Annotated in this window: 49 protein-coding genes and 7 pseudogenes (2 of these 56 cut by a window edge); 43 read left to right on the top strand and 13 right to left on the bottom strand. The window is 62.2% G+C overall.

Annotation, left to right across the window (positions count from 1 at the left end; all coding sequences use genetic code 11):
- From J8I82_RS13825 to J8I82_RS13800, 6 genes are all read left to right on the top strand, one after another.
- Positions 1-430 carry the 3' portion of a response regulator transcription factor gene (locus J8I82_RS13825; RefSeq protein ID WP_245179728.1) on the top strand. The gene continues 233 nt to the left of window position 1, outside the view, so only the last 430 of its 663 coding nucleotides appear in the window; its start codon lies off the left edge, out of view; it ends in the stop codon at positions 428-430.
- Positions 431-609: 179 nt separating this feature from the next.
- Positions 610-987 carry a response regulator transcription factor gene (locus J8I82_RS13820; RefSeq protein WP_209758262.1) on the top strand — a complete coding sequence of 126 codons (378 nt, stop codon included), beginning with the start codon at positions 610-612 and terminating at the stop codon, positions 985-987.
- Positions 984-6488, top strand: coding sequence for a trifunctional serine/threonine-protein kinase/ATP-binding protein/sensor histidine kinase (locus tag J8I82_RS13815; RefSeq protein ID WP_245179725.1), 5505 nt, complete (start codon positions 984-986; stop codon positions 6486-6488). Before J8I82_RS13820 ends, J8I82_RS13815 begins: the two co-directional genes overlap by 4 nt.
- A 222-nt stretch (positions 6489-6710) precedes the next feature.
- Complete coding sequence (locus J8I82_RS13810; RefSeq protein WP_209758260.1) at positions 6711-7175, top strand: lecithin retinol acyltransferase family protein; 465 nt, start codon at positions 6711-6713, stop codon at positions 7173-7175.
- Between the two features lie 368 nt (positions 7176-7543).
- Positions 7544-8860 carry an epoxide hydrolase family protein gene (locus J8I82_RS13805; RefSeq protein WP_209758258.1) on the top strand — a complete coding sequence of 439 codons (1317 nt, stop codon included), beginning with the start codon at positions 7544-7546 and terminating at the stop codon, positions 8858-8860.
- A 222-nt stretch (positions 8861-9082) separates the two neighbouring features.
- Positions 9083-10237: an epoxide hydrolase family protein gene (locus J8I82_RS13800; protein WP_209758256.1), complete on the top strand. Its 1155-nt coding sequence runs from the start codon at positions 9083-9085 to the stop codon at positions 10235-10237.
- 396 nt (positions 10238-10633) lie between these two features.
- Here J8I82_RS13800 and J8I82_RS13795 read toward each other — a convergent pair whose 3' ends face one another.
- Positions 10634-11533 (bottom strand): LysR family transcriptional regulator, encoded by a 900-nt coding sequence (locus tag J8I82_RS13795; RefSeq protein WP_209758254.1) that lies wholly within the window; start codon positions 11531-11533, stop codon positions 10634-10636.
- A 108-nt stretch (positions 11534-11641) separates the two neighbouring features.
- On the opposite strand from J8I82_RS13795, the gene J8I82_RS13790 reads away from it, so the two are divergent.
- The 4 genes from J8I82_RS13790 to J8I82_RS13775 all read left to right on the top strand — a co-directional run bounded on the left by J8I82_RS13790 (position 11642) and on the right by J8I82_RS13775 (position 14310).
- Positions 11642-12415 (top strand): SDR family oxidoreductase, encoded by a 774-nt coding sequence (locus tag J8I82_RS13790; protein ID WP_209758252.1) that lies wholly within the window; start codon positions 11642-11644, stop codon positions 12413-12415.
- A gap of 84 nt (positions 12416-12499) precedes the next feature.
- Complete coding sequence (locus J8I82_RS13785; RefSeq protein WP_209758251.1) at positions 12500-12769, top strand: hypothetical protein; 270 nt, start codon at positions 12500-12502, stop codon at positions 12767-12769.
- A 13-nt stretch (positions 12770-12782) separates the two neighbouring features.
- On the top strand, positions 12783-13718 hold the full coding sequence (locus tag J8I82_RS13780; RefSeq protein WP_209758249.1) for a low temperature requirement protein A: 936 nt from the start codon (positions 12783-12785) through the stop codon (positions 13716-13718).
- Entirely contained in the window at positions 13705-14310 is a 606-nt protein-coding gene (locus J8I82_RS13775; RefSeq protein ID WP_209758247.1) for a DUF924 family protein, read from the top strand. Before J8I82_RS13780 ends, J8I82_RS13775 begins: the two co-directional genes overlap by 14 nt.
- A gap of 38 nt (positions 14311-14348) precedes the next feature.
- On the opposite strand, the gene J8I82_RS13770 is transcribed toward J8I82_RS13775, so the two are convergent.
- The 4 genes from J8I82_RS13770 to J8I82_RS13755 all read right to left on the bottom strand — a co-directional run bounded on the left by J8I82_RS13770 (position 14349) and on the right by J8I82_RS13755 (position 19623).
- Positions 14349-15695 carry an MFS transporter gene (locus J8I82_RS13770; protein ID WP_209758245.1) on the bottom strand — a complete coding sequence of 449 codons (1347 nt, stop codon included), beginning with the start codon at positions 15693-15695 and terminating at the stop codon, positions 14349-14351.
- An 86-nt stretch (positions 15696-15781) separates the two neighbouring features.
- A complete protein-coding gene (locus tag J8I82_RS13765) occupies positions 15782-16777 on the bottom strand; it encodes a Bug family tripartite tricarboxylate transporter substrate binding protein (RefSeq protein ID WP_245179723.1) in 996 nt (331 codons plus the stop codon).
- 169 nt (positions 16778-16946) lie between these two features.
- The gene (locus J8I82_RS13760; RefSeq protein ID WP_284183068.1) at positions 16947-17810 is read right to left on the bottom strand and encodes an MBL fold metallo-hydrolase; all 864 of its coding nucleotides are present in this window, start codon (positions 17808-17810) and stop codon (positions 16947-16949) included.
- 133 nt (positions 17811-17943) lie between these two features.
- A complete protein-coding gene (locus J8I82_RS13755; RefSeq protein WP_209758241.1) occupies positions 17944-19623 on the bottom strand; it encodes a GMC family oxidoreductase in 1680 nt (559 codons plus the stop codon).
- A gap of 231 nt (positions 19624-19854) precedes the next feature.
- On the opposite strand from J8I82_RS13755, the gene J8I82_RS13750 reads away from it, so the two are divergent.
- The 3 genes from J8I82_RS13750 to J8I82_RS13740 all read left to right on the top strand — a co-directional run bounded on the left by J8I82_RS13750 (position 19855) and on the right by J8I82_RS13740 (position 23208).
- Positions 19855-20769: a LysR family transcriptional regulator gene (locus J8I82_RS13750; RefSeq protein WP_209758239.1), complete on the top strand. Its 915-nt coding sequence runs from the start codon at positions 19855-19857 to the stop codon at positions 20767-20769.
- Positions 20770-20846: 77 nt separating this feature from the next.
- Positions 20847-21722, top strand: coding sequence for a class II aldolase/adducin family protein (locus J8I82_RS13745; RefSeq protein ID WP_245179721.1), 876 nt, complete (start codon positions 20847-20849; stop codon positions 21720-21722).
- Between the two features lie 34 nt (positions 21723-21756).
- Positions 21757-23208 carry an aldehyde dehydrogenase family protein gene (locus J8I82_RS13740; RefSeq protein WP_209758237.1) on the top strand — a complete coding sequence of 484 codons (1452 nt, stop codon included), beginning with the start codon at positions 21757-21759 and terminating at the stop codon, positions 23206-23208.
- Positions 23209-23667: 459 nt separating this feature from the next.
- Here the strand turns inward: J8I82_RS13740 and J8I82_RS13735 are convergent, their stop codons facing one another.
- Positions 23668-24567, bottom strand: a complete 900-nt coding sequence (locus J8I82_RS13735; protein ID WP_209758235.1) for a LysR family transcriptional regulator — start codon at positions 24565-24567, stop codon at positions 23668-23670.
- Positions 24568-24714: 147 nt separating this feature from the next.
- On the opposite strand from J8I82_RS13735, the gene J8I82_RS13730 reads away from it, so the two are divergent.
- The 16 genes from J8I82_RS13730 to J8I82_RS13650 all read left to right on the top strand — a co-directional run bounded on the left by J8I82_RS13730 (position 24715) and on the right by J8I82_RS13650 (position 39873).
- Entirely contained in the window at positions 24715-25710 is a 996-nt protein-coding gene (locus J8I82_RS13730) for a tripartite tricarboxylate transporter substrate binding protein (protein ID WP_209758233.1), read from the top strand.
- An 11-nt stretch (positions 25711-25721) separates the two neighbouring features.
- On the top strand, positions 25722-26495 hold the full coding sequence (locus tag J8I82_RS13725) for a class II aldolase/adducin family protein (protein ID WP_209758230.1): 774 nt from the start codon (positions 25722-25724) through the stop codon (positions 26493-26495).
- Positions 26496-26529: 34 nt separating this feature from the next.
- Positions 26530-27564 carry a TauD/TfdA family dioxygenase gene (locus J8I82_RS13720; protein WP_209758228.1) on the top strand — a complete coding sequence of 345 codons (1035 nt, stop codon included), beginning with the start codon at positions 26530-26532 and terminating at the stop codon, positions 27562-27564.
- An 18-nt stretch (positions 27565-27582) separates the two neighbouring features.
- Positions 27583-28194 (top strand): tripartite tricarboxylate transporter substrate-binding protein, encoded by a 612-nt coding sequence (locus J8I82_RS13715; protein ID WP_209758226.1) that lies wholly within the window; start codon positions 27583-27585, stop codon positions 28192-28194.
- Positions 28195-28456: 262 nt separating this feature from the next.
- Positions 28457-28813, top strand: coding sequence for an alpha/beta fold hydrolase (locus J8I82_RS13705; RefSeq protein ID WP_245179720.1), 357 nt, complete (start codon positions 28457-28459; stop codon positions 28811-28813).
- Positions 28810-28968: a tripartite tricarboxylate transporter substrate-binding protein gene (locus tag J8I82_RS13700; protein WP_209758222.1), complete on the top strand. Its 159-nt coding sequence runs from the start codon at positions 28810-28812 to the stop codon at positions 28966-28968. Before J8I82_RS13705 ends, J8I82_RS13700 begins: the two co-directional genes overlap by 4 nt.
- A 23-nt stretch (positions 28969-28991) precedes the next feature.
- On the top strand, positions 28992-29807 hold the full coding sequence (locus tag J8I82_RS13695) for an amidohydrolase family protein (protein WP_209758220.1): 816 nt from the start codon (positions 28992-28994) through the stop codon (positions 29805-29807).
- Between the two features lie 16 nt (positions 29808-29823).
- A complete protein-coding gene (locus J8I82_RS13690) occupies positions 29824-30786 on the top strand; it encodes an SMP-30/gluconolactonase/LRE family protein (RefSeq protein WP_209758350.1) in 963 nt (320 codons plus the stop codon).
- Between the two features lie 33 nt (positions 30787-30819).
- Positions 30820-31779 (top strand): Bug family tripartite tricarboxylate transporter substrate binding protein, encoded by a 960-nt coding sequence (locus tag J8I82_RS13685; RefSeq protein ID WP_245179719.1) that lies wholly within the window; start codon positions 30820-30822, stop codon positions 31777-31779.
- A gap of 282 nt (positions 31780-32061) precedes the next feature.
- Complete coding sequence (locus J8I82_RS13680) at positions 32062-33057, top strand: tripartite tricarboxylate transporter substrate binding protein (RefSeq protein WP_209758218.1); 996 nt, start codon at positions 32062-32064, stop codon at positions 33055-33057.
- 50 nt (positions 33058-33107) lie between these two features.
- Entirely contained in the window at positions 33108-33902 is a 795-nt protein-coding gene (locus J8I82_RS13675) for an enoyl-CoA hydratase/isomerase family protein (RefSeq protein ID WP_209758216.1), read from the top strand.
- A gap of 4 nt (positions 33903-33906) precedes the next feature.
- Complete coding sequence (locus tag J8I82_RS13670; RefSeq protein ID WP_209758214.1) at positions 33907-36009, top strand: acetate--CoA ligase family protein; 2103 nt, start codon at positions 33907-33909, stop codon at positions 36007-36009.
- A 39-nt stretch (positions 36010-36048) separates the two neighbouring features.
- Positions 36049-36864, top strand: coding sequence for an alpha/beta fold hydrolase (locus tag J8I82_RS13665; RefSeq protein ID WP_284183065.1), 816 nt, complete (start codon positions 36049-36051; stop codon positions 36862-36864).
- Positions 36865-36893: 29 nt separating this feature from the next.
- A complete protein-coding gene (locus tag J8I82_RS13660; RefSeq protein ID WP_209758210.1) occupies positions 36894-38228 on the top strand; it encodes an MmgE/PrpD family protein in 1335 nt (444 codons plus the stop codon).
- A 307-nt stretch (positions 38229-38535) separates the two neighbouring features.
- Positions 38536-38988 carry a Bug family tripartite tricarboxylate transporter substrate binding protein gene (locus J8I82_RS13655; RefSeq protein ID WP_245179718.1) on the top strand — a complete coding sequence of 151 codons (453 nt, stop codon included), beginning with the start codon at positions 38536-38538 and terminating at the stop codon, positions 38986-38988.
- A gap of 60 nt (positions 38989-39048) precedes the next feature.
- On the top strand, positions 39049-39873 hold the full coding sequence (locus tag J8I82_RS13650) for an IclR family transcriptional regulator (protein ID WP_209758206.1): 825 nt from the start codon (positions 39049-39051) through the stop codon (positions 39871-39873).
- Positions 39874-39949: 76 nt separating this feature from the next.
- On the opposite strand, the pseudogene J8I82_RS13645 reads toward J8I82_RS13650, so the two are convergent.
- Positions 39950-40108, bottom strand: a pseudogene (locus tag J8I82_RS13645) (PrpF domain-containing protein); the annotation flags it as partial.
- A 191-nt stretch (positions 40109-40299) separates the two neighbouring features.
- On the opposite strand from J8I82_RS13645, the gene J8I82_RS38320 reads away from it, so the two are divergent.
- The gene (locus J8I82_RS38320) at positions 40300-40509 is read left to right on the top strand and encodes a PrpF domain-containing protein (RefSeq protein WP_245179717.1); all 210 of its coding nucleotides are present in this window, start codon (positions 40300-40302) and stop codon (positions 40507-40509) included.
- Positions 40506-42218 carry a bifunctional 2-methylcitrate dehydratase/aconitate hydratase gene (locus tag J8I82_RS13635; RefSeq protein WP_245179716.1) on the top strand — a complete coding sequence of 571 codons (1713 nt, stop codon included), beginning with the start codon at positions 40506-40508 and terminating at the stop codon, positions 42216-42218. The genes J8I82_RS38320 and J8I82_RS13635 overlap by 4 nt, the downstream gene beginning before the upstream one ends.
- Positions 42219-42479: 261 nt before the next feature.
- Here J8I82_RS13635 and J8I82_RS13630 read toward each other — a convergent pair whose 3' ends face one another.
- The 3 genes from J8I82_RS13630 to J8I82_RS13620 form a co-directional block, all read right to left on the bottom strand.
- Positions 42480-43619 (bottom strand): porin, encoded by a 1140-nt coding sequence (locus J8I82_RS13630; RefSeq protein WP_209758203.1) that lies wholly within the window; start codon positions 43617-43619, stop codon positions 42480-42482.
- Positions 43620-43974: 355 nt separating this feature from the next.
- On the bottom strand, positions 43975-44760 hold the full coding sequence (locus J8I82_RS13625; RefSeq protein ID WP_209758202.1) for an ABC transporter permease: 786 nt from the start codon (positions 44758-44760) through the stop codon (positions 43975-43977).
- Positions 44757-45089: an ABC transporter permease gene (locus J8I82_RS13620; RefSeq protein WP_209758201.1), complete on the bottom strand. Its 333-nt coding sequence runs from the start codon at positions 45087-45089 to the stop codon at positions 44757-44759. The genes J8I82_RS13625 and J8I82_RS13620 overlap by 4 nt, the downstream gene beginning before the upstream one ends.
- A gap of 139 nt (positions 45090-45228) precedes the next feature.
- Here J8I82_RS13620 and J8I82_RS13615 point away from each other — a divergent pair, with 139 nt between their 5' ends.
- On the top strand, positions 45229-45852 hold the full coding sequence (locus J8I82_RS13615) for a TetR/AcrR family transcriptional regulator (RefSeq protein ID WP_284183064.1): 624 nt from the start codon (positions 45229-45231) through the stop codon (positions 45850-45852).
- Positions 45853-46082: 230 nt separating this feature from the next.
- Positions 46083-46268 (top strand): annotated as a pseudogene (locus J8I82_RS38315) (ISKra4-like element ISBte1 family transposase); the annotation flags it as partial.
- 46 nt (positions 46269-46314) lie between these two features.
- Here J8I82_RS38315 and J8I82_RS39605 read toward each other — a convergent pair.
- The gene (locus J8I82_RS39605) at positions 46315-46536 is read right to left on the bottom strand and encodes a GreA/GreB family elongation factor (protein ID WP_431831549.1); all 222 of its coding nucleotides are present in this window, start codon (positions 46534-46536) and stop codon (positions 46315-46317) included.
- Here J8I82_RS39605 and J8I82_RS38310 point away from each other — a divergent pair.
- Positions 46523-46663 (top strand): hypothetical protein, encoded by a 141-nt coding sequence (locus J8I82_RS38310; RefSeq protein WP_245179714.1) that lies wholly within the window; start codon positions 46523-46525, stop codon positions 46661-46663. The two genes, J8I82_RS39605 and J8I82_RS38310, sit on opposite strands and share 14 nt — an antisense overlap.
- A 1739-nt stretch (positions 46664-48402) precedes the next feature.
- On the opposite strand, the pseudogene J8I82_RS13605 reads toward J8I82_RS38310, so the two are convergent.
- Positions 48403-48723, bottom strand: a pseudogene (locus J8I82_RS13605) (class II aldolase/adducin family protein); the annotation flags it as partial.
- On the opposite strand from J8I82_RS13605, the pseudogene J8I82_RS13600 reads away from it, so the two are divergent.
- The 8 genes and pseudogenes from J8I82_RS13600 to J8I82_RS13565 form a co-directional block, all read left to right on the top strand.
- Positions 48648-49040 (top strand): annotated as a pseudogene (locus J8I82_RS13600) (DUF1016 N-terminal domain-containing protein); the annotation flags it as partial. The pseudogenes J8I82_RS13605 and J8I82_RS13600 sit on opposite strands and share 76 nt — an antisense overlap.
- A gap of 48 nt (positions 49041-49088) precedes the next feature.
- A pseudogene (locus J8I82_RS13595) lies at positions 49089-49490 on the top strand (thiamine pyrophosphate-dependent enzyme); the annotation flags it as partial.
- Entirely contained in the window at positions 49387-50085 is a 699-nt protein-coding gene (locus J8I82_RS13590; protein WP_336620899.1) for an aldehyde dehydrogenase family protein, read from the top strand. The pseudogene J8I82_RS13595 and the gene J8I82_RS13590, both read left to right, overlap by 104 nt.
- 140 nt (positions 50086-50225) lie before the next feature.
- Positions 50226-51231, top strand: a pseudogene (locus J8I82_RS13585) (CaiB/BaiF CoA transferase family protein); the annotation flags it as partial.
- A 195-nt stretch (positions 51232-51426) separates the two neighbouring features.
- Positions 51427-51888, top strand: a pseudogene (locus J8I82_RS13580) (MaoC family dehydratase).
- 268 nt (positions 51889-52156) lie between these two features.
- Positions 52157-53128: a Bug family tripartite tricarboxylate transporter substrate binding protein gene (locus J8I82_RS13575; RefSeq protein WP_209758195.1), complete on the top strand. Its 972-nt coding sequence runs from the start codon at positions 52157-52159 to the stop codon at positions 53126-53128.
- Between the two features lie 532 nt (positions 53129-53660).
- The gene (locus J8I82_RS13570; protein ID WP_209758346.1) at positions 53661-54728 is read left to right on the top strand and encodes a methyltransferase; all 1068 of its coding nucleotides are present in this window, start codon (positions 53661-53663) and stop codon (positions 54726-54728) included.
- An 86-nt stretch (positions 54729-54814) separates the two neighbouring features.
- Positions 54815-55669: an Nmad3 family putative nucleotide modification protein gene (locus tag J8I82_RS13565; protein WP_209758193.1), complete on the top strand. Its 855-nt coding sequence runs from the start codon at positions 54815-54817 to the stop codon at positions 55667-55669.
- A gap of 442 nt (positions 55670-56111) precedes the next feature.
- On the opposite strand, the gene J8I82_RS13560 is transcribed toward J8I82_RS13565, so the two are convergent.
- The gene (locus J8I82_RS13560) at positions 56112-57068 is read right to left on the bottom strand and encodes a LysR family transcriptional regulator (protein WP_209758191.1); all 957 of its coding nucleotides are present in this window, start codon (positions 57066-57068) and stop codon (positions 56112-56114) included.
- Between the two features lie 103 nt (positions 57069-57171).
- On the opposite strand from J8I82_RS13560, the gene J8I82_RS13555 reads away from it, so the two are divergent.
- Positions 57172-57671: the start of a Bug family tripartite tricarboxylate transporter substrate binding protein gene (locus tag J8I82_RS13555; RefSeq protein ID WP_209758189.1), read on the top strand. It continues 502 nt past the right edge of the window; the window shows 500 of its 1002 coding nt (coding positions 1-500); it begins with the start codon at positions 57172-57174; its stop codon lies beyond the right edge, outside the window.

Raw genomic sequence — 57671 nt, 5'->3', positions numbered from 1 at the left:
TGATCTTGCCGCGGCGGGCGCGGAGCTTCCGATCGTTTTCATCACCGGGCACGGCGACATCCCGATGACCGTGCAGGCGATGAAGGCGGGCGCCATTGACTTTCTGACGAAGCCGTTCCGGGATCAGGATTTGCTGGATGCCGTGAATGTGGGGCTCGCTCGAGATCGGGCGCGCCGCGAGAACGAAGAGTCCTTGAGCGCGCTCAGGGCACGGTTCGAAGAACTGACGCCGCGCGAACGCGCGATCCTCGTCCAAGTCGTACAGGGTCGGCTGAACAAGCAGATTGCCGGCGACATGGGCATCACCGAAACCACGGTGAAGGTTCATCGGAGCAACATGATGCGCAAGATCGAGGCGGCATCGCTCCCGGAACTCTGCCGAATGGCGGAGAAACTCAACCTGCTTCCAAAGAAAGCTGAGCACTCATAGCCGCCAGAACCTGGAGCCGACATGGCTCCAGGGGCGCATCCGCTCGCCTAAACCAAGGCTTAGAGATCCAGCCTCGCTGCGGCGGTACTCTTGGCAACAAAGCGATACTCGGTCGTGCCATGGGGTGCGTTATCGAGACCGCAAATGACGCACCGGAAACTGTCGTGCCCGAGCCATCCTTGATCTCCATCGTCGATGACGACCAGTCCTTTCGCGACTCCATGCGAAGACTGCTCAAGTCGCACGGCTACACCGTCGCGGTGTTTCCGTCCGCGGCCGAGTTCCTCACGTCCGCGCAACTTCCCGCTACTGCCTGCCTGGTCGCGGACGTCCACATGCCCGCCATGACGGGTGCCGAGCTTTACCAGCACCTTATCGCGACGGGGCGCAACATTCCTACGATCCTGATCACAGCCTATCCGGAAGATAATGTCCGGAAACGCATGTTGAGCTTGGGAGTCAGCAGCTACCTTCACAAGCCATTGGACGAGGCGATCCTGATCGCTTGCCTTCGTCGCGTCTTCGCGCGCGACAATATTTCTCAAGTGGCGCCATGAACGCGCCCGACGGCGACATGGCCGATGACTCTCCGGATATCCTGTGGGAGAACGCAGAGCGTGTGTTCTGCAGACTTAGGGGCGACGACGCTGAAGGTGACCGACACGCTTTCATGCCCCTGATCTCCGGCGCCAAGCATTCGACGCAAGAGCGGACCAGTCGTCTCGTCCACGAATACGAACTCAGGGACTACCTCGACGCCCGGTGGGCGTTGCGCCCGACAGAACTCGTGCGCGAGCCCGGACGGACAATGCTGATCGTCGATTTCTCAACAGGTGAGCCGCTGGACCGCTTGATCGGCCAGCCCATGGAAATCGGACGATTTCTGCGACTTGCGGTGGCGATGGTAGCCGCACTCGGCCAGCTTCACGGACGTGGGCTGATCCACAAGGACATTAAGCCTGCCAACTTGATTGTGGAATCGGCGACTGAGCGAGTCTGGCTCACCGGCTTCGGCATTGCATCTCGCCTCCCGCGCGAACGGCAGTCTCCTGAACCTCCGGAGTTCATCGCAGGAACGCTCGCCTATATGGCACCCGAGCAAACTGGGCGGGTGAACCGCTCCATCGACTCCCGGAGCGACCTGTACTCGCTCGGAGTCACTTTCTATCAAATGCTGACCGGCCGTCTTCCATTCACGGCATCTGACCCGATGGAGTGGGTGCACTGTCACATTGCGCGACAGCCGACAAGCCCCAGCGAGCAATTGTCCAGTATTCCGATCGCCGTCTCCTCCATCGCCATGAAGATGCTCGCCAAGACCGCCGAGGACCGATACCAGTCGGCGGCGGGTGTCGAGCGCGACCTCCGGCACTGCCTCTCAGAATGGAACGCGACCGGGGGCATCCACGATTTCACGCCCGGCCATCATGACGTTCCGGATCGCCTCATGATCCCCGAGAAGCTCTACGGTCGCGGATCTGAGGTCGACACGCTTCTCGCCGCGTTTGATCGCATCGTTGCCGGGGGCAGGTCCGAGTTAGTGCTCGTTTCCGGATACTCGGGCATCGGCAAATCCGCCGTCGTCAACGAACTCCAGAAGCCGCTTGTTTTCCCGCGCGGGCTGTTCGCGGCAGGAAAGTTCGACCAGTACAAGCGCGACATTCCGTATGCCACGCTGGCCCAGGCCTTCCAGGGACTGATCCGCCCGCTCCTGAGCAAGAACGAGGAAGACTTGTGCAAATGGCGCGACGCGCTTTGCGAGGCACTGGATCCGAACGGACTGCTCATGATCGAGCTCGTCCCCGAGTTGAAGCACATCATCGGGGAACAGCCCTCTGTGCCTGAACTTCCTCCGCAGGACGCGCAAGGGCGCTTCCAGCTGGTAGTCCGGCGCTTCATCGGGGTTTTCGCGCGACCCGAGCATCCGCTCGCCCTGTTTCTCGACGATCTGCAATGGCTGGACGCGGCCACGCTCGAACTACTCGAGGACCTGTTGACGCGCTCCGATCTGAAGCACCTTCTGCTGATCGGCGCTTATCGGGACAACGAGATCTGCGCGACCCATCCCCTGGTGCGCAAGCTGGGCGCCATGCGCCAAGCCGGGGCCGTGCTGCAGGAAATCGTCCTCGCCCCACTGGCTCGCGACGACCTGGCGCAATTGCTGGCAGACTGCCTTCGCTGCGATCCGGAGCGCGTCGGCCCGTTGGCGCAATTGATTCACGAGAAGACGACCGGCAATCCATTCTTCGCGATCCAGTTCATCTCCACGCTGGCAGACGAGGGCTTGCTCGCCTTTGACTACGGTGAAGGGCGATGGTCGTGGGATCTGGACCGCATCCATGCCAAGGGCTACACCGACAACGTCGTGGAGCTGATGGTCGATAAGATGAACCGCCTGCCAATGGCTACGCAGAAGACACTGCAGCAGTTTGCTTGCCTGGGAAACAGCGCCGGGTTCGACGTCCTGCGGTTGGTCTGTCAGGTATCGGTCGAAGCATTGCACGGCCACCTGTGGGAGGCGGTTCGCGCTGGCTTGGTCTTTCGCTCGAGCGCCAGCTACCGCTTTCTCCACGATCGCGTGCAGGAGGCGGCCTATTCATTGATCCCTCAGGAACTGCGCCCCGCGACACATCTTCGTCTTGGCATGCTCCTGGCCGAGCACACGCCCGCGGAGAAGCGGGAGGCGGCCATATTCGAAATCGTCAATCAACTAAACCACGGCTCCGATCTCATCACCTCGGTCGAGGAGCGGGAGAACGTTGCTGGCCTTAATCTGATCGCTGGACGGCACGCAAAGATCTCGACTGCCTACGTCTCGGCGCTCAAATACCTCAGGGCGGCCAGGGTCCTCCTTGCAGAAGAGACCTGGGAGCACAACTACACACTCATGTTCTCCATCGAGTGCCTGATGGCCGAGTGCGAACTGCTGACGGGAGATATGTCGACGGCCGAGAATCGACTATCGCGGTTAGCCGAACACGCCACGAATCGCCATGACTACTGCGTCGCGACACTGTTGCGGATCAGGCTTTACACCGCGCTGGACCAGAACGACAGCGGGCTCGACGTCTTTCTGGAGTGGCTCCGTCGCGACGGGATCGTATGGCGGAAACACCCGTCCCGCGAAGACGCGATACGCGAGTACGAACGTATCTGGATTCTCCTCGGCGGCCGGAAGATTGAAGAACTGGTTGCGCTGCCACTGATAACGGATCCCGATGTCCTCGACACCCTGGATGTTTTCACGGAAGCCGTCACGACATCGAACCTCTTCGACGCGAACCTGTCATCGCTTGTGGTCTGCCGCATGGTGACTCTGAGCCTCGAACACGGCAACTGCGATGCTTCGTGCTTCGCCTATGTCTGGATGGCGCTTGTCGCCGGACCGCGCTTTGACAACTTCCGCGACGGATTCCGGTTCGCCCAGCTGGGGTATGACCTGGTCGAGAAGCGCGGCCTGGTGCGCTATCAAGCGCGAACCTACCTGTGTGTGGGTGCTCTCGTCCTGCCCTGGACGAGACATCCTGCCAGCGGGCGCGAGTTGATACGGCGGGCATTCGATGCTGCCTGGCGACTCGGCGACCTCACCTTTGCCGGTTATAGCTGGAGCACGTCGGTCACAATTTGCCTGGCGGTAGGAGATCCTCTCGCAGATGTGCAAAAGAAGGCCGAAGACGGTCTTGCGTTTTCCAGGATGGCACGCGTGAGACTTGTCACTGCCGCCTGCAGCGCCCACCTTGGGCTAGTCCGGTCTCTCCGTGGGCTGACCGCGACTTTCGGGCGGTTGGATCACGAGGGCTATAGCGAATTGGAGACCGAACGCCATCTGGCCAGCAACCCCACTTTGGCGCTCGGCGAGTTCTACTATTGGTGCCGTAAATTGCAGGCACGCTTCCTTGCGGGAGACCACGCGTCGGCGGTTGATGCCGCGCAGAACGCGCAGCGGCTGCTCTGGTCATCGACCTTGAATTTTGAAAGTGCAGAATTGTGGCTATACGGCGCGCTTGCCCATGCCGCGGCCTGGGATCTTGCATCTTCCGGCCAGAAAGGGAAGCATTTTGATGCTCTGATAGCCCATTACAAGCACCTCGAGACGTGGGCCGAACATAACCCTGCCACCTTTGAGAACCGCGCAGCCATCGTTGGCGCCGAGATCGCACGGATCGAAGGCCGCACGCTGGACGCCCAGGAGCTCTATGAGAAGGCCGCACGGTCGGCCCGCACGCACGGCTTTGTCCACAACGAGGCTGTCGCCAACGAACTGGCGGGGCGCTTCTACGCGGCGCGCGGGTTTGGAAGGATTGCAGACACCTACCTGCGGGATGCCCGAAGCTGCTACCTGCGTTGGGGTGCTGACGGAAAGGTTCAACAGCTCGAACAGTTGTATCCGCATCTCTGGATGGACAAGCCGACTTCCGACCTCACCGGCACGATGCTTGCGGCCGTCGAGCACCTGGACCTTGCAACTGTTACCAAGGTCTCTGAAGCGGTGTCAGGCGAGATCGTCCTGGAGAAGCTGATCGACACGCTAGCGCGTACGGCCGTCGAGCATGCCGGCGCCGAACGGGGTGTGCTCATTCTCCCGAGAGGGAATGAGTATCGGGTAGAAACAGAAGTCACGACCAACAGAGACAAGGTGGAGGTCCATCTCCGGCAAGCGAGCGTCACCGCAGCAGATCTGCCGGAGTCCGTCTTCCGCTACGTCCTGCGGACCAGGGAAAGCGTTCTGCTGCATGACGCCTCGGGCGAAAACCCATTCTCCGCTGATGACTACATTCGCGCGCATCACGCGAGGTCGGTGCTCTGTCTGCCGATACTCAAGCAGACGAGACTGCTTGGCGTGCTGTACCTGGAAAACAACCTGACGAGCGGCGCCTTCACCCCAGCTAGAATGGCAGTTCTCAAGCTGCTGGCATCGGAGGCCGCCATCTCGATGGAGAACGCGCGTCTCTACCGCGACCTTGCCGAACGTGAGGGCAGGATCCGGCGTCTCGTGGATGCCAACATCATCGGGATCTTTTTCTGGGATCTAAGCGGCAGAATTCTCGAGGCGAACAGCGCCTTTCGTCTCATGTTGGGATACGAAAGTGATGATCTCTCGTCGGGGCGTGTTCGCCTACCAGATCTGACACCGCCGGAGTGGCGCGATCGTGACGATCAAACATTTGTTCACGAACTAAAGGCGACTGGTCGAGTGCAGCCTCATGAGAAGGAATTCCTCCGGAACGACGGTAGCCGCGTACCTGTTCTGATCGGCGCGGCAACTTTTGAAGAGGATGCCTACCATGGTGTCGCATTCGTGCTTGACCTGACTGATCGCAAGCGCGCTGCGGAGGCGATGCGCGAGGTGCAGGCGGAGTTGGCGCACGCGAACCGCCTGGCCACCATGGGACAGCTCGCGGCGTCCATCGCGCACGAAGTCAATCAGCCGATTGGTGCGGCACGCAACAACGCTAACGCAGCATTGCGGTTTCTTGAACGCGATCCGCCAGATCTGGCCGAAGTTAGTGAGGCGCTCAAGTGTGTGGTAAGCGATACCTACCGGGCTGGCGACATCATTGGCCGGATCCGCGATCAGGTCAGGAAAGTACCTCCCCGTGAGGAGAGCGTCGACCTGAACGATGCCATTGGCAACGTGATCGCACTCGTGCGAGGCGAGCTGTCAAAGCATTGCGTGACGGTCCACAAGCAACTCGCGGAAGGACTGCCACCTGTTCGCGGCGATCGGGTTCAACTGCAGCAGGTGATGCTGAATCTGATCCTCAACGCGATGGAGGCCATGGTCGGCGCCAACGCAGAAGAGCGGACATTGGTAATCAGCACCGAATCGAGTCCGTCGCTGGGCTTGCTCGTCACGGTCGCGGATACGGGCCCCGGCATCGCACCGGAGGATCGCGAGCGGGTCTTTGCATCCTTCTATACAACAAAGGCTAGCGGCGTGGGAATCGGCCTTGCGATCTGCCGCTCGATCATCGACGCCCACGGCGGAAAGCTGTGGGCGGACGCCCATCGGCCTCGCGGCGCGGCTTTCAGTTTCACACTCCCATGCCTTCAATGAACCAAGGTTCGGAGCGCCAAACCATGTTCAAAGGCTCTCGGCCCGCTGGTTGACGGCTGCCTGCATTTCGCGCGCGGAAATCATGCGCGTCGATACCAGGAGGTCAAACGGGTCGACCACAGCGCAATACAAGCCAACCGCCGAGCGTCGCATGCTCTCTCCCGGGTTGTGAACATATGCGTTCACATCCGAACGAAACCACTGGTTGCCCGGGAGTTCGTCATGCAACAGACGCCATCGGAGAACGCAGTCGAGGGTTTTCCGCTCGGCGCGCACATTGTGACGCCTCGCCGCTGGTACACGCATCACGGCATCTACGTCGGAGCAGGGCAGGTCGTTCATTACCAGGGCCTGTCTTCGTCGCTGCACCGCGGTTCGGTCGCGAAAGTCAGCCTCGCCGAGTTCAGCCATGGACATCCGGTGCGCTTGCACGGAAAGGCAGGCGCGGCGTATTCCGGCATCGAAGTCGTAGAACGTGCCTGCTCTCGCTTGGGCGAAGACACCTACGACGTACTTCGCAACAATTGCGAGCATTTCTGCTCATGGTGTCAAACCGGAGCCGCCAGCAGCCCCCAAGTGGAGCGCCTGTTGTTGCGTTCGCGCGCCGTGGCGTTTGCCGCTCAAGCCTTGGCTAGCCTTGTCACCGGTTGGATTGCCGCCGGCGATGGGCTGTATCTCTTCAGCTGACTCACCTTGACCGGGAACGGACATGAATCGATGTCCGTTCCCAGGCTGATCGAGTACCTAGCCGAGACTTTCGGGCCCAGCGCATGAGATGCGCATGCGGCTATCGGCTTCAGGGCACGGCTATCGGATTGCTAGGCATGCTCTGAACAAAGGTTCAGTTCACCCAACCATGTGCACGGACTGTTGGCCCACTGGTTGAAGGCGACCTGCACTTTGCGATGCGGCAGCCGTGCACGTCGATACCAAGAAGTCAAACCGATCGACGACGGCGCAATACAAGCCAACCACAGTTCCCGGCATTCTCACTCCCGGGTTGTGAACATTTGCAGTCACACCCGAACGCAACCCCGGTTGCCAAGGAGTTCGCCATGCAACAGACGCCCGATTTCGGCCGCCGTCTCTTTTGCCGAGCTGCAGCGGCAACCGCTGCAAGCACCCTAGGTCTTCTCAATTTTTCAGAAAGGTCTCACGCCATGACTCAAGTTGCACAACAGATGGGTACCGACGGAATTGCCATCCGTTCGTTTCACGTGAATTTTCCGGAGTCGGATCTCACCGAATTGCGCCGGCGCATCAACGCGACAAGGTGGCCCGAGCGGGAAACGGTCGCGGACGACTCGCAAGGCGTTCAGCTCGCCACGATTCAAGCACTCGCACGCTACTGGGGGAAGGACTATGACTGGCGCAAGGTCGAGGCGAGGCTGAACGCTGTGCCGCAGTTCTTGACCGAGATCGACGGACTGGACATTCACTTCATCCACGTCCGTTCCAAGCACGAGAACGCATTGCCGCTCATCGTCACGCACGGATGGCCCGGATCGATCATCGAGCAGATGAAGATCATCGACCCTCTGACCAATCCCACCGCGCATGGCGGCAGTGCCTCGGATGCCTTCCATCTGGTGATTCCATCGCTGCCCGGCTACGGCTTCTCGGGCAAGCCGACTGCGACGGGCTGGGATCCCCAACACATCGCGCGCGCGTGGGTCGTGCTCATGAAGCGCCTCGGCTACACGAAATTCGTGGCCCAAGGCGGCGATTGGGGCGCGATCATCACCGAGCAGATGGGCGTGCAGGCTGCCCCGGAATTGCTTGGCATTCATACCAACATGCCAAACGCCATTCCAGTCGACATTGACAAGGCGGCGAGTTCAGGCGCGCCGGCGCCATCCGAGCTCTCGCCCGACGAGAGGATCGCTTACGAGCGCCTGCAATTCGTCTACCAGAAGGGCATCGGCTACGGGTACCAGATGGGGTTGCGCCCTCAGACCTTGTACGCCCTGGCGGATTCGCCGGTCGGTCTGGCGGCGTACTTTCTCGACCACGACCAGCGCAGCTACAGGCTGATCGCTCGCGTCTTTGCCGGGCAAGCGGCCGGCCTTACACGGGACGACATCCTCGACAACATCACGCTTACCTGGTTGACGGGCACTGCGCTTTCTTCCGCCCGCCTCTACTGGGAGAGCAAGCTCGGCTTCTTCGGTGTCAAGGGCGTCACCATCCCCGTTGCCGTGAGCGTCTTCCCTGACGAACTCTACCCGACCCCCCGGAGTTGGGCTGAGCGGGCGTACCCCAAGCTCATCCACTACAACGAGGTCGACCAGGGCGGCCACTTTGCCGCCTGGGAACAGCCGAAGATCTTCTCGGAAGAGGTTCGCGCAGGCTTCAGGCAGCTGCGCACATAACGAGTCCGAGGGGGCTCCGTGGAAGGCGTATTTTTCTGCGGAGCCTCCGGAACTCGCATTGACGGGCAGTGAAGTACGGGTTGCGGGTGGGGGAGCCCAACGGCACAGGATGCACGATCAACTTGCCGCTCATTGCGAGCGCTCTTGCTCATCGGCGTAGCAACTGATCACCTTTCGCCAGGTGGTTGTGCATGCGCATTCAGAACATAGGAGATGGAGGACATGGAACCGTTTCGCGTCGATGTTCCCGATGTAGTGCTCAACGATTTGAAGACGCGCCTCAAGCTTACGCGCTGGGCCGACGACTTCGCAAACGAAGGCTGGCAGTATGGCACCAACACCGACTACCTCAAGGAACTGGTCTCCTACTGGATCGATGGCTATGACTGGCGAAAGCAGGAACGCGCGATCAATGCCTATCCGCAGTTTCGCACCGAGATTGACGGTGTGCCCATTCACTTCATCTACGTGCGCGGCAAGGGCCCCAATCCCAAGCCGCTGATCCTCTCGCACGGGTGGCCCTGGACATTCTGGGAATATCACAAAGTGATCGGCCCCCTCAGCGATCCCCGCGCACACGGCGGCAATCCCGCCGACGCATTCGACCTTGTGGTTCCGTCTTTACCTGGCTACGGATTCTCCACGCCGCTGCGCAAGCCCGGCGTCAATTTCTGGCGGACTTCCGGACTTTGGGTGCAACTCATGGAACAGCTGGGCTATCCGCGTTTTGCTGCGCACGGCGCCGATTGGGGCGCGCTTATCACGGCCGATCTGGGGCACCGGTATCCCGAGCGCGTGATGGGCGTCCACTTCCCGATGATGCTGCCGCTGGACCTATTCAGCGGTGGCATGCCGCCGCCCGAAGATTACGATGCCGACGAAGCGCCAATGGCAGCACGGCTACAGAACTTCTTTGCCACCGAGTCGGCCTATTCGGCGCTGCAAAGCACCAAGCCGCAGACCATCGCGGCAGCGCTCAACGATTCACCAGTGGGGCTGGCGTCATGGATACTTGAAAAACAACGCAGTTGGAGCGATTGCCACGGCGACGTCGAAACCCGCTTCGACAAGGACGATCTGCTGACCACGATCATGATCTACTGGGTCACGCAGAGCTATGGGACGTCTGCGCGCTACTACTACGAGGCTGCACATAATCCTTGGACGCCGGTGCACAACCGCATACCCGTGGTCGAGGCGCCCGTCGGCATTTCGGTGCTGCCAGAGGAAATATGCAGCGCCCCACGCCGATGGGTCCAGCGCTACTACAACCTCAAGCAGGTGACGTATCACGCCAGCGGCGGACACTTCGCAGCTTGGGAAGAGCCGGAGGCGATCATCACGGACCTCCGCGATTTCTTCCGCGCGCTGACCTGACGCCAGGCTTCGGTCTGATCAGGCTGGCAAGTACGGGTAGGCGTGTGGGGCTGCGCCGCTCCGCCAAATGGCCCTTTTTGGCATAACACCCGTAACCCGCGAAATTGCCTGGCGTCCTGTCATAATGCGGGTAGGGTCAGCTGTTACGGCGTGGCCTCGTAGTGGCCGCGCCGTAGGGCGCGATCCTCTTTGGCATGCTTATCAGGCCCAGTGTGGTGTTATGAAAGACGCCGTCCGGCCACGCTAGGGCAACATGCTGCCTGTGGGCAAGAATTGTCTGCGAGTGGCTCATGCCCTGGTTGGGGGATTTCTAAGTCATTGTTAAGTTGACCTTTCTGCAGCATACCGGCCGAGAATGCTCGAGCAGTGCGATGACCTCAACCCGTACTGAGAACTTCAGTCAACAGCTACCTTTAAAACCTCCGTCAGCCAATCGCTGAACGCCTGGAGTCGTCGTGACAGGTGTCGGCGATGCGGATAGACCAGCTGGACCGAGATCGATGGTGCTGGCCACGCTTGCAGCACCTCGACCAACTCGCCCGCCGCCAGGTGCTCCTTGACGTCGAAGGCCGGGATCTGGATTAACCCCAACCCCGCCAGGCAGGTGGCGATGTAGGTCTCCGCGTTGTTCACCACTACCACGCCATCCATCTGCAGGGTCCGCGATGACCCCTGCTCCATCCACTCCCAGGGTACGACGCGGCCGCTTGTGGGCGAAGCGTAGTTCACGGCTCGATGCCCGGGCAGATCGGCAGGCGACTGGGGCACGCCGTGCTTCGACAGATAGGCCGGGCTGGCGCAGTTGACGAGCTGCAGCTGGCCCAATGGCCGGGCCACCAGGCTGCTGGCGGACAGTTTCCCCACGCGCAGGGCGCAGTCGATGCCTTCGTGCACCAGGTCGATCATACGATCGCTGGAGCCCAGTTCCACCACCATGCCCGGATGGCGTTCGAAGAACGTCGGCAACGCCGGGGCCACCAGTCGGCGCGCTATGCGACTGGGCACGTCCACCCGCAGGCGCCCGGAAAGCGCCACGCCCTGCGGCCGGAACAGCTGCTCCAGTTCCTCGGCATCAGCCACCAGCGTGGCGGCGCGTTGCAGTAAAGCTTCGCCGTCCTGCGTCAGACTCACGCGCCGCGTCGTGCGATTGAGCAAGCGCGTGCCCAGGCGGGATTCCAGCTGCTGGATGGCCAGCGACACGGTAGGTCGCGGCAGTCCCATCTGGTCCGACGCAACGGTGAAGCCGCCGCTGTGTGCCACGCGCTGGAAGATGCGCAGCTGATCGATCAGGTCCATAGCTCTATTGGTAGAGAATCATGACTAGTCAATCTAATAAATTGGCGTTTATCAGTCAATTCATGACCAATAGAATCCTTCCATCATCCACCCTGACTGGAGTCCCCCATGTCCAAGCACACCATTGAAGGCAAAGTTGTCCTGATCGCCGGCGGCGCCAAGAACCTCGGCGGCCTGATCGCCCGTGACCTAGTTGCCCACGGCGCCAAGGCTGTGGCCATTCACTACAACAGCGCCGCCAGCAAGGCCGATGCAGAGGCCACGGTGGCTGCCCTCGAGAAGGCGGGTGCCCAGGCCGTCGCGCTGCAGGCCGACCTGACCACGGCCGGCGCCGTCGAGAAGTTGTTCGCAGATGCGGTAGCCGCCGTCGGCCGCCCCGACATCGCCATCAACACGGTGGGAAAGGTGCTGAAGAAGCCGATGGTCGAGATCAGCGAGTCCGAATATGACGAGATGAGCGCGGTCAACGCCAAGTCGGCCTTCTTTTTCCTGAAGGAAGCCGGCAGGCATGTCAACGACGGCGGCAAGATCTGCACGCTCGTCACTTCGCTGCTGGGCGCCTTTACGCCGTTCTACGCCTCCTATGCCGGTACCAAGGCGCCGGTCGAGCATTTCACCCGAGCGGCCTCCAAGGAGTTCGGCGAGCGCGGCATCTCAGTAACTGCCGTGGGCCCGGGCCCGATGGACACGCCGTTCTTCTACGGTCAGGAGAGTGCCGACGCGCAGGCCTATCACAAGACGGCCGCTGCGTTGTCTCCCTTTAGCAAGACCGGGCTCACCGACATCGAGGATGTGGTGCCCTTTATTCGCCATCTGGTGAGCGACGGCTGGTGGATCACCGGGCAGACTATCCTGATCAACGGCGGGTACACGACGAAGTAAGCCGGGGCGCCGTGCTGCCTCGTGCCTGGCGGCAGAGGCGGCCGGCGCTTGAGAACGAGCGAAAAAAGCTCGAAAGGAGTGCATATGCACGTAGCGTTGGTGATCGTCGGTGGGCTGACCCTGCTGGGCGTCTTTTTGCTCTTTGGCTGGCTCTGGGGCGCGAGCGCAGCGGGCATGGCCCTGGCGGCCAAGGTCTTCGCGCCGGTTTGGCTGGCAGTCGCTGCAGCCAATATGTGGGTCGGCGTGCAATACGCGGGCTACAGCGCGCGCGAAGAGTTCCCGATCCTGGTGCTGGTCTTCGCTGTGCCGGCCATTGCGGCTGGCATTGCGGTGTGGTGGCTGTCGCTCGGCTGATCGGGAGACGACCATGACCGTCAGGCACGAAGCCGATCGCCACCCTACGCTGCGGCGCCGCGACGGGCACCATGCCCGCGTGACCTTCGAGGAGCTTTTCTTCGATCTGGTCTACGTCTTTGCGGTCACGCAGCTCAGCCACGAACTGCTGCACCACCTGAGCCTCTTGGGTCTGGTGGAGACGCTGGTGCTCTGGTTCGCCGTCTGGCTGGGCTGGCAATATACCTGCTGGGTGACCAACTGGTTCGATCCGGAAACGCCGCGCATCCGGGGCCTGCTGTTTGCCACGATGCTGCTGGCGCTGCTGATGGCTTGCAGCATTCCGGACGCCTTCGGTGATCGCGGGCTCCTCTTCGCAGCCTGCTATGCCGCCATGCAGGTGGGACGCACCGCGTTCATCGTTGCAGAGCTGGGTCGGAGACATCCGCTGGCGCCGAACTACCGGCGCATGCTGGGGTGGTTGTGCATCGCCGCCATGTTCTGGGTCGCCAGTGGTTTGCTGGAACACGAGGCGCGCATCGCCTGCTGGGGCGTGGCCGTCGCCTGCGAGTACCTCTCGCCAATGATCGGCTTTGCGCTGCCCGGCATGGGTCGCTCGTCGACGAGCGACTGGACCATCGAGGGTGGCCATCTGGCCGAGCGCTGCCAGCTCTTCGTGATCGTCGCGCTCGGCGAGACGCTGCTGGCAAGCGGCGCCACACTGGCCGATGCGAAAGCCTGGGGCGGGGACATTCTTCTTGCGCTGGGTGCGACGTTCATCGGCACGCTGGGCATCCCGCTCTCGCATGTCGCCGGTGCGCTCGCCCTGCTGGCATTGATCCCAGTTGGATATGGGGCGAACTCGCTGGCCATGGGTTGGCTGACCACCGGGGTACTGCTGGCGGTAAGCTTGTGGGAAGCGCGCGCGCAGCGTCGGCCCGTTCTCGATCCACGCCATGGCGCTCACTGAGGCGAAGGGACGCTACCAGGGACAGGCCGAGGTGCTCGCGCGCACGGCGGTGCCTGCTATCCAGGAAGCCGAGGCCGTGGTGGACTTCTGGCGACGCTCCCGTGCGCACTGGTTCAGCAAGCGTCCGGACTTCGATCGTCACTTCCGCGAGCGCTTCCTCAAGCTGCATCTGGCGGCCGCGCGCCGCGAGTGCGACCACTGGACCCACCTCCCCGTGGGGGCGCTGGCGCTGCTGATCCTGCTGGACCAGTTCCCCCGCAATGCCTTCCGCGGAACCGCCCACATGTATGCAACCGATGCCCTGGCGCGACACTTTGCGCGCGTGGCCCTGGAACGGGATCAGATGGATAGGGTGGAGGTTCCCCTGCGCCTGTTCTTCTGCCTGCCCTTCGCACACTCAGAAGACCTGGCCGACCAGGACGTCTCGGTGTTGCTCAATGCGCGTCTGGGTCGCACAGCCCGATCGCATGCGGTGCGGCACCGCGATATCGTGCGGCGCTTTGGACGCTTCCCCCATCGCAACCCGCTGCTTCTCAGGCAGACGACACCAGCGGAGCAAGAATTCCTGGATGGCGGAGGGTTCGCCGGATAAGCGGCGACGTCAGCCGCGCGGACATGGCGGTTACGGGCCTAGACGCTGCGCGTTGCCTTGCCGGAGACGGCACGGCGGCTGTCGCCAAGGGGAAACGCGGCGAACATTGCCACGCATGTCGGGATTGCGGCCGCCGCCAGCAAGGTGGCGGCATCCCACCTGAGGCCGATCAGCTCCCCACCCACGATCGGTCCCACCACCGAGCCGAGGCGCCCGATCCCAAGCCCCCAGCCTACGCCGGTGGCCCTGATATGCGTCGGGTAGAGGGTTGCGGCCAGCGCGTTCAGTGCGGCCTGGGCACCCATGACGGCATATCCGGAAACTGCGATCGCTATCATCGCAAGGGGAAGGTAGGAGAGGGACATCCCCGTGGCGACGATGCCGGCAGTTGCGAGCAGGTAGACTGCCGACAGCACTCTGCCGTACCCAAATCGGTCAATCGCCCAGCCCAGGGAAAGGGTTCCGGCGATGCCACCTCCCCAAAGCGATGCGCCGGCGAGGATCGCCTGCGGGGCGGAGTGGCCGGCTTCCCTGAGCAGTATCGGCAGCCAGCTGGCCAGGAAGAACACGGCAAGCAGGTTGAGGAAGTAGATTGCCCACAGCAGCAAGGTGCTGCGCCGGTACTTGCGATGGAAGAGTTCGGCCAGCCGGCCGCCACGGACTTGCGGCGCTACGCCGGCCAGTTCCGCATCGGACTGGAGCGATAAGTCGGGATAAAGCTGTCGCACACCGTGCAACGTTTCCTGACGCCGCTCGGGCCGTAGCGCCATGAACTGAAGTGACTCGGGCATCCAGCGGGCCATGGCGACGCAAAGGACCAGCGACGCCACTCCCCCTGCGACGAAGACGGCGCGCCAACCGAAGCCGGGAAGTATGAGCGCGGCAATGAGCCCGCATAGCATAGCGCCGACCAGGTATCCGCAGGTGATCGTCATCATCAGCGTTGCGCGCAGCCGGGCAGGACTGTATTCACCGCCGAGCGAGACCGCGTTCGGCACGATGGCCCCCATCGCCAGTCCTGTCAGGAAGCGGATGATGATCAACTGTGCCGGCGAACCGGCATAGGGTGTGGCAAGCATGCCCACGGAAACGCCGAGCATCGAAGCGAGCAGTACGCTGCGCCGGCCATACCTGTCCGAGGCCAGTCCCGACAGTAAGGACCCGATCAGCATGCCGATGACTCCGGCAGAGAAGACCGGCGTCAAGGCGGTCTTCTGCAGGCCCCATTCTGCCAGCAGGGCGGGCGCGACGTAGCCCATGACCTGCACGTCATAGCCGTCCAGGATCATGCTTAAGGTGCACATCAGGATGATACGCACCTGATACCGGCCAAGCGGCCGCGTGTTGATCAGCTGTGTGAGGTCTATTGCTCCGTTGATTGCCATATGGTCTCCACCTTGTTCGTTTTTGGTTTTCTATGTCGTGTCTGGTCGCCAGGACGCCTGGTGGCCTGTTCTGTTCCCGGGGTGCCTCAGTCAAGTGAAATGCTGTACTTCGCTGAAAGCTGTTTCCAGAAGGGAATCTCTCTGGCGATGTTCGCCGCAAAGCGCTCCGGGCCACCGTCGACAGTGTCATAGCCTTGCTCCGCAAGGGCATTGCGCAGCTCCGGCTTCTGCAGGGCGGCGTGCGAGAGGGAAACCAGGCGCTTCAGGACGTCTTCAGGCAAACCGGCCGGTGCGACCAGCCCGAACCACACCCGAACGTCGATATCGCCTACGCCTTCCTCGCGCGTCGAAGGCACGCCGGGCATCAATGCGTTCCTGTCCTTTGCAGTCACTGCCAGCAGGCGGACGCGGCCGTCATTGATGTAGGGCTTCGTATTCGCCATGGTGCTGACGAATACCGGAACCTGCCCCCCTAGTGCGTCGATCATTGCCGGGGCACAACCCTTGTAGGGCACATGCACGAGGTTGACTTGCCATGCCGCGGCGAGCATGGCACCGGCAAAATGCTCGGGCGTCCCGTTGCCGCAGGACGAGTAGGACAGGGAGTCTTTCGCGGAGATCATCCTGGCCTTGAGCGCGGCCAGCGACGATACGTTAAGCGAGCTGGATACGCCGATCACCAGCGGCGATGAAGCGATCATTGTGATCGGCGCGATATCGCGTTTTGGATCAAAGGCCAGGCGCCGATACAGGGCGCTGTTCATGGTGAGATTGCTGGTGGTGATGCCGATGGTGTATCCATCGGGGCGCGCCTTTGCGATCGCATCCATGCCGATGTTTCCGGAAGCGCCCGCACGGTTCTCGACGACGAACGATTGTCCGGTGGCCAGCGAGAGCTGCTTGGCGAGAAGCCTGGCGATGGTGTCCGTACCACCGCCCGACGGAAACGGAACGATGAGGCGGACCGGCCTTTCGGGGAAGCCCGCGGCGGCGAACGCCGGCTGGCTCGTTGTGAAGCACAGGGCGGAGGCGAGCGCGATGACGCACGCCGGCGCGCCCGCGAGGCGTGATGATGTTGGCATAGACGGAAATATCGGAATGCTCGCCCGCGGCATCCAGAAGATGCGTGGCCCCAGCCGAGGCGGCGGGCGAGCGAAAATCAAGAAGAAGGACGGCGCGGAAGGGCCGTGTTCCGTAGACGTTGAACGGAAGAGCTAAACCTCCGCTACCAGGAAAAGGCAGCCGCCTCGCCTAGCGCAGGAACTGGATGCCGAAGCTTCCCGACTGTTCGACGATATGACCGACGTGCGGAGATTCGAAGTGGCCGGGAAACAGCAATGCCCCGGTTTCCGCACAGAAGGACAACAGCTCCTTGCGCGACTTCGCCGCGAGGGCCCTGTCGTCGCAGACACGGCTGCTCCATTGCCAGAAGGGGATCTGGATCGGCGTGTGCAGCATATCGCCGCAGAATACGCCGTTCTCTCCGCGCGACGACAGTTCAATGCGCACGTGGCCTGGGGAGTGCCCGGGTGCATGCCGGATCAGGAAGGTATCGTCGAGTGAATAGGTGTCATCGAACAGCACGGATTGCCCGGCTTCCACGATCGGGAGGACGCTGTCGTTGTACATCGGCGCGAACCACCCGGGCACGCCGCTGACGCCCGTCGTGATTGCACGGAGTACGTGGTCGTACTCGACTTGCGAGATGACGTAGCGCGCGTTAGGGAAGGTGGGCACCCAGGTGCCATTCACCAGCCGCGTGTTCCAGCCCACATGGTCGGCATGTAGGTGGCTGCACATGACATAGTCGATCTCTTCGGGGTGAATGCCGAGCGCGGCCATGCGCTGCAGGTAATTCGTCGACAGCTGATGCATCTCGGACAGGCCCGGGCGATGCTTGTGGTTGCCGATGCAGCTGTCGATGAGAACGGTATGCCTGGGCGTCCGGACGATCCAGCTATGTACCGGCATGGGGATCCGCCCGCTCTCGGGATCATAGTAAGTCGGGGCCAGCCAGTGCTCGTGCTCGCGAACCAGCTCGCGATTGAAATCGGGCAGCCACGTCTGCGCGGTTTCACCGAGCAGCGTCGTTTCGTATAAGCGGATGACTTCCACGTGACCGATCCCGACCGTGAACCGTTCGGCGCTTCGATTGACAATGCGGCCGGAATAAGAAGTCTCGTTGCAGGAGCAATGCATCGCTGTCTCCATCATTGGATTGAAATCTATCGGCACTGCGTGGCGACGCTCAGTCCACCATCGCTGCCAGCGTATGCCGCTGCGCCGGGGCCTCGGCTGCCAGACGCCTTCCCATCATGTGATCGGCCGCACGTTCGGCCATCATGATGATCGGGGCATTGGTGGGCCCACGCACCACGCGAGGCATGGCGGAGCCATCCACGACCCGCAGGGCTTCCACGCCTCGCACGCGCAGATGGGTGTCAAGGACTGCCATGGGATCGCCCTGCGCGCCCATCCTGCAGGTGCCGACGGGATGGTGCAGGGTGATCGCGTTCCGGCGGATGAACGCGTCCACGTCGGCGTCGGTCCTGGTCTTCGGGCCAGGGGAGAGCTCCTCTGCGATGAAGTCCCGCATGCCAGCCTGCGCGCCGATTTCGCGCATGCGGTAGAACATTTCACGTACCGCCTTGCGGTCAGTCTCGGTAGCGAGGAAGTTCTGTTCGATGACCGCGGCTTGAGACGGATCGGCATTGCCCAGTCGAACCTGGCCCCTGCTTTGCGGCGTGAGGTAGATGCCCTTGATGGAAAAGGCATCGGTGTAGGGCTTCTTGAACGGTGCGAAGTAGGGGCCGGCGTTCATCGGGCCAGCGGCGAGAATAAGCTGTACGTCGGGGTGTTGCAGGTGGGGCTGGCTGCGTATCAGCCCCACCGCGGCCGCGGGAATCTTGCTGGAGAAGCCGCCGTTGCCAAAGAATGTCCGGATCAGATCCATGCCGATCCGGTCGGCGCGCATCATCCGGTGCAGGGGGCCAGGCTCCCGGCGGCGCCAGCGTATATCGAAGACGATATGGTCCTGAAGATTTTGGCCAACCCCAGGAAGATCGACGACCGTGCCAAGCCCGTGCCTGGCGAGCTCCTTGGCAGGCCCGATCCCGGAAAGCATCAAGAGCTGCGGTGAATTGATAACCCCGCCTGACAGGATCACCTCGCGGCGCGCATGCGCAAGAACCGTTTCTCCATTGTGCCGATACGCGACGCCGGTCGCCCTTGGGGTGCCAGATTCGTTCTGCAGGATGACCTTCTCGACCAGCGCATTGGTGACAAGCGTAACATTGCCTCGCGCGAGCGCAGGCCTGAGGTACGCTACCGCTGCACTGCAGCGCAGGCCATTACGGATCGTTGCCTGCATCGGCCCGAATCCTTCAACCGAGTCGCCGTTATAGTCATCGTTGGTCGGATAGCCGCAGGCGCGCGTTGCATGCAGGAAGCCGCCGATGAGCGGGTCGCGGTAGTCCATGCGAATCACGGTCAGCGGTCCGCTGCCGCCACGAAGCGCACTCTCGCCGCCTTCCCAGGACTCAGACCGTTTGAAATACGGCAATACGTCCTCGTATGACCAGCCGCTCAGGCCAAGCTCTCCAGCCCAGGCGTCATAGTCCTGGCGCGCGCCGCGGGCGTAGGCCATGCCGTTGATCGACGAAGAGCCCCCCACGACCTTGCCGCGGGCACACTCGATCCTGCGGCCATCCATGCCCAACTCGGGCTGCGTGAAGTAACCCCAGTCGAACAGCCGGTTCTTCAAGATCAGCCCCCATGTCAGCGGCACCTTGACGATGGGCGAGCGATCGTGCCCGCCGGCCTCCAGCACCAAAATGCGCAGGTTCGGATCGGCGCCGAGGCGGTATGCCAGCGCGCACCCTGCCGAGCCAGCTCCGACGATCACATAGTCGAACTCTTTACTTGCCATTGTCTCCTCCAACAATTGACGCCGGAATTGACCGGTCCGCCGGGCGGGCCTTGCGCCGTGCGGCAGGGTGGTCGGCGAGACCGCATGGCATCGATCGTCGCTTCCGGTGGCCAGCCTTCTGCTCGGCCGCCATGTTGTCTGATGGAGCCATTGTGCGTAAGCTGAACCATATCTTCCAATACGTCTTGCGAAGGCGTTCTATAGTCATTCGGCTATGAAAACGAGGGGACTATGCGTGGCTTCGACTCTTACCTCACATTCCAGAAGCTGGAGGTCTTTTGCACAGTGGTTGAACTTGGCAGCGTGACGCGTGCGGCGGACAGGCTATGCATTGCACAACCGGTCGTCACGGCACATTTGCGCAGCATGGAGGCGCGGCTGGGATATGCCCTGGTGGCACGATCCGGGCGGAATATTGCGCTGACCGATGCCGGGGAAAGGGTGTATCGCTGGGCGGCGGAAGTCATATCCAGGACGCGGGAGATCGAGCGCGAGCTTGCCGGCCTGGAAAAAGGAAGCGCCGGCAGTGCGGTGGTCGCGACATCCATGTCCGTGGGTTCGTATTCCCTGCCGCCGATCATCTCGGCATTTCACCGCGAGCATGCCGAGGGTCTGGTCACGGTCCAGATTTCCAATCCCCAGGCCGCGGTGGACGCCACCCGGATCGGAGGCTGTGATTTCGCGATGATCCTTCTCGCTTCGACCCACGACCTGGACGGCCTCAAGGCAATTCCGCTCTGGGAAGAAGACCTGTTGCTGGTCTGCGCACCGTCGAGCCAATGGGTGAGTGCGGCACCGCAGGACGTTGACCTGCTTGCCGTGCCGTTCATCAGTACCCCGAAGAATCTGGCTCGCCGGGAGCTGGAAGACATGCAGTTGCGCAAGTACGGGCTGGAGACACGCAAGGTCGTGATGGAGCTGGGCCATCCTGAAGCCATGAAGCACATGGTCCGCCAGGATATCGGCCTGAGCTTCATGCTTGCCTGTTCGGTTCGCGATGATGTCCGGCGAGGCGACCTGGTTGTTGTCGAGCGGCCGGACATGGAAATGAAGATTCCTGTGTACCTGGTGCACAGGGACGACAAACGCTTCTCCGCCTATCAGGCCGCTCTTGTGGAGTTTGTGCTGAAGGCTTCGCGGCGCTAAAAACGTGGACCGTTCATAGTCAATGGACTATGAATGGGTCCTTTGAGAGCTAATAGACCTATCACTCGGGCAGGCCTATGCTTCCGGGAACCCATCCCTCAAGGCGGTTCATCGCGCAGGCTGAAGGATGGCACCCATGTCTCTCAATGGAACCCAGCCAGAATATGTGCACCCATCATTTTGACGTCGCAGTTGCGGCGTACGCCGATGACGCGGCGATTGCCGGCGCCGCTGCCAGCCCCGCGCTCATCGATGACCTCGTTACCGCCAACCATATCCTCTTCGACCAGGGCATCGTCGACGCCTTTGGCCATGTCAGCGTCCGGCACGACCATGACCCCGAACGCTTCTTGCTGGCGAGGAATATGGCACCGGCCACGGTGACTGCTGATGACATCGTCGAGTTCATGCTGGACGGCACTCCCGTCAATGCCGCGGGTAGGGCGGTCTACCTGGAGCGGTTCATCCATGGCGAAATCTACAGGTCCCGGCCTGATGTCAAGGCTATCGTCCATAGCCATTCGCCCACAGTCCTGCCGTTCAGCGTCTCCAAAGGCACCAGGTTCAGGCCCGTCTGCCATATGAGCGGATTCCTTGGGGGCGGAACGCCTGTCTTCGAGATCCGGGAGGCTGCCGGGGATGGCACCGACCTGCTGATCCGCGACCGGAATCTTGGTGCCGCGCTGGCGCAAACGCTGGGCGAATCGTCGTTCGTCCTGATGCGGGGCCACGGCTCGACCGTGGTGGGCCCCTCGCTCAGGCATGCTGTATATCGCGCGGTCTACGCAGAAGTGAATGCCCGGCTGCAGGTTGAAGCCGTGCGCCTTGGCGAGGTGACATACCTGAGCGACAAGGAAGCCGAAGCCGCGCAACGGAACATCGAAACCCAGATCGACCGTCCATGGATGATGTGGAAGCGGCGCGTGCAATCGGGGCAGGCAAGCGCCGCCTGAGGGCTATCGGTACCAAGCATGCGGAGACAGGAAAATGAATGAACCATGGACCACGGGGCGGCAGCTCATAGATGGCGAACTGGTAGACAGCGAGAGTGGCAACTGGATCGATTCCGTCAATCCTGCCAACGAAGAAGTGATTGGCCGCGCCGCGGCCGGGACGCGCACGGACGTGGCCCGGGCCGTCGACGCGGCAAAGCGGGCATGGCCAGCCTGGGCCGAGCGTACCGGAGAAGAGCGCGGCGAGATTCTGCGCGTCTTCGGTGACCGCATCCTGGAGCGGGCCGAAGAACTGTCGCGCGTCGAGGTGCTGGATTCCGGCAATACCTATGGCCCGACCCTGGCGAGCATGCGGGAAACGGTCAGGAGCCTGCGCTACTACGCGGGTCTGGCCTATAGCCTTCATGGCGAGACCATACCCGCTACCAGCCGTCATCTGCACCTGACAGTGTATGAGCCATATGGCGTTGTCGGACGCATTGCCGCATACAACCATCCGGCGATGTTCTCTGCGGCGCGAACCGCGTCCGCACTGGTGGCGGGCAACACTGTCGTGGTCAAGCCGCCGGAAACCTCACCGTTGTCCGTGCTGTTGCTCGGCGAAATCGCGCGTGACGTATTCCCCAGAGGGGTCTTCAATATCGTGAACGGCACGGGCGCGGAAGTGGGCGATGCGCTGGTTCGTCATCCGGACGTGAAGCGCCTCGCCCTCATCGGCTCGGTTCCCACGGGCATGGCCATTCAGAGAAGCGCCGCCGAAACGGGCGTCAAGCATGTCTCGCTTGAACTCGGCGGCAAGAACCCGATGATCGTCTTCCCCGACACGGACCTTGACATGGCGGCCGCCAGCGCAGTGCAAGGTATGAACTTCGCGTGGCAGGGCCAGTCATGCGGCTCGAACTCCCGCCTGCTGATCCACGAGGACGTCTACGAGGCAGTGCTTGAGCGCGTCGTCGCGCTTGTCGCGGCGATACGCGTTGGTGATCCCATGTCGCCGGATACAGGTATGGGCCCCATCAATTCGCTGCGCAGCTATCAGCACGTCACCAGCTTCCTTGATCCCACGCAGACCCGTGGCGCGCGACTGATGACTGGAGGAAAGCGCCCCGCTGGTGATGCGTTCCGCAAGGGGTACTGGATTGAACCCACCGTGTTCGCGGATGTCACGGCATCGATGCGGTTATGGCGGGAAGAGGTGTTTGGCCCCATTCTCGCGGTCGCGAAGTGGCGCGACGTCGAAGAGATGGTGTCGATGGCCAATGACACCGAATATGGCCTTTCCGCGGCCATCTGGACCAATGACATCAAGCAGGCATTGAACACCGCGAAGCGAATCAGGGCGGGCAGCATTTTCCTCAACGGCAGCAATACCCATTTCCTGGGCGTGCCCTGGGGCGGATTCAAGAACAGCGGCATCGACAGGGAGGAGGGTATCGAGGAACTCTACAGCTACGTAGAGAAGAAGGTCATCAACATTCTCCTTTGACCCCGTGGCCGCTGGGGACGATAGCTCCCTCTGTTAAGGAGTGCTACCGCTACCACGCAAGATCCGCCCTGCGCCGGCCGCTTTGTGAGCAGGGCGGATCCCCGTCCCGGGGCTCCGGCGGAAGCTGCCAGTTCGCACCAACGTGATGGCGTGCCGAAGCTTTATCACAACCGACCAGGGAGCCTCGCAAGCGGCCGATTACCCCAACGGAAGGGGCTGCCTAGACGGGCGAACGAACAGAAGGCCGCGTACAACGCAGTGTCGCGACGACAAGCCGTTAAGGCGTCACCATATCCCTTTCGGCAAAGCCGCACTGTGCCGCGCCAGCGAAACACGCAGACGACCTTTCCAGCTTCGTTGCCTGCTGCTTCAGGCTCTCTGGCGCCGCCGCGCTTTGCTTGACCGCGCGGCGTGCACCAGAAAGGCGGGGATCGCCCGGGCGATGCGAAACCACCGATTTCAAACGCCCGTCTCCCCGCACCACTCCACCATGGCATCCCGAAAATCTTTCGCCAGTGGAGACAAATAGCCCGTGCTGCGCCAGCACACGGCCAGCTCATGCTGCCACGTCATGCCGGGTCCGTCGAGCGTGGCGAGGCCGTGGCCGTCGGCCTGCTTGAGAAAGCGCGGTGGCAGCAGCCCCAGCAGATCGGAGTGTCGCAGGAGCTCGGCGAAGGCGGTGGGCGACGTCGTGCTTTCCACGGCCACCAGGGGCGGGGGAAGTCCGAGGGACTGGAATCGCGCGTCAAATGTTTGCCTCAGGTAGAGCGAGCTTGCCGGCAGCGCCCAGCGCTCGTGGCTCAGGTCCGCCAGACGCCGCAACTTGTCGCGGCGCGGATGATCGGCCCGGGTCACGATATGCAGCGTGACCGGGCCGAGTGAGGTCCAGGAGATGCCGGGCGGCACGTCGACGGGCGTGGCGCCGCACACCAGGTCGACTTCGCCGCTTTGCAATGCACCCAGGAGCCGCGGGCTCAGGTGGGTTTCTATCGAAAAAGCGGCCAGCGGACGGCTGGCGAAGAACCGGGCCAGCAACGGTGACAGCAGGCTGGGGATCAGGTAGGGCAGCGTCGCCAGACGCACCTTGCCGGCGCGCGCCAGCCGTTGGTCGTTCAGCTCGCGTTCCATGTCCTCCAGGGCCAGCGTGACCTTCCGCGCGTGCGCGGCGAGTGTGGTGCCTGAGGGCGTCAAGGCAACTCCGCGCGCGGTGCGCTCGAACAGGATCATTCCTGACTCCTCCTCAAGCCGCGCCAAGACTTTGGACAACGCCGATTGCGAGACACCGCTGGCCGCGGCGGCCTGGTGGAGGCTGCGGTGGTCCGTCACGGTGAGGAAAAGCTTGAGGTCTTCGGTACGCATGCCACGCAGGGTCTAAAAGACACCATTGTATGGTGATTCCAATATGGAATCGCAATTTCATAATTTGGAATCGGTCTGGCGCCGGCCCGCCCATAGACTTGCTCCACCTGGCAAGAGACCCGGCCCCGAAAACCAAGGAGACTCCCAATGCCCCGCCAACCGCGCCAGCGCCGTCGCGCACTGCTAGCCGTCCTGCCCGCCGCTCTCGTCGCCGCAGCGCTCCACCTGTCGCCGGCCGCCCGCGCCGACACGTATCCATCCAGGCCGATCACGATGATCGTGCCGTTTCCCGCCGGTGGCCCCACCGATGCGCAGATTCGCGCCCTGTCGCTCGCCGCCGCGCGGGTGCTGGGACAACCCATCGTGGTGGAGAACCGCCCCGGCGTGAGCGGCACGCTCGGCCCCAGCGCCATGGCGCGCACCGCGGCCCGCGACGGCTACACGCTGGCGATGATCACACCCGCGCTGTTCCGCCTGCCTCACCTGCAGCCGGTGTCGTACGACGCGGTCAATGACTTCACCTACATCGTTGGCCTCACCAGCTATGTGCAGGGTGTATCGGTGGCGGCGGATTCACGCTGGAAGACGATGAGCGAACTCGTCGAGTACGCCAGGGCCAATCCGGGCAAGGTCAGCGTGGCTTCGGTAGGGACCGGTTCGCTGGGCCAGATCACCGTGGCACGACTGTCGCGCGCGGCCGGCATCAAGTTGAATTTCGTGCCATTCAAGGGCGGTGCGGAAGCCACCGTGGCGCTGCTCGGCGGCCACGTCGACGCCATGATCGAGGCAGGCTGGGGCGCCATGGCCGCGTCCGGCAAGCTGCGCCTGCTGGCCGTGGCCGAGCCGCAACGGCTCAAGGGCTGGCGCAACGTGCCAACCCTGCGCGAACTGGGCTACGACATCACCGTGCAATCCGAAATCGGCATCGCCGGCCCGCGTGGGCTGGATCCCAGAGTCGTTGCCGTGCTGCAGGACGCCTTCCGTACCGCGAGCGCCGATGCGGCTTACCAGCGCGCGCTGGACCTGGAATCCATGCCCAACCGCTTCATGGGCACAGCGGAATATCAGAAATACGCGGCGGAGCAGTTTGCGAGCGACAAGCGCAACATCGCCGAGCTGAACCTGAATCTGAACCAGAACTGACGGGAGCCTGCATGACCGCAATCCGGGGCGCTGGCACCCTCTCGCGCCATCCATCGATCTCCGACCTCGAATGGGAAACGCGCGTGGAACTGGCGGCGTTGTACCGCGCCGTCCATCTCTACGGCATGACCGACCTGATCTACAACCACATCACCGCGCGCGTGCCGGGCGAGCCGGACCATATCCTGATCAATCCCTACGGGCTGCTGTACAAGGAAGTCACGGCCTCCAGCCTCTACAAGATCCATTTGAACGGTGAGATTCTGTACCGCCCGGAAGACGACTTCGGTCTGAATCCCGCCGCCTACGTGATCCATACCGCCGTCCATGCCGCACGGCACGATGCCGCCTGCGTGTTGCACACCCACACCCGTGCCTCGTCCGCCGTGTCCGCCATGCGTTGCGGGCTGCTGCCGATCTCGCAGCATTCCCACATGTTCTACGGCCAGGTCGCCTATCACGATTTTTCCGGACCCGTGGTCGAGCTTGCCCAGCAAGAGGGGCTGGTCAAGGATCTCGGCACCCACAACGCCATGATCCTGCGCAACCACGGGTTGCTGGTGTGCGGCGCGACCATTGCCGAAGCCTTCTTCAACATCTACTGGCTCGAAAGTGCCTGTCGCATTCAGGTCGATGCCCTGGCCGCGGGCGACGTGATCCTCCCCAGTGATGCCTCGCTGCAAGCCAGCCAACAGGCGTTCGGACGGATCGCCATCCGGGGCCGGCGCGAATGGGCGGCCGTGATTCGCGAACTGGATCGGATCGACCCGTCGTACCGAACCTGAACTTCCCATTCCCAAACAATACAAGGAGACAAAGATGACCCAAGCCGCCCAGCCGGCCGTATCGCCCATCACCATCGACGTGCCCGCGCTAGGTGCCGACGTGCAGTGCCACGAACTGGCACCTGGCCGTCCCCCGCTGTTCATTGAACCCCGCGGCGCGGCCCTGCGCGATCGCGCACGCTTCCGCGAGTGGCTCGGCGCGGTGCGGCCCGTTCTCGATGACCTTGTCGTCGCCCATGGCGGCATTGTTCTGCGCGGCTTCCCGATCGCCGACACGGGCGATTTCGCCGATTTCATCGAAGGCTTTCCACCATTCGAAGGCGGCTACGCGGGCGGCCGCGCGCCGCGCGCGACGGTCAGCGGCAGGGTCATGGAAGCCACGCGCCTGTCGTCGGGGGTGCGGCTCGCTCTGCATTCGGAAATGGCCTATCGTCGGGACTACCCCGGTCGCGTGGCCTTCTTTTCGCGCAGGACGGCCCCTGTGGGCGGCGAGACGCTGATCGGCGACGTCAGGAATCTGATTGACGAGATGGATCCCGCGCTGGTGCGGCGGATCGAGGCGCTGGGCACCCGCACCGCGATCAATTTCGGCCCCAAGGCGACGGACCAGAGCGCATCGTATGGCCATATGGACCAGCGCGGCTGGAATCACTCGTTTGAAACCGACGACCCCGAGAAGGTCGAGACGCTCTGCACCGAGCGCGGACTGCAACCCATCTGGAACGCTGACGGCAGCCTGACAGTGCTGAATGTGCTCGATCCCTTTGTCCGCCATCCGCGCACGGGCAAGAAGCTCTATCGGTCGATCCTCCATATGAAGCCGCAGGCCGAGCAAGGTCTCGACATCGAGATCAGCAAGACGAAGAAGTACCCCACCGGCGCAACGCTGGGCGACGGCAATCGCCTGACTGCCGAGGAAATGGCGCATATCGACGCGCTATGCGACAAGGTGACCTACGCTTGGCCATGGCGCGACGGCGACGTGATGGTGCTTGACAACCTGCAGGTCTGGCATGGGCGCAATCCATATGAAGGAGAGCGCGACGTCCAGGTCGCGCTGCTTGCCTGAAAGGGCCAGGGGGTGCTGGTGAACGGCCATGCGTCACGGCCGCCCTGCGCGGCAAGCCCTCGCGCGAGGCTGCCGCGATCAGAGCGGCCGGATCGCAGAGCATCGTGCCTTTGCCAGGAAGGAAGCGTTGCGCCGCGCGTTTCGCTGATCCTGGTCTCGCATGCTGATTTCGCACCGCGCAATGTTGCCGAGATCCTGACGCTGGCACGCGCGAAGCCCGGTGCGCTGACCTTTGCCTCGTCCGGTGCCGGTAGCGTGATCCATCTTGCTGGCGAGCGATTTGGTGCCGATGCCAAGGTATCGCTGCGGCACATCCCTTACAAGGGCGGCGGCGCGGCGCTCAATGATGTGGTTTCCAAGCAGGCCGATTTGTACTTCGCCGCGAGCGCAAGAAGCGCACTGCCACTGATCAAAGCAGGCAAACTGAAGGCCTACGCGGTGACATCCACGGAGCGGTTGCCCGCGCTGCCTTCCGTACCCACGGTCGCGGACAGTGGTCTGCCGGGCTATGACGTGACGCTCTGGTATGGCATTGTCGGACCGAAGGGGATGCCGCCAGAAGGTCGTCAAACGACTCAACGAAGAAGTGAACCGCATCCTGGCGAAGCCAGAGACCGCGACCAAGTTTGAAACCGATGGTGCTGCCCCGGCAGGTGGAACGCCGCAGCAGTTCGCCGCCCTGATCAGCCGGGAAGTGAAGACCTGGAGCGGGATCGTAACCAAGCTCGGTATCAAGCCTGACTAATCGCAAGAAGGGATGGCCGCGTCCGACGCCAGCCCTATAACTGTCAGTCAGATTCCATATTGGAATTTGTGCGATGGCCTCGGTACAGTGGACTGGCCACGGAACAGCAGTTCGCTGTCCTTTCGTGAACACCGAGGAGACGAGGTCATGGCAAGCAGTACGGAAGAGCAAGCCCACGCAACATCCCATGCGGACATTACGTCGAGCGTAGTACGGAGATACGACGTGCCGCGCTCAGCATCGATTTCGATCGAGGTCTATGAGTTGGGTACCGGTCCGACTATTGTGTTGTTGCCTTCGCTCGGGCGCGGCGCTACCGACATGCTGGAACTGGCTGAACCGCTTTCGTCCGCCGGATACCGAGTTCTCTGCCCGGAGCCGCGAGGCAATGGCCGCAGCACGGGCCCGCTGGCTGACAAGACGCTGCATGATTGGGCTGAAGATATCGCGGCGGTCATCGAGCACGCAGGCCAGGCCCCAGTCGTGATCGTCGGGCACGCATGAACGCTTCGCTGAAGTCGCCCGAGGTGATCAAGGCCCTGCACGCACAAGGGGCTGAGCCGACCGGTGGCACACCAACTCAATATCGTGACCTGATCCACGGCGAGTATGTTCGCTGGACCAAGGTGGTCAAAGCCACGGGCGCGACCGCGAACTGATGGGCAACGGGTACGAGAGCACCATGTTGTCCACAAAGCCTGTGTGGGACTGCCACACGCATATTTACGGACCCTACGACCGGCACCCCTTGCCCCGTGGCGCCGTGTATGCACCCGAGCCGGCGCCATTCGGCGCCTTGCGCGCGATGCACCGGTCGCTTGGCATCACCCATGGCGTGATCGTGCAGGCGGCCTGCTATGGCAGCGACCATGGCGCGTTGTTGGATGCGCTCGAGTCCGCTCAGGGGACTTATCGCGGCATAGCCTTGATTGAGCCCGACACCGACGAGGCCCTGCTGGCGGGCATGGCTGCCAAAGGCGTGAGGGGTGTACGTATTGGCCTGATGAGTCATCTTGGCAATGCCTTCGATGCGGGCAGGATACGCGCGGTCATCGAGCGCATTCTGCCGTACGGTTGGCACGCACTGGTACATGGCACAGCCGGCGATGTCGTCCAGGCGGTGGAAGCCGTTGGCCATCTTGGCGCCACACTTGTCATCGATCATATGGCGCGGGTGGCCGTGAACGACCCTGGGGTGACGCTCCAGCTTGATCGTGTTTGTGCGCTGCTGCGCAATGAGTCGGTCTGGATCAAGGTATCCGGCGTAGATCGCCTTACCGCTGGAAATCTGGACGCCGAACAAGCTCGGCCCGTACTTGAACGCCTGCTTGCGGTGGCGCCAGATCGCGCGATCTGGGGCACGGACTGGCCGCATCCGAACCTGTCCTGTCCGGTGCCGGACGACCGCGCGCTGATGGGATGGCTGCAGTCGGCCGCGGGTGATGACTCGGTGCTGCATGCCGTACTGTCCGAAAACCCGTCTCGTCTTTACCTATAACCTTCCCGGCCAAACGATGAGAATCACGGAATCCACTCTTGCACCGGTCGACCCGGTGCGATATCCGGATGCGCGCGTCCAGGCACTGAGTCCGCGCTTCGACAAATACCACCTGCCTCTGGCTGCGATCGACCGCATCGCCACCGGCAGCCGCTGGAGCGAAGGGCCTGTCTGGTTCGGTGACGGCCGCTATCTGCTGTGGAGCGATATCCCGAACAACCGGATACTGCGGTGGGACGAAGAAAGCGGGCAGACCACGGTGTTCCGCAGTCCCTCCAATCATGCCAACGGCAATACCCGTGACCGGCAAGGGCGGCTGATTTCCTGCGAGCACGGTGGCCGGCGCGTCACGCGCACGGAGTACGACGGCAGCATCACGGTGTTGGCGGACAGCGTTGGCGGCAAGCCGTTGAACTCTCCCAACGACGTGGTCGTGAAGTCAGATGGCTCGATCTGGTTCACCGACCCCCCATTCGGCATCGCCGGCTATTACCAAGGCGAGAAGGCGCAGCCAGAACTGCCCGAGCGGATCTATCGCATCGATCCCGATACGAGTCGACTGGATGTGGTTGCCGACGGCGTCAGCGGTCCCAATGGCCTGGCCTTCTCCCCCGACGAAGAAGTGCTCTACGTGATCGAGTCACGCACCCGCCCGCGGCGGATTCGCGCCTTCCAGGTTAGTAACGGTGGCAAGGCGCTGGGCGAAAGTCGCGTGCTGGTAGATGCCGGCCCAGGGACCCCGGATGGCTTTCGTGTCGATGTCGACGGCAACCTGTGGTGCGGCTGGGGCATGGGTACGCCCGAGCTGGATGGCGTGAGAGTCTTCGCGCCGGATGGCGAGCCGATCGGGCATATCAGCTTACCCGAGCGATGCGCAAACCTGTGCTTCGGGGGGCGACACCGCAACCGGTTGTTCATGGCGTCGTGTACATCAATCTATGCGCTGTATGTCAATACGCAGGGCGCACCGGCCGGCTAAGGGCGGATATCCGCACAAGTGAGGAGTTGCAGTATGAGAAGGACTTTCCTGAAGGGATCGCTAGCAGCGCTGCTGGCGATGTCGTTCGGCCAGGCGGCCATCGCCAGCGACGTGGCGCGGATGGTGGTGGCATTCCCCGCCGGCGGGCCGGCCGATGCGCTGGCGCGTGCCATCTCCAGGCAGTTGGAGACGGAACTGAAACGCACCGTGATCATCGACAATCGGCCGGGTGCCAACGGCGCCATCGCAATCAGTGCCGTGACAAAAGGCCCGGCAGATGGCTCGGTGTTCTTCCTGACCAGCGCTGGAGCGATCGTTATCAACCCTTCACTGTATAAAAACCTGTCCTACCGTCCGGAGCGGGACCTGGTGCCGGTATCCATGGTGGTCACGACGCCCCAGGTGTTGGTGGTGCCTCTGCAGTCCAAGGTGAACTCCGCCAAGGAACTCGTGGCCCAGAGCCGCGCGGGCCGTTCGGTGTCGCTGGCATCGTCGGGGATCGGCAGTATGCCGCACATGGCGATCGAATTATTCAAGGCCTCGATCTCGGCGGAGTTCTTGCATGTGGCGTACAAGGGCGCAGCGCCGGCCATCACCGATACGATCGGGGGGCAGGTCGATGCATTCTTTGGCGATGCGTCGGGGCTTGTGCCGTTTATCGAGGGGAAAAAACTGAGGCCTGTGGCGGTGACCACGGCCAAGCGGCTACCTTACCTGCCGGACGTCCCGACGCTGGACGAAAGCGGCATCAGGGGCGTGTATGCCGAAAACTGGTACGGTCTGATGGTCCCCGCTGGCACACCTCCCAAGATCGTGCAGGAGCTGAATGGCGCTGTTCGAAGAACACTGGAAAACAAGGAGGTCAAGGCCAGTCTCGCGAAGATGGGATTGACGCCGGCGCCGTCCACCGCGGCAGAGTTCTCAGATCGGATCCGCGCGGACGGGGGAAAGTGGTCCAAGTTGATTGCGGAGCGGAACGTCAAGCCCGAGTAAGGTATTGGCCGGATCTTCCTGCGGCGTCTGGATAGAGTCCTCAATCTTCGGACTGGCATTCCGGGACCGGTCTGGAAAGGGCGTGGGCCCGGCAGAGTTTGTGCGCTCTGCCGGGCTTTTTTTCGTTCAGGTGCTTTGTCGATACATGCAAATTCCATACAGTGGAATTGCGGGGGTGAATGTCAACGTGACAAGGCCTAAGCTGTCTCCAACAAACAAGACGCACGCGGCGTAGTTTGGTGAATAAGCCGGCAGCGTTTCAATCCTTCCAGGAGACACTCCATGCATTCGATCCGTACCGGATTCGTCCGCCAGCTTGCCAAGGCTGCCATCCCCTTCATGATGGTCACCGCCGTGCCGCTCCCTGTACTGGCAGCTTTCCCCGACAAGCCGATTCGCCTGGTCGTGCCATTTGCCCCCGGTGGCGGCACCGACCTGGTGGCGCGGGCAATGGGCATCACCATGGGCGAGGATCTGGGCCAGCCCGTCATCGTCGACAACAAGCCCGGCGGCAGCACCATCATCGGGACCGATGCTGTGGCCAAGAGCGCGCCCGATGGCTACACGCTGGTCATGGCGACCATGGCCCACGCCGTTAACCCGAGCCTGCACAAGAAGCTGCCGTTCGATACCGACAAGGCCTTTTCGCCGGTCATGCTGGTAGGGCGCTCACCCAATGTTCTGGTAGTGAAGCCGGACAGCCCGATCAAGACCGTGCAGGACCTGATCGTCGCTGCCAAGGCCAAGCCGGGCAAGCTGAACTATGCATCGCAGGGCGCGGGTACCTCCGCGCACCTGGCAGGCGAACTGTTCAAGAAGCTGGCGAAGGTCGAGATCAACCACATTCCGTACCGTGGCGCTGGCCCGGCCATTACCGATCTGCTCGGCGGACAGGTCGACGTGATGTTCGCCACGGCGGCTGCGGTCGCGCCGCACCTGGAGAGCGGCAAGCTGCGCGCGGTGGCGGTCACGACCGCGCGGCGTTCACAGGCGCCCGCGCTGAGCAAGGTGCCGACGATCGCCGAAAGCGGCGTGCCCAACTACGTGGCCGATAGCTGGTATGGCCTGTTTGTGCCGGCAGGTACGCCGCCGGGGGTGATCACGCGCCTGAACGCGGCAGCGAAGAAAGCCGTGCATACCGAAGCATTTCGCAAGCGCGCCGAGCAAGAGGGCCTCGCCGTGAGTGGCAGCACGCCGGACGAATTTGGCCGCTACGTCAGGGCCGAGAGCCAGCGCTGGAGCAAGATCATCAAGGAAGCAAACATCACCGCCGACTGAGCGCAGCGCCAACGACAGAACACAACAGATACACAGGACCGGATCAATTCATGGACAACTATTCCCTGATCGAACTGAAGATCGAAGCGGGCATCGCGCTGCTCGCCTTCAACCGCCCCGACAAGCGCAATGCCATGAGTGATGACATGCGTACGGAATTCATCGATGCGCTGGAGCGCGTCGCGGCCGACAAGGCAATCCGCGCACTGGTGCTCACCGGCAACGGCAAGGGCTTCTGCGCCGGCGGCGACGTGGCCGGGATGCAGCGCCGCATGGAAGCGCCGCAGGGTGAGGTTGGCTTTAACGGGTGGAGCCGCCAGCAGCGGGTGCACCACACCGTCAAGTTGCTGCATACCATGCCGAAGCCCACGATTGCGGCGGTCAATGGCGCCGCGGCGGGCCTGGGTGCCGATACGGCGCTATGCTGCGATTTCGTCGTGGCCTCCGAATCGGCGTCGTTCTCGTGGTCGTATATCAACCGCGGGCTGATCCCGGATGGCGGCGGCATGTATTTCCTGCCGCGCCGCGTAGGCTTGTCGACTGCCAAGGAGCTGGTCTTCACCGGCCGAAAAGTCGAGGCGGAGGAAGCCAAGGCGTTGGGCATTGCCGACCGCCTGAGCAAGCCCGAAACGCTGATCGGCGATGCGCTGGCGTGGGCGGCAGAGCTGAGCCAGGGCTCGGCCACCGCCATCGCGCTGGGCAAGAGCATCATGAATCAGTCCTTCGAACTTCCCGCCGACCAGGTATTTGCGCAAGGCAGCCAGGCGCAGGGCATCTGCTACACCAGCACCGAGCATCGCGAGTCCGTGCTGGCTTTCCTTAATAAAGCCGCCAGCAAGGTCTGACACCATGAACGCCATCCAACGACTTGTCACGCCGCGCAGTGTCGCCGTGATCGGGGCTTCCGCCGACCCCGCCAAAACCGCCGGCCGTCCGGTGTCCTACTTGCGCAAGCACGGTTTCAGCGGGGCAATCTACCCCGTCAACCCCAAGGTCGAATCGATCGACGGCCTGCGTTGCTATCCCGACATCGCCTCGTTGCCGGAAGTACCGGATGTCGGCATCGTGCTGCTGGGCGCCGAGCGCGCCCACCTGGCGGTGCGCGACCTGGCTGCCCGTGGTGCAGGCGCTGCCATCGTGCTGGCCAGCGGCTATACCGAGACCGGCGCGGAGGGCGCCCGGCGCCAGGCCGAGCTGATTGAAGCAGCCGGCAGCATGCGCCTGCTGGGCCCGAACACCATCGGGCTGGTCAACCTGACCGACAATATTCCGTTGTCGGCCAGCGGCGCGCTGGCGATGGACCAGTTCCCCGCCGGCAGCATTGGCGTGGTATCGCAGAGCGGCGGTATCCTCGGCGCCCTCCTGTCACGCGCCGCGGCGCGGGGTATCGGCCTGAGCAAGCTGATTTCCACCAGCAATGAAGTCGATCTGGATCTGGCCGATTTTGTCGACTATCTGGCCGACGACGAGGCCACCCGCGTGATCGCGCTCTATGTCGAGAGCGTGCGCAACCCTGACACATTCCGCCGCGCCGCGCTGAAGGCGGCGCGCGCCGGCAAGCCGGTGGTGGCATTCAAGATTGGCCGCTCCGAGAGCGGGGCACGCGCCGCGGTCTCCCACACCGGCGCACTGGCCGGCGCCGACCGTATGTACGACGCACTGTTCGAGCAAGTCGGCGTGATCCGCGCGCAAACCTTCTCCGACTTGCTCGACATGCCTGCGGCACTGGCAACGGGCCGCAAGCTGCGCGGCAAGCGCATCGCCATCCTGACCTCGACCGGCGGCGCGGGTACGCTGGTTTCTGACAGCCTGGGCGTGGCCGGCTTCGAGACGCTTGCACCGGACGAAGAGACCGCGGCGAAGCTGCGGGCATTGCAGAAGGGTGACCATGCAGCGCTCGACCGTAACCCGATCGATGTGACCCTGGCCGGGCTGCAGCCCGACCTGCTGCGTGCCGCAATCCGCATCCTGCTGGAAAGTCCGAGCTATGACGCGGTATCGGTGATCGTGGGTTCGTCAAGCCTGGCAATGCCGGACCTGATGGCCGATGCGATCCATGACTGTCTGCCCGACAGCGACAAACCGGTGATCGCCTATGTCAGCCCACATGCGCCGGAAGTCGCATCGCTGCTCAGTCGCCGCGGCGTGCCGGCATTCTCGGCGCCAGAGGCATGCACGGTAGCATTCGATGCGATGCTCCGCGCGAGCGAAATCGGGGCGGACGAAGAAGTGGGGACTGCCTCGCTGCCGCCGCAGGATCTGCACCCCTTCGGTACCGGCCCGCTTGACGAAGCCGCGGCAAAGACGCTGTTCGCCGGCTTTGATGTGCCGGTTGCGAAAGAGATTGTGGTCACCAACGGCGATCAGGCACGGGCGGCCGCGGAGGGCTTCGGCGGCAATGTCGTGCTAAAGGTGCTATCGGCCGAAATCACGCACAAGAGCGATGTCGGCGGCGTGGCTGTCAATGTTTCAGCCGCCGAGGTGGCAGGACGACTCGCAAAGATGGCTTCGGACGTACAGTCCGCCACGGGAATCGTGCCTCAGCGTTACCTGGTGCAGGAGATGGTCAAGGGCGGAGTCGAGGTGATTCTCGGCATGCACCGGGATGCGCTTGGTACCGCCATCCTCCTTGGCATGGGTGGAGTCACCGCGGAACTCTTCAGTGATACCACGCTGCGGCTGTTGCCAACCGGCCATGGTCTGACGCGCCAGGCCGCACTGGAAATGATCCAGCGGCTGAAGACGGCTCCCCTGCTGCAGGGCTACCGCGGCCGGCCCAAGGCGGACGTAGATGCGCTGGCCGACGCCATTGTCGCATTCTCGCGGATGGTCGCCACGCTCGGCGACAGGCTGATTGAGGCCGAGATCAATCCTGTGTTCGTACTACCAGAAGGGCAGGGCGTCGTGGCCGCCGACGGCGTGGCGGTACTGGCCGACGGCGGCATTCGCTAATGAGGCAACGGCATGCGCGGTGAAGGGGAGAGAGCCCTGGTGACTTCCGTCGACGGCTGCGAGGTCGTCTGGCGAAGCTTTGGGGCCGGACCGACTACCGTCATGCTCCACGGCGGTCACGGAACCTGGCAGCATTGGGCGCGCAATATCGAACCGCTTTCCCGGACACGCCGGCTGCTGGTGCCCGACATGCCGGGTTTTGGTGAGGCCGGGCCGGCACCATGCTCGGATTTGCCTGGCTTCGTCGATGTCCTGGCCCGCTCGCTGGCTCAGTTGCCGCTAGATTGCGTTGACCTGGTGGGCTTCTCGTTTGGGGCGCTGGTGGCGGCACACCTGGCAACCCATGCGCGCCTGGCTCAGGCGAGCGTCGATCGTCTGGCGCTGATCGGGCCGGCTGGCCATGGCGGGCCACGGCGCATGACACAGGCTCTCGTTGACTGGCGCCGCAGTGAAAGCCCGGCGGCGCTGGCCAATGCGATGCGCCACAACTTGGCGGCATTCATGATTGCAGATCCAGCCGGGATCGATAGCGAAGCCGTGGCTATCCATACCGAAGCTTGCCGTGCGACGCGCTTCCGCAGCAAGCCGATTTCGCGTGCCGGCGGGTTGCAGGACGCCCTTGCCCGCTTTGCCGGACCAATACTGATGATCTGGGGCGAGAAGGACGTGACCATGTCACCTGAATCGCTCGCGGAAATCACCCGTGACGCTCGCTCAGGGGCGCCAGCAGGAGCGCACCCAGTCAGCGTGCAACTGGTCCCGCACGCCGGGCATTGGGTGCAATACGAGGCTCACCAGCAAGTCAACACGATGCTGAATGCGTGGCTGCGGCAGCGCGCTCAGACAATGACATAAGCCGGCCAGGGCCGGCTGAGAGGAGAACCATGTACGCAACAGAGGCTTTTGGGCCATTCTTCAGCACCGTCAAAGCTGGACCGCTACCCGTCGAGGTACTTCACCATGCGAAGCGCGCGCTGATCGACTGGCATGCAGCACTGTTCCCGGGCCTTGACACGGAGGCGATACAGCGACTTCGAGGTGCGCTGGAAGAGGAGTTCGGCCGGGGCAACGCTACGCTACCTGGCGGGCAACATGTCACGGCGCGCGTTGCGGCGTTGCTCAATGGCGCCGCCGCTCACGCCGCCGAAATCGACGACAGCTTTCGCGACGCGATGTATCACCCCGGTGCTCCCACCATTGCCGCCGCGGTCGCTGCCGCGCAGGACGCAGGCGCCACCGGTGAGCTGCTGCTGAAGGGCATCGTGGTTGGCTATGAAGTGTCGACCCGCATTGGCGTGGTACTGGGCCGCGCGCATTATCGCTACTGGCATAGCACCGCCACCGTTGGCACCTTCGGCGCGGCGGCAGCGGCCGCGTTTATCTATGGCGCGACCGAGGAGCAGCTAGCGCACGCGCTGGCAACCGCGGCAACCTTCGCCGCCGGACTGCAGCAGGCATTCCGCATGGACTCGATGTCCAAGCCTCTGCACGTGGGCCGCGCGGCAGAGGGAGGCGTGCTGGCTGCCCGTGCTGCAGTTGCCGGTATCACGGGTTCGCTGGATGTGCTTGACGGCGAGACGGGAATTGGCCGTGCCATGTCTGACGGCCCGGAATGGGGCGCGTTGGCCGCAACACTGGGCACGGATTTCCATATCTGCCGACTAACCTTCAAGAATCACATCGGCTGCGGCCACACGTTTGCGGCTATTGATGGTGCGCTCGCCCTGAAAGCGAAGCTGGGCATTGACACCTCGCAGATCCGGCGCATTCACGTTGCTACCTACCGTCCTGCATTGGAAATCGCCTGTTACCTCGATCCCAGGACGGAGAACGAGGCCAAGTTCAGCCTCAAGTACATCGTCGCTACCGCACTGGTGCATGGCAGCGTACGCCTGTCGGCCTACACACCGGAGCGGCTGCGGGACGATGAGACGCGCCGGCTAATGGATTGCATGACTATCGTGGTCGATCCCGAGATCGATGGTTGGTTTCCTGGCAAGCGCGCAGCCAGGGTGGAGATCGAAACCTTGGACGGCGCCAAGGCCGACTACCTTCAGCCAAACCGGAAGGGCGATCCCGAGGATCCGTTGTCGGACGAGGATCTCGACGGCAAGCTGATGGAACTGGCGACCCCGATTGTGGGCGTTGAAGCCGCACATCGGCTGGCAGGGCGGATTTGGCATGTTGAATCCGAAAGTATCCGCCAGCTTTTTGCGTGAAGGGCTCCGGCCTTCTTCTCGACTACATCAGTATCATGCAAAGAATCAACCCATTAGGCTGGTTGCTACACTTCGTACTAATCACCGCATTGTCTGTTTTGTCCATAGGAGCGCGTGCGGAATCGTATCCAGCGCGACCGGTTCGCCTGATTGTTCCGTTCCCGGCCGGCGGTGGCACTGATGTGATAGCACGCTCGCTGGGCGATGAACTTTCACGCAGCCTCGGCAAGCCTTTTATCGTTGAGAACAAGCCGGCTCGGCGGGCAACGGCACGTCAGTCCACTTGGCAGCCGAGTATTTCCAATCCATGGCAGGCATCCGGCTTGTGCACGTGCCATACCGTGGCTCCGCGCCCCAATTCGCCGATCTGTTGGCCGGCCATATTGATGTTGCGTTCGCGACGATGGCTAGCGCTGCAACATTGATCCGCGACGGTCGGGTGCGAGCACTCGCAGTAACTTCGCCCACGCGATCCCCAACTTTTCCCGATGTTCCTACGGTGGCCGAGGCAGGTGTCAAAGGCTACAGTGCCGAGGTTTGGTATGGTGTCTTCTCGCCAAAGGGAACGCCGCCCGATGTCGTCACTGCGCTGCATAGAGCTATCGTGCAAGCGTCAGCCTCCGGTGCATTTCGTGACCGGCTGGCGCGCGAAGGCGTGGTGGGAGGCATCGGTTCACCTCAGGACCTGCGCGCGATCGCCGAGCAAGAGGTCGGCCGGTGGAAGCAGGTGGTGAAGGACAAGGGGATCCGCATCGAGTAGCATTCCCTGGAGTCACGCCAGCTACCGTCCGGACGGTCTGACGAGCCTTGGAAAGCTTTCATGTCAAACAGCACTCTCAGCATTGAACGGATAAAACCAGGTCAGGGCAAGGCAACGCCAAATCGCTCGCTCGAACGTGGCATTGCCGTGCTGCGCGCCTTCCGTGCCGGTTCCTCAATGCTAGGCAACAGTGAGATTGCGGAGCGCACCGGTTTGTCCCGGTCGACCGTCAGCCGGCTGACACAGTCGTTGATTGAGACAGGTATGCTCGAATACATCCCGCAGTTTCGAGCATATCGACTTGCTGTGCCGGTGCTCAGCATGGCACACGCCATGCGAGACAGCTCGCAGGTCCTCAAAGTCGCGGCGCCAATGATGATTGAGGTCGCAATGCGACACAAGATTAACGTCGGCCTGGCGGCGCCCGACGGGGATGAGATGGTCTATCTCGAGTCGTTTCGCTACAACCGGCGACAGTCGTTACGAACGGTGGTGAGCGGACAGCGTATCCCGATGGCATTGACTTCGCTGGGGCGTGCCTACCTTGCGATGCTTGCACCTGAGGCGTTCAGCGCGATGCTGTTGGCTCTCGCTGAAAAACACCAGGGCCGCGGCTGGCGGAGCTTGCGGCGGGAAATCGAGGCCGCGGTCCTTTCGGTGCGAGAGAAGGGCTACTGTGTTGCTTCATGGCAGCCTCAGGTCATTGCGATGGCGACGCCATTGCACATCGGCGGCTATGAAGTCCATGCCTTGAACGTGAGTGTGTCGACCCAAGAGGATGCCGAGGCTGTCGAAGCTGCTTTGGCAGAGCCACTGATGGAACTTGCGGCGGCGATACAGGCGCGGATACGACGGCTCGAAAGTGAGATATCCGGGGGCTCTTGAGCAATCCGCCTACGGAATCGATGGCGTTTTTGGTCACGTGCCGTATGCGTGTGCGTGGCCACGGTTGCCGCAGTTGACGCTCGATCGAAACCTGGCCGAACAGGTAATCGACGTCGTTCTCCGGGCACGTGCTCTTGGACACGATCACGGTCTTGCTGGTGCTGGAGGTGGCGCCGCCCATGCCATCGATCTGCTTGCCGTTCGGGGCGGGGCTGCCGATCACGCACATCAGCAGCATGTGCCCGTTACCAACGACGAAGTGCAGGGAACCGGTGACTTCGAGCTCGAGGGCGTGACCTTCCCGGGCGCCGAAGTGCCACCATGATCAACGCCGGCATCCCGACCATCTTCGTCAACGCGGAGGGCATCGGCTAAGCCGCACCGAGCTGCAGGACGTCATCAACGGCGCCCCCCAAGGTGCTGGCGATGTTCGAGACCATCTGCGCCTACGGGGCGCTGCGCATGGGCCTGATCAAGGACGTGGACGAGGCCGCCAAGCGCCAGCACACGCCCAGGGTCGCCTTCGTGGCCAAGCCGGTGGACTACACTGTCTCCAGCGACAAGAAAGTGGCCGCTGCAGATGTCGACCTGCTGGCGCGCGCGCTCTCCATGGGCAAGCTGCACCACGCTCCATGATGGGCACGGCAGCGGTGGCCATCGGCACCGCCGCGGCCATCCCCGGCACGCTGGTCAACCTGTCCGCCGGCGGCGGCGAGCGCAACACGGTGCGTTTCGGGCATCCGTCCGGCACGCTGCGCGTCGGCGCCGAAGCGCAGCAGGCCGACGGCGAAGGTGGTCAGGAAGGCCATCACGAGCCCGCAGCACATTGGAAGGCTGGCTGCGCGTGCCGGGCGACGCGTTCTGATACTTACCCTCCAGCGAGGCTGCCCATGTCCACTGACACGCCGTCCGCGCGACGCCCCGATCCTGACCAGGTACTGGTCGACATCGTCGACTATGTCACCGGCTACGAGATCAAGAGCGGCCTCGCCTACGACACCGCCCGCAACTGCCTGATCGACACCCTCGGTTGCGGGCTCGAAGCCCTGTCCTACCCGGCATGCACCAAGCTGCTCGGCCCCATCGTGCCGGGCACGATCGTGCCGAACGGCGCGCGCGTGCCCGGCACCCAGTTCCAGCTAGACCCGGTCCAGGCTGCTTTCAACATCGGCACGATGATCCGCTGGCTGGACTTCAACGACACCTGGCTGGCGGCCGAATGGGGGCATCCGTCCGACAACCTGGGCGGCATCCTGGCCACCGCCGACTGGATCTCGCGCAACAACATCGCCGCCAGCCGCAAGCCGCTGACGATGAAGGCCGTGCTCACGGCCATGATCAAGGCGCACGAAATCCAGGGCTGCATCGCGCTGGAGAACTCCTTCAACAAGGTCGGGCTCGACCACGTGGTGCTGGTCAAGGTGGCCTCGACCGCGGTGGTCGCGCAGATGCTGCGGCTGACGCGCGACGAGATCATCAATGCGGTGTCGCTGGCGTGGGTCGACGGCCAGAGCCTGCGCACCTATCGCCACGCGCCCAACGCCGGCAGCCGCAAGAGCTGGGCCGCAGGCGATGCCACCAGCCGCGCGGTGCGGCTGGCGCTGATCGCGCGCACTGGCGAGATGGGCTACCCGTCGGTGCTGACGGCGAAGACCTGGGGCTTCTATGACGTGCTGTTCAAGGGACAGCCCTTCCGGTTCCAGCGCCCTTACGAGTCGTATGTGATGGAGAACGTGCTGTTCAAGATCTCCTTCCCGGCCGAGTTCCACGCGCAGACCGCCGTGGAAGCCGCAATGGCCCTGTATGGCGCGCTGGCCGACGCCGGCAAGACCGATGCAAATATCAAGCGGATCACGATCCGCACGCACGAGGCCTGCCTGCGCATCATCGACAAGACCGGCCCGCTCAACAACCCCGCCGATCGGGATCACTGCATCCAATACATGGTCGCCGTGCCGCTGTTGTACGGCCGCCTGACCGCCGATGACTACGAGGACAAGGTAGCGGCCGACCCGCGTATCGATGCGCTGCGCGCAAGGATCGTCTGCGTAGAGGACAAGTCATTTACCGCCGACTACCATGATCCGGGCAAGCGCTCGATCGCCAATGCGCTGACGATCGAACTGGACGACGGCACGGTGCTGGACGAAATGCTGGTCGAGTACCCGCTAGGCCACAAGCGCCGGCGCGCGGAAGGCATCCCGTTACTGGTTGAGAAGTTCCGGACCAACCTGGCGCGGCGTTTCCCTCCCAAACAGCAGGCGGCGATCCTTGCCGTATCGCTCGACCAGGCCAGGCTGGAGGCGATGGCCGTCAATGAGTACCTCGATATGTATGCGGTTTAGGTTATCGTCTCAAATCTTCATGCCGAATTCGGCATAAGCTCTCAAGATTCACCTCACGTATAAGTGTTCGATTATTTCGAGGAGACCGCGCCAAAACAGGGGCAGACGACCGGATTGCTGCTGAGAGCCCTATGAGACACCTACAATGCGCGCATGGCTGCGATCATCACTGGTTTGAGGATCGGGCGCCGGCATGCCAACCGGTTACGTTCCTTGTCGTCCCCGCCCCTTAGTGATTGCGGGGACGAAAGAGCATCTGTATTAGAAATTATGACGGATGCCGACAGCCGCGCCGAACATCGAGCTTTGTCCGGTGCCGAGGAAGTATCCGTTAATAAAGCTGACTGCGGACGTGTCGAAATTCAGCCCGGCATTCTTTGAATATGCGGTGGTCAGATAGACGTCAGTCCGCTTGGAAAGGCGGTAGTCGGCAATGAAGGAGACCTGCCACGGGTTCTTCATATTTCTATCGCCAAATTTCTTGATGTCGTCGTAGTAGTAGCCCAGGGTCAGCTCAATTCCCCGGGTGAGGGCGTAGTTGGCGCCTGCCCAGTAGAAATCATCACGCAGAACCGTTGAGCCATCGGCACCCTTGCTCTGACCCCAGCGATAGCCAGCCATTAACTTGGCACGCCCGTCGAAGCTGTAGCTCGCGGCAACGGCGGCTTTCTTAAAGCTACCGGTGCCGCCCGCCGTGGTCAGCGTAGGGTTGTACTGGTTGTACCCCATGGTTGCGGAAAATGGGCCGGACTCGTACGTCAATGCGGCGCCGTAGCCGGTGTCGCGACGAAACTGCCCAGGGACTTCGCCGTTGCCCAGGAACCCGTTGCCAAACGACCAGTTGGCGCTTGCAGTCAGGGGGCCGAACACCCCGGTGTACTTCAACGTGTTGTCAGAACGGAAGTCCATGCCGATCTGTGCCACGATCGGTTCATACTGCGTTGAGAAAGCTGTCGGCGAGAAGTTTGCCAGTGCGTCGAACCAGCTTATGTACTGGCGACCGAAAGTGAAGGTACCAATCCCCTTGCTATCGAAGCCGATAAAGGCCTGGCGACCAAACAGGCGCCCTCCTTGCTGCATCATGCCATTGTCCACACCGAAGCCGCCTTCCAGCACAAAGATCGCGTTCAGGCCGCCACCCAGATCTTCAGTTCCCCGCATGCCAAAACGAGAGCCCGACAAGCCGCCCGAGTTCAGGCGGTAGAGGCTCGTGCCGGGACCGGTGGTAAATCCGTTTTCGACGGTCGGAGTCACAGTCGAGAAGTGATTGACATACTCGAGGTTGGCGTCAACCCCTCCATACAGCAACACACCGGATTGAGCCTGCGCACCGCCACAGGCAAGCCACGCGCCCAGCGTCAGCGCGGCATTGCGGCATTTGATCCCATACGTCGATTTCATTCCTGTCTCCTTTTCGTGGTGAAGTCTTCCGGCATGAGGGGACGCCTCTTATGGGCGTGTTCATCCATTCGCCCTTTTCGTGTCGAAACGGGCGGCCTGGTCGGAACTGCTACTGAGAGGGCAAGAGCCGCACGGGCCAGCGGTGGATGTACTACGCCGGAAGGTCCGTGCAAGCGGGAACACCGCGGCTCGTGAATGCACGCTGACAGCACCGCAACAGCGCGCTGTCAGCGGTCAGCTCGAGTGCCTCACGCGCTACGAGGGCGAGCAGACTCGGCCGATCATGGCTGACCGGGCGATGCCTCCGCTGCGAATGGCTGGAGTTAGCCGAAGCCGTTCAATTCCTATTGAGCTGTCATGGCTTCCGTCGCGTCAGCCAACGTACAAGAAGCAGGACTAGCGCGGTCGCGGTAATCAGAACGGTCGCCACTGCTGTGATGGTCGGTGTGATCTCCAGCATCAAGTCGTTGTACATCTTCTTCGGCACGGTGTTAATCGTGCCAGCGAGAAACACGCTCACGATGACTTCGTCAAAGCTGATCACGAAGGCAAAGATCCAGGCTGCGGCCAGATTGGGCGCCAGCGTCGGCAACACCACCCGTCGCATGGTCTGTGACCAGCTCGCGCCCAGGCTCCATGCCACCTGTTCCATGCGGATATCGAAGCTGCGGACCGCTGTGTTGAGAACCATGACCACGAACGGAATAGCGAGCAGGGTGTGCGCGAGAACCAGGCCGGTGATTGTCCCGAGTAGATTCCAGCGGGCGTAGAAGAAATACAGCGCCATGGCGATAATAACGCCCGGCACGATCAGTGGCAGCATCAGATTCGCTTCGGCCACCGCGCGCCATCGCGATTGCCCGCGAGCCAAGCCGTAGCTCGCCAGGCTACCGAGCATGACTGCCGTGCTCGCGGTCAGCGTCGCGACCAATGCGCTATTGGAGAAAGCATCAAGCCAGTCATCATCCGACAATAGAACCTGAAACCAGCGCAGCGACCATCCCGGTGGCGGAAAGGTGAGGGCGTTTGCTGAAGAGAATGACATGGGTAGCACGATGGCCACGGGGATCAACAGGAAGCCGAGGGTCAGCAAAGCCCAGATCCGGAGCCACAGCGCAGTCGTTGTACGTGTTGCTTTCATGATTTTGTCTCCGTCATTCGATTCAGGCGAAGGAAGATCGCAAAGACTCCAAGCGCAAGCGTTAGCAATGCTGTTGATATTGCGGCCGCCAGCGCCCATTCCGACGTCTCGTTGATCAGCGTGTCGAGCAGATTGCCGAGGAGTGGCACTTTTCCCCCTCCGAGAATGGCCGGGGTGATGTAGAAGCCAAGGCTCAGCATGAACAACAGCAAGACGGACACCCCCAGCGCGGGCAATGACAAAGGGAAGAAGACCCTCCAGAAGATCTGCTGCCTGGATGCGCCCAGTGACGCCGCCGCCTGCAGGAGTCGATCATCGATACGCAACATGGCAGCGCCTTGGAATGCTGTTGTTTGCCGATATCGTCGACCCTCTCTCATGACACGTGCCCCTACCTTGAAGACGCCAGATACTCCTGCTCCCGAGGCCACCTCAGACCCGTCCAAACGGCGGAGGGGGCGACCGGTCGTGGATCGCGAAGCAAGGCGCGCCAGTTACCTCGCCGCAGCTACCACTGTGGTCGCACGGGAAGGCTATGCTGGCGCTTCCTTGCGCAAGGTGGCGGAGCAGGCCGGCTGCACCACGGGTTCCTTGTTGCATTACTTCGAGAACAAGGAAGCGATCGTCAAAGCGCTCGTTGAAAATCACTTTGACCAGTTCGAGTCGTTCATCCGGTCCAGCCACGATCCGCGCGACATCAAAGCGACCTTTAAACAGTGGCTGAACTGGACGACTGCCGACGATCCGGCCCGGTGGCTCGTGCAGTTTCAATTGATCGCGCAGGCAAGGCTCGATCCGGAGCTCGCCGCGATCTTCCAGCGGCGCTACGCGCAATACCGACGCAAACGCGTGGCTTTACTGGAGAGGGGGCAGGAAGAGGGCGTGATCCGCAGCGATATCACTGCGGAGTTGCTCGCCGACCAACTTAGCGCGATTGGCGAAGGCTGGATGATGATGCTCCCTATCGAGCCAGAGAGATTCAAGCCGAGTCGCATCGAGGCGCTTCTGGACGCTGTCATCACATTGATTAGCCCGCCCGGACCGTCCACGACGAAGCCCACTGTAGACTCCGCGGTCCGCAAGCGCAGCTAGACGGAAATGCTGCAACTGCGAACAACGATGCGGCGCTCATCCAGGAGACCGTTCAACTTCGAATTGCTCTGTGAGGCCTGCGCCCGCCGGTTTGGCGACGGGCCTGGTTCCAGAGCACTTGACCGTCGGACAATTGCACCATGTCATCCAGGTAGTCATGGGCTGGCCGACGAACATCTGCACCAGGTCAGTATCCGTGGCAGGCGTTACGGCGAAGCTCACGACAGGTTTTTGTGAAGTCGGCCGTCAACCAGGTGGTCAGCAAGCGATTTGTCGAACGGTAGCAGGTGGCCTGGCGGCCGCGGCACAACCTGCTGCAAATCCGGAGGGCCGTGCTCAATGACCAGCGCCGGTCGTACGTTGAACGGCGGTATCCCTCCATCACGGGAGAAGAAGACCGCCGCCTTGCCGCTTAGTCAGCGCCCTCGGTTTGGCGCGGTCTCCTGTACCGTCGCTACACCGTTAGGGACAGGAGCGGCACCTGTTCAACTCGGGTACCCCCGCTGCTTCCGGCTGAAAAAGGATGTCCTGGACCATGAACCGCAAGGAAACTTCCAGGGCGGGCTTGCACTCGGAAACCCCACCTCCCCGTGTACCAAGCAACGCGATGCCGAGAGGGGAGAACACGCAGATCCGGCCAAGGGAAAAATCTGCTTCTTCCGGATAGCTGATGGTCCAGACCATCCTCTGGTGTCTCGCCAAATCCACGCAGGAAAAGGTAGTGAACATGCTGATGGCATCCGCCGGAAACCTGTCGGCGGGTACGACGTCTGCAGCCGACAGAAAGCGCGCCAACGCGGCGCCATACTGAGGCCGCGCGGTTGCCCGCCGTGCACGTGCCTTGAGTCGGCTTGCATCGAGTTCCGTAACGAGTGGCTTCGCATTCATTGGACTCTCCAGAATCTGCATCAGAAGTTGGTAAATCGAGAGCAACCTGGTCACGCGCTTCCTTCAAGCCGCACGGTCACGCTCGGCAGAGCGACGCGTTGGCTTTCCGTCCGCGTACTTCCACTACGTTAGTGTGCTGGCAGAGGGCACGAGGTTGCGAAGCGTAGGCGCTTGCGGGGAGTGCCGCATTTCACCACTAACTATCTGCATCATGAGTGTCTGTATCGCGAGGATATCTCGGGGCCTGTGCATCGCCATAAATTGCTTTGCGCACTCATAGGATCCGGGAAAGGCTCCGTGTAGCCATTGAAGATTCCATTGCAACAGCGTCTCATATTGCGCGAACGCCGTCTCCGTAAGTCGCAGCACGTCTGATACGCCTCTGAGGACTTCAAGATTGGATTGCCGGGCCGCCGAGACCTGGGCAAATGGTAATGGATGCATGATTCGCTCCTGTGGCCATGCGCCGCGGCCGTTGAGTCGCGATACGGCGCTTCGACCGACGACACTCAGCCAGATGCCGAACATCGTGTTCGAAAATGGGAATAGGCACGCCTTGCGGCGCGTGTCCGTCCGATGTGCGACCTGGTGTCCCACCTACTTGGAGAAAGCACCGGCCATCAGGAAACGCGATGGCTTAAATGGGTGGCAATCCCGAGCAGAAAAAAGCAGGGACAGGTCGGCTATGGGAAGGAGCTAGTTCCGGAGCCGGTCAGACGCGCAGCGCGTCCCCGACCGGCTCCGGATTAATAGAGGCAGGCGAGACCTACGCCATGGATAGGCCGCTTGTTCGCAAGACGGCGTGAAATTGTCATTGCGTGACCGGTTTGTGATCGTGCGGCCGCAACGCGGAGGAACGGCTGCGCACTCAAGCTGTATGAGTACGATTTTTCGAAAGCGCGCGCCGTGTTGTTCATCGTCCAGGACCTCTGAACAAGATTGGGAACGAGGTTCAGGCCATCATATCCACTTCAGCTGAAAAGGGCAAACCAGTAGCCAATTGCATCGCAGACGGCCGAGTGGCACAGCACAGTGCTCGCGGCAATGTCTCAGCGCGCATCCTCGCATTTCTTGCTTGCGCAGAAGGCTGCCACCTTCCGGACCTCCCGATGGGTCGTGGCGCGCGCCGTATTCCGCATCTGGGTTTCGCTATCGTTACCAGTGGCGCCGTTACGGAATGCGAACAACTCATTCGTGAGATAGTCGCGCGCGGAATGCCTTCAAGCCAGAGCCTCCCCGAACTTCTGGTCGACGGCGCCGTGGCAGCATCTTGGTGTAGTCTCGCCACCAAATTACTTCCTGCTATCCGATACGCCCGACCGTTCACCACTGCCGAGGTAATGCTGGCGGGCTGTTCGTTTCAGCGGGCGCAGGATCTTGAGCTTGCTTCATCCCGTTGGGTGTTTTCCCCTTGGCCTCCCTCCCGGCAATGCCGGCAGATCCCTTGTGGCGGTTCAGACGACGCCATGTGCCGGTGGTTGGGCGAAGGCCCAAAAAAAACAAGCGAAAAAACAAGAAAAGCCCGCTGCAAGGGCGGGCTCGAATCCCTTCGGTGAAAGGGAGGAGACGAGGGTGAGTATAAACCCTAGGAAGAAATCTTGCAGAGCATGGCAGGAGTCGCCGGAGGCATTTACTCTCATGATGATGAAAGTATAAGGATTCTCAGGAAACAGTTCGCAATAGCGCGCGAAAAAACAATTCCGACTGGAGCCGCTCTCCCTGGATCTGCAAACCGGTTGCGGGAGCAAGATCTGCGGGCGCGCGCTGCAGCGAGAGTCCGCTCGATCTGGCGAGGGTTTCAGCCTGGCAAGCTCGTTCCAGGTAATACAGGTCATCGTACGCATAATCCAGTCGCTCGACGCACACAATGACACCATGGTTGGCCAGGAAGACGATGTCCGCACCGGCTGCCGCGTTGGCAATGCGCTCGCCTTCCGCGTGGTTCAGGGCCAGGCCGTTGTTTGGCCGAAGCCTGGCCAGGCGGGGAATTTGTGCAGCAGGCTGCTGCACAATTGCCTTGGTTTCACCTCTGCACATTACTGGACAAGCTCAAGAGCAACGAGCATCGAGAATGGTATGCCGCACAGGCCTTGGAGCATGGCTGGTCCCGCAATGTCCTGGTAATGCAGATCGAGACTCGCCTGCATGAGCGGAAGGGGCGGGCAGTGAGTAATTTTGCGGAACGCCTGCCGCCAGCACATTCGGATTTGGCTCGCGACGCCTTCAAGGATCCGTACATCTTCGACTTCCTAGGCTTGGGCGAGGATGCGCAGGAACGAGATATTGAACGCGCCTTAACGCTGGGCCCTTATGCCGAGTTTGCGGAACAGTTGCGCGCGGCTACCCCCATGGATTCCCTCTGGATCCGGGATATCACCGTCGCCAACTCGACCTGGGGTCACCGGCTTTATGAAGTCTATGAACCTTGGATGGCGGCGCACCCTGTCGGGGCGGGCATCGGCCAGGGTCTGCCGATGGCGATTGGCGCCGCATTTGCGGCCCGTGACCGCAAGACGATTTTGCTATCCGGTGACGCGGGCTTTGTGATGAACATTGGCGAATTGTGGACCGCCAAGCAGGAGTCGCTGGATATTCTGATGGTGGTGATGAATGACGCGGGCTATGGCGTCATCAAGCACATGCAGGATGCCGCGTTCGGTGGCCGTCGCGTATACGGGAACTTGGATCCGCCAGACTTCGAGCAGTTGGCGCGATGCGTTGGTGCGTCCTATGCAAAGGTCTGCCGCAAGGAGAGTTTGGTGCAGTGCTCCGAGACGCAATGCCGGTGCGGGGTCTCAGTATCGTCGAAGTGGACATGTCTGCGATCGGAGAGGCGCCACCGTACTAGGATGGCACGGACGCGGCAACCACCATGGGGCCGCTGGCGAACGACCGTCGAGTGGCTGCCGTCGCAAGACTGGTGGACGATGCGGCCAGGCAGGGGGCGAAGATTCTCTTTGCGGCGGCGATCGCGTTGGTGCCGCGGGTTACTTTCTTCGCGCCAACAATCTCGATGATGTTCCCATCTCTTCCGAAATCATGGTCCAGGAGCCCTTCGGGCCGGTCGTGGCCATGCGCTCGTTTGCACGATTGGAAGATGCCATTGCCGAGGCGAACCGACTGCCGTTCGGACTCGCAGCGTATGGCTTCACCCGGTCGCTGAAGACGATGCATGAACTGGCGAGAGATCTCGAGGCCGGCATGATCTGGCTCAACCAGCCTGCGCTCGCACTTCCCGAGATGCCCTTCGGGGGTGTCAAGGATTCCGGCTTTGGCTCGGAAGGTGGACCAGAGGCGCTGGACGCCTATTCGGTGGTGAAGTCCGTTTCCACCGCAATGGTCTGAGTGTCCGAGAACCGATCGCAGCGTGGCGCGGAAGCACCAGGCAGTGAGGTATTGAGAACCTTGGCCTTTCGTTAGCCCGCATATCCTTGGAGTTTGTATGAAAACCGTTGAAAGGCCTAAAAGCCGTTGACCTGAGTAAGGTGCTTGCCGGGCCCTTATGTGGTCAGTTTCTGGGCGAGCTGGGCGCGGATGTGCTCAAGGTCGAGCCTGTCGGCAGCGGAGATGACACGCGGTCCTGGCTACCGCAGGAGAAGGGACAGTCCGCGACGTTCCTTGCGGTGAATCACAACAAGCGCAGCGTGGCCATCGATCTGAAGTCGGAGGAGGGCCAGCGGCTGGTTCATGACCTCGTAGCCAAAGCCGACATCGTGCTCCAAGGGTTCGGTGCCGGGACGGCGCGCAAGCTTGGCGTCGACTATGAGACGCTGCGGAGCGTCAACCCACGCCTCGTCTACCTCGAGATCTCGGGCTATGGGCGGGAAGGACCGCTTGGCAAGGAGCCCGGTTACGACGTCATGCTCCAGGCGTTCAGCGGCATGATCTCCACCATGGGTGAGCCGGATGGCGGCTTCTCGCGCGCCAGCTTCTCGCCGGTCGACTTCGGCACCGGGTCGTTTGCCTTGAGTGGCGTCCTGGCGGCGTTGATCGAACGCGAGCGAACGGGAAAGGGCGTCTACGTCGAGGTGTCACTGCTTGATACGGCGATCTCTCAGATGGGCTACATGTCGCAGAACTACTGGCGCACCGGCAAGACGCCGCGTCGTATGGGAACGGCGCATCCCGCGATGTCGCCCTACCAGGCATTCGCCACCCAGGACGGCGACATCATGCTCGGTGGGCAACGACGCGCAATGGAGACGGTTCTGTGCTGCCGCCGGACTGGACGCCCTGGTGAGCGACAAAAGGTTCGCGACCAATGCCGCCCGCGTTGCCAATTTCGATGAGACCGTCCGTATCGTCGGCGAGGTCATGCAGACGAGAACCACGGACGATTGGCTCGATCGCCTGCGCGCTTGCGGAGTCCCGTGCCCGCCGATCAACACGCTCGATCAAGCCCTGAATCATCCGCAGGTGGAGGCGCGCGAACTGCTCGTGGAGTCGACCCATGCGGTGCTTGGCGCGATGAAGAATGTCGGGATTCCCGTCAAGTTCAACGAAGAACCGCGAGAAGCTGTCCGCCCCGCACCGTTGCTAGGACAGCACACTGCCGAAGTTCTCTCGGAAATGGGCTTGTCCGACGCGGCGATTGGCGAACTGACCCGGCAAGGCATTGTCGGCGTGTCAACGTTGTGAGCGGGCAAGCATTTGCCCGGGCACGAGATTCATTAAGGAAGGACACCGATGTCTATGTTCAAGCAATACTATTTTGACGACTTCTCCATCGGGGAAGAGTTTCCCATCCCATCGCGCACCATGACCGAGGGCCTGTTTGCGGCATTCCAACTGGCCAGTGCGGACAATCATCCGAGCCACTACGACGTGGAGTACTGTCGCAAGCACGGCATGCCTGCCTTGGGGGCTCATGGCTTTCAGATCCTGATTTAAAGCGCAGCCGGTGCAGGCTGGTTCCCGCACTATGTGGAAGACTCGATGAAGGGCTTCATCGAGCAGTCCAGCAAGTTTCTCAAGCCGGTGTATGCGGGGGATACGCTCTATCCGATGCTCAAAGTGTCGCAGCTTGACTGCGGGCGCACCACCGGGGTCGTGACCCTGGCATCCACGATTCTGAACCAGCGCGACGAACTCGTGATGGAAGGCGTTCAGAAGTACCTCATTAAGCGCCACCCGAAATTCTTCGCGTGACGCCGTCGCGCGTATCTCTTGCGTACCGCCGCGACGTCGTCCGGCTCGGTCACGCCAGGGACGCTTCGCATCGCCCTCGCCCTGGGCACACGGGTCGTCCACACGCTGGCCGTCGCTCAACCAGCCATCCTCGACGGCGCAGCGCCCCGGGCACCCCGCGCCTGGATGAGGCCTGGCGGGTAGCCGCGCATGCGCACCGCCGCTCGTTCCCCGTGATCCAGCATGGGGGCGACTGGCCCACCGATATCTGGAAAGAAGGAGACTTCTAATGAATCACCGTCATTTCATCGTTGCCGCTTCGGCCGTGCTGCTGTGCACGAACGTCAGCGCGCAGGGCGCGTCCAATTACCCGACGAAGCCCGTGAAGCTGGTGGTCGGCTTTCCTGCAGGGCAGGCCACTGACATCATTGCGCGTATGGTGTCGGAGCGCATGGCCAAGCACCTCGGGCAGCCGATCGTCGTTGAGAACAAGCCGGGCCAGGCGGGCGGGCTTGCGCTGGGATACCTGGCACAGCAAACGCCCGATGGTTATACCGTATCGTTTGCCAACACCGGTGCCGTCATTACGAACCAGTTCGTCCAGAAGAGCCTGTCCTACAGCCCCGAAAAATTGCAGCCGGTGGCCTTGCTGGGCGACATCCCCTTGGTGCTGGTCGCCCGTGGCGACGGGAAGATCAAGAGCCTGAAGGATTTTGTCGATCAAGCGCGCGCCAATCCCGGCAAGCTGACGTACTCGACGCCCGGCAATGGCACGACGTCGCATTTGGCGATGGAGTCGCTCAAGCAGGCCACCGGCATCAACGTGCTGCACGTCCCCTATACGGGCAGCAGTCGGTCGCTCACTGACTTGATGGCAGGAAATGTAGACGTGTCGTTCGACACCATCACGACCGTACAGCCCTTTGCGGAAAGCGGGAGGCTGAAGGCCCTCGCGATTGGCGCCACCGAGCGTGTTGGGGCGTTGCCGAAGGTGCCAACGCTCGCCGAGTCAGGCTATCGCGACATCATTGGCGCCGTCTGGATCGGCGCGTTTGTGCCTAACGGCACGCCTGCCACCGTGATTCGCAGGCTCGAGTCCGAGATTGGGCAGGCCGTCAAGGATCCGGCGATTTCGCAACGGCTGAACGCGGTGGGTCTGTATGTGCGCTATGCCGACGCGGCTGGATTCGCGAAGATGCTGGTCACCGACACGCCCAAGATCCGAAAAGTTGTCCAACTCTCCGGCGCAAAGGCCGACTGAGCCGGGCAGCTGAAGAAACGCGACCAGCTCCAACCAGCGCTATCTGTTTGCCCCTGCCGGCGCGATCAGCAGTGGCGAAGAGTTTGAGCGGGCGCTGAAGTGCCTTGACCTGGACGTCGAGGCATGATGGCTTTGCAATCGGAGCAGGCCTAGCTCGCCGCGGCGCAGCGCCGGGCCGAGCGCGCCGAAGCGGGGCTCGCACGCCAGCTGCCGGCAGAATTGCGGGTGGCACCGCGCGAGCGAGGGGAGGGTGGTGGCGGACGGCGGCGCAAGGCACCGATTGTTAGCGCGATACTCCTTCAGCCGGGGTTTCGGCGTGTGCAATTTGCCCACTTGGGCGGGCACCGCATAGGGGCGGCATGCACCACTGACGCGGGCGGAAATAACACGGTGCGCGCCTTGCCGTTATTGGCCACGGGGACCAGACCTTGTCATCTGGACTTCTATCGCCGTGACAACTACCCTGTTTGGAAACGCCGGTCCGCCGTTGCGGCGACCGGCGCTGCCTTTTCCGCATGGGGGAGCAGGGATGATGCCAGACACGCCAGAGACGACGACGCCGGCCACGGGCGGCAGCGGCGCAGATCCGGCCCGGCCGGAACTCACGCCGGAGCGCCTGCTCCAGCTGGGGATGGGATTCTGGCCGGCGAAGACGCTGCTTTCGGCCGTCGAATTGGGCGTATTTACGCGGCTGGCGGCCGGTCCGCTTGATGCCCCCACACTGACCAAAGCGCTCGGCCTGCACCCGCGCAGCGCGCTCGACTTCCTCGACGCGCTGGTCGCCCTGCAAGTGCTGGAGCGCGACGACGGGAAATATCGCAACGCTCCCGACACCGCATTGTTCCTCGACCGGAGCCAGCCGAGCTATGTCGGCGGGCTGCTGGAAATGGCCAATGCCCGGCTGTACCCGTTCTGGGGCGCGCTGACCGAGGCGTTGCGCACCGGGCTTCCGCAGAACGAGTCGAAGCGAGGGGGCAACCTCTTCGATTCGATCTATAACAACGAGCAGGGGCTGCGTGGCTTCCTGCAGGCGATGACTGGCATCAGCGTGGGCGCGGCGCGCGCAATGGCGCAGAAATTTCCGTGGCAGGACTATCGCACCTTCATTGACATCGGCGCTGCGCAGGGCGCGTTGCCGGTACAAGTCGCGCTCGCCCATCCGCATCTACAGGGCGGTGGCTTTGACCTGCCGGTAGTCGGGCCCGTGTTCGAGGAATATGTCAGGTCGCACGGGCTGCAGGACCGCCTCGGGTTCTATCCTGGCAACTTCTTCAGTGATCCCTGCCCGACGGCCGACGTCCTGGTCATGGGACACATTCTTCATGACTGGGACCTCACGCAGAAGCGCGAGTTGCTGGCGAAGTGCTATGCGGCGCTGCAGCCGGGTGGCTGCCTGATCGTCTATGACGCCATCATCGACGACGATCGGAGGAAAAACGCCTTCGGCCTGATGATGAGCCTGAACATGCTGATCGAGACGCAGGGCGGCTTCGACTATACCGGGGCGCAGTGTACCGGCTGGATGCGCGAAGCGGGCTTCAGCCAGGTGCGCGTTGAGCCGCTCGTTGGCCCGGATTCTATGGTGATCGGCACCAAGTAGACGTTCCAACCAGTTCGCTATCCCTGCGAGATTTCCAGGGTAGGCAGACTGAGGTTCCACAACAATCATAGGGCTGCAGTATCCGGATGAAGGTAGTCTTCTCGCGAAAGGGGTTCGACCAGGGGTATGGCGGCATGGCAAGCCCGATCTTGCCGGACGGCAGGTTGCTTCCGCTCCCGATTCCAAGCGATCGCGACCGAACCCAGATCGACAACATCGGGTTCAACGATGTCGACCTGGACGCCATGCTTAGGGACTTGTCCGGCGGGAAGTACAGTGCCAGGTCGACTGTACATTTTGATCCGGACCTCGGCGGCAACCATACGGCGAGCATCCCGGGCTGGCGACCAGCCTTCGGACAGTCGGGTCCCGCCCAGGGTCACTTGTCCAACAATGATGTTGGGCCTGGCGACGTCTTTTTGTTCTTTGGATGGTATCGGCGGGTGGAGAAGCTCTCCGGACGGTGGCGTTTTGTGCCGGACGCGCCAGACCTCCATGTCATCTTTGGTTGGCTGGAGATCGACGAGGTGTTGCCGGTCGCGACTGACCGGGCTGGTTCGCTCAAGCGACATCCCTGGATCGCGACGCATCCTCACGTGGCCACCCCGGATAGATACACGGATCCCCGCAATACCCTTTATGTTGCACGCAAGCGCTCCCTCTTTGTGGCGGGTATCGGCGCAGGTCGATTTCGGTTCATGCGCCCGCCGATGCAACTTACCCTGGCAGGGCGAACACGTAGCGTCTGGTCCTTGCCATCCTGGTTCGAGCCTAAGGAAAGGGCGCCGCTGACATATCACCCCGGCGCTGCCTGTTGGGAGCCTGATGGCGATAGGGTGACGCTGAAGACGGCGGCAAAAGGACAAGAGTTTGTGATCGATGGCAAGGCCTACGCAGAGCTGGAGCGGTGGGTGGCAAACCTCGTTGGGGAAGCGGCATGAAGCTGCTGATGTGCACAGCGTCGCTGACACAAAAAAATAAAAAAGCCCGATGCGAGCTCGCGCAGGCATCGGACGGGCACGCCGGCGCACGGAAGGCGCAAACCAATCTTTGAGCGAAGCATGGCCGGCTTAACAATGACACTTGCGCCGTTTTCTCCAGCAATGCTCAGTCCGGTGGAATTAGGCAAGACGGTCAGCCCGGCATGGCCGGCAGTACTAGGCGCCTTGGGAGACGAACATAAGGTCCGAAAACGGGCGCATAACGTCTCTATGTTTTGTAGATGCACGCAGAGGTGAAATGAGCTGCCCCAGCACCGGGCTGAGGCTTCCCACCCTTGCGAGAAACTTGTCGGCATGACCTTCGCATCCGCATTTTTGGGAACTCCATGCTGCGGCAGGTATTCATATTGCCCTGGATTTACTGCTCCCAGCCCTCAGACTCTCAGAGGCCTGTCAACTGGACCAACGCGTTGCTGATGGCGACGACACCTGGCGAGAACGCTGTGTCGTTGCGAGTGACAAACAGCGTTCGCCCCTCCGCAAACCAGGCATCGTGGCGAACTTGCTGCACCATGCCGAGGCGCGCGTAGTGCCGCACGGCGCTTTCGGGAGCGATGGTCACTAACCTGCTATTGGCGACCATGCAGAGGTTCGTGTGGAAGGAAAAGGACTCGACCTTTGGCTGCGGTGGAACGATACCCGCGGCAAGAAATGGAGCTTCGAACAGCGAGCGGGTATGTGTACCGCGCGGTGCGGTCACCCAGTCGCAATCGCACAAGTCGGCAAACGCAAGCTTGCGTTTGCGCCCGATCTGATGGTCGAGCGCGCACGCAATGGCGAGGCGCTCCTCCCATAAAGGTGTCACCGACATCTCGCTGGTGAGGTTCAGTTCGACGCTGCTGCTCACGCGGCCGATCACGCAGTCGAGTTCGCCGCGGTCCAGCATGCCGAGAAGTCCGTCCACGGTGGATTCATGCACCACGAGGCGCGGGGCATCCGGCCTTTCGGCCAACTTTGCGAAGAGCTTTGGCAAGGCAACAACACCGACCAGCGGCAGGATGCCGAGGCGAACTATCGGCGCTGCCGGGGCGGCATTGATCTCCTCCATCGCGGCAGACAGAGCATTGAGAGCCACTCGCAGGCGCATGAGCGCATGCTTCCCGGCCGGCGTCAGCGCGGCGCCGCGCGTGGTGCGAGCGACCAATTGCGTGCCAAAGACTGATTCCACTTCCTGAAGCATCTTGGTTGCTGCGGGCTGGGTCAGAGCAAGCTCAGACGCTGCGCCCGACAGTGAGCCGTGCGCGTCGACCAGTTCGAGAAAGCGCAGATGGCGGATGCGAAGCCGATCAAATCGGGCCGCCAACTGTGATTGGCCTGCGCTCGGCGTGTCCTTGGTCATAACGAAAATTGATATCGCGATCGATAACCAATAATTTACAGGAAATACTCGCGCTCCCACAATGCCGCTTCATCGATCCAAACGATCACAAGGAGACAACACAATGGGAAGAGGAATTCTTGCGACAGGGTTGCGCTTGACGATAGCGGCAGCTGCCGGCTTGTTATGTGGGGTGGCAACGGCCGCGCCTGCTGTTGAAAGCGCCTTCCCAAGCCGGCCGATCCGACTGATCGTTCCTTACGCCGCTGGCGGCGGTCCAGACATCCAGGCGCGCAAACTGGCCGAAGCCGCCGCGCGTGAGTTGGGACAGCCGCTGGTAGTCGAGAACAAGGTTGGCGCGGGAGGCATCCTGGCGGCCGAGGTCGTCGCACAGCAGCCAGCCGACGGGTACACGCTAATGCTTGGCTCCTCCACCCATGTCACCCAGAAACTGCTTCAGCCCTCGGTGAAGTTTGACCCGACGACCAGTTTCACCCACATCATCCGGTCGGGGTTTAGCCCTCAGGTAATGCTTGTGCGGGGAAACGCGCCGTATAGCACTGTGGCGGACGTGATACAGGCAGCGCGCAAGGTGCCGGGAACCCTGAACTATGCATCGGGCGG

Source organism: Cupriavidus consociatus (assembly GCF_017814975.1).
GTDB lineage: Bacteria > Pseudomonadota > Gammaproteobacteria > Burkholderiales > Burkholderiaceae > Cupriavidus > Cupriavidus consociatus.
The sequence above is the reverse complement of the archived record's forward strand: the minus strand, read 5'-3'. Positions and strand labels throughout refer to the sequence as shown.

Bases quoted from the DNA above. Each gene is read 5' to 3' on its own strand.
- J8I82_RS13815 (WP_245179725.1), top strand. From the start codon at position 984: ATGAACGCGCCCGACGGCGACATGGCCGATGACTCTCCGGATATCCTG.
- J8I82_RS13655 (WP_245179718.1), top strand. From the start codon at position 38,536: ATGGCAGGCATCCGGCTTGTGCACGTGCCATACCGTGGCTCCGCGCCC.
- J8I82_RS13670 (WP_209758214.1), top strand. From the start codon at position 33,907: ATGAACGCCATCCAACGACTTGTCACGCCGCGCAGTGTCGCCGTGATC.
- J8I82_RS13735 (WP_209758235.1), bottom strand. From the start codon at position 24,567: ATGCGTACCGAAGACCTCAAGCTTTTCCTCACCGTGACGGACCACCGC.
- J8I82_RS13700 (WP_209758222.1), top strand. From the start codon at position 28,810: ATGAACGCTTCGCTGAAGTCGCCCGAGGTGATCAAGGCCCTGCACGCA.
- J8I82_RS13775 (WP_209758247.1), top strand. From the start codon at position 13,705: ATGGCGCTCACTGAGGCGAAGGGACGCTACCAGGGACAGGCCGAGGTG.
- J8I82_RS38310 (WP_245179714.1), top strand. From the start codon at position 46,523: ATGGTCCAGACCATCCTCTGGTGTCTCGCCAAATCCACGCAGGAAAAG.
- J8I82_RS13810 (WP_209758260.1), top strand. From the start codon at position 6,711: ATGCAACAGACGCCATCGGAGAACGCAGTCGAGGGTTTTCCGCTCGGC.
- J8I82_RS13685 (WP_245179719.1), top strand. From the start codon at position 30,820: ATGAGAAGGACTTTCCTGAAGGGATCGCTAGCAGCGCTGCTGGCGATG.
- J8I82_RS13770 (WP_209758245.1), bottom strand. From the start codon at position 15,695: ATGGCAATCAACGGAGCAATAGACCTCACACAGCTGATCAACACGCGG.
- J8I82_RS13630 (WP_209758203.1), bottom strand. From the start codon at position 43,619: ATGAAATCGACGTATGGGATCAAATGCCGCAATGCCGCGCTGACGCTG.
- J8I82_RS13635 (WP_245179716.1), top strand. From the start codon at position 40,506: ATGATGGGCACGGCAGCGGTGGCCATCGGCACCGCCGCGGCCATCCCC.
- J8I82_RS38320 (WP_245179717.1), top strand. From the start codon at position 40,300: ATGTTCGAGACCATCTGCGCCTACGGGGCGCTGCGCATGGGCCTGATC.
- J8I82_RS13730 (WP_209758233.1), top strand. From the start codon at position 24,715: ATGCCCCGCCAACCGCGCCAGCGCCGTCGCGCACTGCTAGCCGTCCTG.
- J8I82_RS13785 (WP_209758251.1), top strand. From the start codon at position 12,500: ATGCACGTAGCGTTGGTGATCGTCGGTGGGCTGACCCTGCTGGGCGTC.
- J8I82_RS13705 (WP_245179720.1), top strand. From the start codon at position 28,457: ATGGCAAGCAGTACGGAAGAGCAAGCCCACGCAACATCCCATGCGGAC.
- J8I82_RS13755 (WP_209758241.1), bottom strand. From the start codon at position 19,623: ATGGCAAGTAAAGAGTTCGACTATGTGATCGTCGGAGCTGGCTCGGCA.
- J8I82_RS13560 (WP_209758191.1), bottom strand. From the start codon at position 57,068: ATGACCAAGGACACGCCGAGCGCAGGCCAATCACAGTTGGCGGCCCGA.
- J8I82_RS13740 (WP_209758237.1), top strand. From the start codon at position 21,757: ATGAATGAACCATGGACCACGGGGCGGCAGCTCATAGATGGCGAACTG.
- J8I82_RS13675 (WP_209758216.1), top strand. From the start codon at position 33,108: ATGGACAACTATTCCCTGATCGAACTGAAGATCGAAGCGGGCATCGCG.
- J8I82_RS13765 (WP_245179723.1), bottom strand. From the start codon at position 16,777: ATGCCAACATCATCACGCCTCGCGGGCGCGCCGGCGTGCGTCATCGCG.
- J8I82_RS13590 (WP_336620899.1), top strand. From the start codon at position 49,387: ATGCCGCGTTCGGTGGCCGTCGCGTATACGGGAACTTGGATCCGCCAG.
- J8I82_RS13750 (WP_209758239.1), top strand. From the start codon at position 19,855: ATGCGTGGCTTCGACTCTTACCTCACATTCCAGAAGCTGGAGGTCTTT.
- J8I82_RS39605 (WP_431831549.1), bottom strand. From the start codon at position 46,536: ATGGTCTGGACCATCAGCTATCCGGAAGAAGCAGATTTTTCCCTTGGC.
- J8I82_RS13720 (WP_209758228.1), top strand. From the start codon at position 26,530: ATGACCCAAGCCGCCCAGCCGGCCGTATCGCCCATCACCATCGACGTG.
- J8I82_RS13660 (WP_209758210.1), top strand. From the start codon at position 36,894: ATGTACGCAACAGAGGCTTTTGGGCCATTCTTCAGCACCGTCAAAGCT.
- J8I82_RS13625 (WP_209758202.1), bottom strand. From the start codon at position 44,760: ATGAAAGCAACACGTACAACGACTGCGCTGTGGCTCCGGATCTGGGCT.
- J8I82_RS13570 (WP_209758346.1), top strand. From the start codon at position 53,661: ATGCCAGACACGCCAGAGACGACGACGCCGGCCACGGGCGGCAGCGGC.
- J8I82_RS13680 (WP_209758218.1), top strand. From the start codon at position 32,062: ATGCATTCGATCCGTACCGGATTCGTCCGCCAGCTTGCCAAGGCTGCC.
- J8I82_RS13695 (WP_209758220.1), top strand. From the start codon at position 28,992: ATGTTGTCCACAAAGCCTGTGTGGGACTGCCACACGCATATTTACGGA.
- J8I82_RS13780 (WP_209758249.1), top strand. From the start codon at position 12,783: ATGACCGTCAGGCACGAAGCCGATCGCCACCCTACGCTGCGGCGCCGC.
- J8I82_RS13620 (WP_209758201.1), bottom strand. From the start codon at position 45,089: ATGTTGCGTATCGATGATCGACTCCTGCAGGCGGCGGCGTCACTGGGC.
- J8I82_RS13725 (WP_209758230.1), top strand. From the start codon at position 25,722: ATGACCGCAATCCGGGGCGCTGGCACCCTCTCGCGCCATCCATCGATC.
- J8I82_RS13565 (WP_209758193.1), top strand. From the start codon at position 54,815: ATGAAGGTAGTCTTCTCGCGAAAGGGGTTCGACCAGGGGTATGGCGGC.
- J8I82_RS13690 (WP_209758350.1), top strand. From the start codon at position 29,824: ATGAGAATCACGGAATCCACTCTTGCACCGGTCGACCCGGTGCGATAT.
- J8I82_RS13795 (WP_209758254.1), bottom strand. From the start codon at position 11,533: ATGGACCTGATCGATCAGCTGCGCATCTTCCAGCGCGTGGCACACAGC.
- J8I82_RS13575 (WP_209758195.1), top strand. From the start codon at position 52,157: ATGAATCACCGTCATTTCATCGTTGCCGCTTCGGCCGTGCTGCTGTGC.
- J8I82_RS13745 (WP_245179721.1), top strand. From the start codon at position 20,847: ATGCTTCCGGGAACCCATCCCTCAAGGCGGTTCATCGCGCAGGCTGAA.
- J8I82_RS13805 (WP_209758258.1), top strand. From the start codon at position 7,544: ATGCAACAGACGCCCGATTTCGGCCGCCGTCTCTTTTGCCGAGCTGCA.
- J8I82_RS13790 (WP_209758252.1), top strand. From the start codon at position 11,642: ATGTCCAAGCACACCATTGAAGGCAAAGTTGTCCTGATCGCCGGCGGC.
- J8I82_RS13650 (WP_209758206.1), top strand. From the start codon at position 39,049: ATGTCAAACAGCACTCTCAGCATTGAACGGATAAAACCAGGTCAGGGC.
- J8I82_RS13800 (WP_209758256.1), top strand. From the start codon at position 9,083: ATGGAACCGTTTCGCGTCGATGTTCCCGATGTAGTGCTCAACGATTTG.